This is a genomic window from Mobilicoccus caccae (genome assembly GCF_030161635.1).
Taxonomy (GTDB): Bacteria; Actinomycetota; Actinomycetes; order Actinomycetales; family Dermatophilaceae; genus Mobilicoccus; species Mobilicoccus caccae.
In genome coordinates, this window is the sequence record NZ_BSUO01000001.1 from 4215438 (window position 1) to 4271889 (window position 56452).

General features: G+C 70.7%; 52 protein-coding genes, 3 pseudogenes and 1 riboswitch (2 of these 56 only partly in view). Of the genes and pseudogenes, 34 read left to right on the forward strand and 21 right to left on the reverse strand.

Annotated elements, in window-relative coordinates:
* The 4 genes from QQK49_RS20760 to QQK49_RS20775 form a co-directional block, all read left to right on the forward strand.
* Positions 1-461 carry the 3' portion of an MATE family efflux transporter gene (locus tag QQK49_RS20760; RefSeq protein WP_284305652.1) on the forward strand. 817 nt of this gene lie to the left of the window's left edge, so the window shows 461 of its 1278 coding nt (coding positions 818-1278); its start codon lies off the left edge, out of view; it ends in the stop codon at positions 459-461.
* A 40-nt stretch (positions 462-501) separates the two neighbouring features.
* Positions 502-792, forward strand: a complete 291-nt coding sequence (locus QQK49_RS20765) for a hypothetical protein (protein ID WP_284305653.1) — start codon at positions 502-504, stop codon at positions 790-792.
* A gap of 119 nt (positions 793-911) precedes the next feature.
* Positions 912-2336, forward strand: coding sequence for a sensor histidine kinase (locus tag QQK49_RS20770; RefSeq protein WP_284305654.1), 1425 nt, complete (start codon positions 912-914; stop codon positions 2334-2336).
* Positions 2333-3007, forward strand: a complete 675-nt coding sequence (locus QQK49_RS20775) for a response regulator transcription factor (protein ID WP_284305655.1) — start codon at positions 2333-2335, stop codon at positions 3005-3007. The genes QQK49_RS20770 and QQK49_RS20775 overlap by 4 nt, the downstream gene beginning before the upstream one ends.
* Positions 3008-3031: 24 nt before the next feature.
* Here QQK49_RS20775 and QQK49_RS20780 read toward each other — a convergent pair whose 3' ends face one another.
* The 6 genes from QQK49_RS20780 to QQK49_RS20805 all read right to left on the reverse strand — a co-directional run bounded on the left by QQK49_RS20780 (position 3032) and on the right by QQK49_RS20805 (position 7146).
* Positions 3032-3181, reverse strand: coding sequence for a hypothetical protein (locus tag QQK49_RS20780; RefSeq protein ID WP_284305656.1), 150 nt, complete (start codon positions 3179-3181; stop codon positions 3032-3034).
* Positions 3178-4470, reverse strand: a complete 1293-nt coding sequence (locus QQK49_RS20785; RefSeq protein WP_284305657.1) for an AI-2E family transporter — start codon at positions 4468-4470, stop codon at positions 3178-3180. The genes QQK49_RS20780 and QQK49_RS20785 overlap by 4 nt, the downstream gene beginning before the upstream one ends.
* A 101-nt stretch (positions 4471-4571) precedes the next feature.
* Positions 4572-5237, reverse strand: coding sequence for a polysaccharide deacetylase family protein (locus QQK49_RS20790; protein WP_284305658.1), 666 nt, complete (start codon positions 5235-5237; stop codon positions 4572-4574).
* A gap of 229 nt (positions 5238-5466) precedes the next feature.
* Positions 5467-6174, reverse strand: coding sequence for a Type 1 glutamine amidotransferase-like domain-containing protein (locus tag QQK49_RS20795; protein WP_284305659.1), 708 nt, complete (start codon positions 6172-6174; stop codon positions 5467-5469).
* A 173-nt stretch (positions 6175-6347) separates the two neighbouring features.
* Positions 6348-6866, reverse strand: a complete 519-nt coding sequence (locus QQK49_RS20800) for a gamma carbonic anhydrase family protein (protein ID WP_284305660.1) — start codon at positions 6864-6866, stop codon at positions 6348-6350.
* A gap of 1 nt (position 6867) precedes the next feature.
* Positions 6868-7146: a DUF4235 domain-containing protein gene (locus tag QQK49_RS20805; protein ID WP_284305661.1), complete on the reverse strand. Its 279-nt coding sequence runs from the start codon at positions 7144-7146 to the stop codon at positions 6868-6870.
* Between the two features lie 131 nt (positions 7147-7277).
* Positions 7278-7380, forward strand: a riboswitch (TPP riboswitch).
* A gap of 65 nt (positions 7381-7445) precedes the next feature.
* Between QQK49_RS20805 and QQK49_RS20810 the strand changes: the two genes are divergently transcribed.
* From QQK49_RS20810 to QQK49_RS20835, 6 genes are all read left to right on the forward strand, one after another.
* Positions 7446-8108 (forward strand): ECF transporter S component, encoded by a 663-nt coding sequence (locus QQK49_RS20810; protein WP_284305662.1) that lies wholly within the window; start codon positions 7446-7448, stop codon positions 8106-8108.
* On the forward strand, positions 8105-9061 hold the full coding sequence (locus tag QQK49_RS20815) for an ABC transporter ATP-binding protein (protein ID WP_284305663.1): 957 nt from the start codon (positions 8105-8107) through the stop codon (positions 9059-9061). The genes QQK49_RS20810 and QQK49_RS20815 overlap by 4 nt, the downstream gene beginning before the upstream one ends.
* On the forward strand, positions 9052-9672 hold the full coding sequence (locus tag QQK49_RS20820) for an ABC transporter ATP-binding protein (protein WP_284305664.1): 621 nt from the start codon (positions 9052-9054) through the stop codon (positions 9670-9672). The genes QQK49_RS20815 and QQK49_RS20820 overlap by 10 nt, the downstream gene beginning before the upstream one ends.
* Positions 9669-10391: an energy-coupling factor transporter transmembrane component T family protein gene (locus QQK49_RS20825; RefSeq protein ID WP_284305665.1), complete on the forward strand. Its 723-nt coding sequence runs from the start codon at positions 9669-9671 to the stop codon at positions 10389-10391. The genes QQK49_RS20820 and QQK49_RS20825 overlap by 4 nt, the downstream gene beginning before the upstream one ends.
* 78 nt (positions 10392-10469) lie before the next feature.
* Positions 10470-10856 (forward strand): ArsR/SmtB family transcription factor, encoded by a 387-nt coding sequence (locus tag QQK49_RS20830; protein WP_284305666.1) that lies wholly within the window; start codon positions 10470-10472, stop codon positions 10854-10856.
* Complete coding sequence (locus QQK49_RS20835; RefSeq protein ID WP_284305667.1) at positions 10853-11173, forward strand: hypothetical protein; 321 nt, start codon at positions 10853-10855, stop codon at positions 11171-11173. Before QQK49_RS20830 ends, QQK49_RS20835 begins: the two co-directional genes overlap by 4 nt.
* Before the next feature lie 86 nt (positions 11174-11259).
* Here the strand turns inward: QQK49_RS20835 and QQK49_RS23560 are convergent.
* Positions 11260-12149, reverse strand: a pseudogene (locus QQK49_RS23560) (IclR family transcriptional regulator).
* A 27-nt stretch (positions 12150-12176) separates the two neighbouring features.
* On the opposite strand from QQK49_RS23560, the gene QQK49_RS20850 reads away from it, so the two are divergent.
* Genes QQK49_RS20850 through QQK49_RS20875 form a run of 6 tightly spaced genes read left to right on the forward strand, consistent with a single transcriptional unit; the run spans position 12177 to position 17623 of the window.
* Positions 12177-12965: a 2-keto-4-pentenoate hydratase gene (locus QQK49_RS20850; protein ID WP_284305670.1), complete on the forward strand. Its 789-nt coding sequence runs from the start codon at positions 12177-12179 to the stop codon at positions 12963-12965.
* A 1-nt stretch (position 12966) separates the two neighbouring features.
* Complete coding sequence (locus tag QQK49_RS20855) at positions 12967-13971, forward strand: acetaldehyde dehydrogenase (acetylating) (RefSeq protein ID WP_284305671.1); 1005 nt, start codon at positions 12967-12969, stop codon at positions 13969-13971.
* Positions 13968-15095 (forward strand): 4-hydroxy-2-oxovalerate aldolase, encoded by a 1128-nt coding sequence (dmpG, locus tag QQK49_RS20860; protein ID WP_284305672.1) that lies wholly within the window; start codon positions 13968-13970, stop codon positions 15093-15095. Before QQK49_RS20855 ends, dmpG begins: the two co-directional genes overlap by 4 nt.
* Positions 15095-15952 (forward strand): 2-keto-4-pentenoate hydratase, encoded by an 858-nt coding sequence (locus QQK49_RS20865; protein WP_284305673.1) that lies wholly within the window; start codon positions 15095-15097, stop codon positions 15950-15952. Before dmpG ends, QQK49_RS20865 begins: the two co-directional genes overlap by 1 nt.
* Complete coding sequence (locus QQK49_RS20870; protein WP_284305674.1) at positions 15952-16188, forward strand: tautomerase family protein; 237 nt, start codon at positions 15952-15954, stop codon at positions 16186-16188. Before QQK49_RS20865 ends, QQK49_RS20870 begins: the two co-directional genes overlap by 1 nt.
* Entirely contained in the window at positions 16181-17623 is a 1443-nt protein-coding gene (locus QQK49_RS20875; protein WP_284305675.1) for an aldehyde dehydrogenase, read from the forward strand. The genes QQK49_RS20870 and QQK49_RS20875 overlap by 8 nt, the downstream gene beginning before the upstream one ends.
* 71 nt (positions 17624-17694) lie before the next feature.
* On the opposite strand, the gene QQK49_RS23565 is transcribed toward QQK49_RS20875, so the two are convergent.
* From QQK49_RS23565 to QQK49_RS20900, 5 genes and pseudogenes are all read right to left on the reverse strand, one after another.
* Positions 17695-19275 carry a hypothetical protein gene (locus tag QQK49_RS23565; RefSeq protein WP_488803211.1) on the reverse strand — a complete coding sequence of 527 codons (1581 nt, stop codon included), beginning with the start codon at positions 19273-19275 and terminating at the stop codon, positions 17695-17697.
* Between the two features lie 87 nt (positions 19276-19362).
* Positions 19363-21197, reverse strand: a pseudogene (locus QQK49_RS23570) (PPi-type phosphoenolpyruvate carboxykinase family protein); the annotation flags it as partial.
* Between the two features lie 20 nt (positions 21198-21217).
* Positions 21218-22072 carry a PhzF family phenazine biosynthesis protein gene (locus QQK49_RS20890; protein WP_284305678.1) on the reverse strand — a complete coding sequence of 285 codons (855 nt, stop codon included), beginning with the start codon at positions 22070-22072 and terminating at the stop codon, positions 21218-21220.
* 125 nt (positions 22073-22197) lie between these two features.
* The gene (locus tag QQK49_RS20895) at positions 22198-23019 is read right to left on the reverse strand and encodes a thioesterase family protein (protein ID WP_284305679.1); all 822 of its coding nucleotides are present in this window, start codon (positions 23017-23019) and stop codon (positions 22198-22200) included.
* A complete protein-coding gene (locus QQK49_RS20900) occupies positions 23016-24137 on the reverse strand; it encodes an ROK family transcriptional regulator (RefSeq protein WP_284305680.1) in 1122 nt (373 codons plus the stop codon). Before QQK49_RS20900 ends, QQK49_RS20895 begins: the two co-directional genes overlap by 4 nt.
* A 121-nt stretch (positions 24138-24258) precedes the next feature.
* Between QQK49_RS20900 and QQK49_RS20905 the strand changes: the two genes are divergently transcribed.
* From QQK49_RS20905 to QQK49_RS20930, 6 genes are all read left to right on the forward strand, one after another.
* The gene (locus QQK49_RS20905) at positions 24259-25539 is read left to right on the forward strand and encodes a DUF1479 domain-containing protein (protein WP_284305681.1); all 1281 of its coding nucleotides are present in this window, start codon (positions 24259-24261) and stop codon (positions 25537-25539) included.
* A gap of 175 nt (positions 25540-25714) precedes the next feature.
* On the forward strand, positions 25715-25993 hold the full coding sequence (locus QQK49_RS20910; RefSeq protein WP_284305682.1) for a hypothetical protein: 279 nt from the start codon (positions 25715-25717) through the stop codon (positions 25991-25993).
* A gap of 127 nt (positions 25994-26120) precedes the next feature.
* Positions 26121-26882 carry a histidine phosphatase family protein gene (locus QQK49_RS20915; protein ID WP_284305683.1) on the forward strand — a complete coding sequence of 254 codons (762 nt, stop codon included), beginning with the start codon at positions 26121-26123 and terminating at the stop codon, positions 26880-26882.
* On the forward strand, positions 26879-27766 hold the full coding sequence (locus QQK49_RS20920; RefSeq protein ID WP_284305684.1) for an NAD(P)H-hydrate dehydratase: 888 nt from the start codon (positions 26879-26881) through the stop codon (positions 27764-27766). Before QQK49_RS20915 ends, QQK49_RS20920 begins: the two co-directional genes overlap by 4 nt.
* A 71-nt stretch (positions 27767-27837) precedes the next feature.
* On the forward strand, positions 27838-28605 hold the full coding sequence (locus QQK49_RS20925) for a CPBP family intramembrane glutamic endopeptidase (RefSeq protein WP_284305965.1): 768 nt from the start codon (positions 27838-27840) through the stop codon (positions 28603-28605).
* Between the two features lie 167 nt (positions 28606-28772).
* Positions 28773-30575, forward strand: coding sequence for a BCCT family transporter (locus QQK49_RS20930; RefSeq protein ID WP_284305685.1), 1803 nt, complete (start codon positions 28773-28775; stop codon positions 30573-30575).
* Between the two features lie 98 nt (positions 30576-30673).
* Here the strand turns inward: QQK49_RS20930 and QQK49_RS20935 are convergent, their stop codons facing one another.
* Positions 30674-31774 carry a YkvI family membrane protein gene (locus QQK49_RS20935; RefSeq protein ID WP_284305686.1) on the reverse strand — a complete coding sequence of 367 codons (1101 nt, stop codon included), beginning with the start codon at positions 31772-31774 and terminating at the stop codon, positions 30674-30676.
* A 112-nt stretch (positions 31775-31886) separates the two neighbouring features.
* Positions 31887-33257 (reverse strand): DUF4921 family protein, encoded by a 1371-nt coding sequence (locus tag QQK49_RS20940; RefSeq protein WP_284305688.1) that lies wholly within the window; start codon positions 33255-33257, stop codon positions 31887-31889.
* A gap of 247 nt (positions 33258-33504) precedes the next feature.
* On the opposite strand from QQK49_RS20940, the gene QQK49_RS20945 reads away from it, so the two are divergent.
* From QQK49_RS20945 to QQK49_RS20955, 3 genes and pseudogenes are all read left to right on the forward strand, one after another.
* Positions 33505-35121 carry a sodium:solute symporter family transporter gene (locus tag QQK49_RS20945; protein WP_284305689.1) on the forward strand — a complete coding sequence of 539 codons (1617 nt, stop codon included), beginning with the start codon at positions 33505-33507 and terminating at the stop codon, positions 35119-35121.
* Positions 35122-35168: 47 nt separating this feature from the next.
* Positions 35169-36313: pseudogene (locus QQK49_RS20950) on the forward strand (aminotransferase class I/II-fold pyridoxal phosphate-dependent enzyme).
* Positions 36310-36474 (forward strand): Txe/YoeB family addiction module toxin, encoded by a 165-nt coding sequence (locus QQK49_RS20955; RefSeq protein ID WP_284305966.1) that lies wholly within the window; start codon positions 36310-36312, stop codon positions 36472-36474. The pseudogene QQK49_RS20950 and the gene QQK49_RS20955 overlap by 4 nt, the downstream one beginning before the upstream one ends.
* Positions 36475-36490: 16 nt before the next feature.
* Here QQK49_RS20955 and QQK49_RS20960 read toward each other — a convergent pair whose 3' ends face one another.
* Positions 36491-36904 carry a hypothetical protein gene (locus QQK49_RS20960; RefSeq protein WP_284305690.1) on the reverse strand — a complete coding sequence of 138 codons (414 nt, stop codon included), beginning with the start codon at positions 36902-36904 and terminating at the stop codon, positions 36491-36493.
* Between the two features lie 203 nt (positions 36905-37107).
* Here QQK49_RS20960 and QQK49_RS20965 point away from each other — a divergent pair, with 203 nt between their 5' ends.
* Positions 37108-38346, forward strand: coding sequence for an MFS transporter (locus QQK49_RS20965; RefSeq protein WP_284305691.1), 1239 nt, complete (start codon positions 37108-37110; stop codon positions 38344-38346).
* On the opposite strand, the gene QQK49_RS20970 is transcribed toward QQK49_RS20965, so the two are convergent.
* Positions 38243-39613 (reverse strand): MFS transporter, encoded by a 1371-nt coding sequence (locus tag QQK49_RS20970; RefSeq protein ID WP_284305692.1) that lies wholly within the window; start codon positions 39611-39613, stop codon positions 38243-38245. The genes QQK49_RS20965 and QQK49_RS20970 overlap by 104 nt on opposite strands.
* 105 nt (positions 39614-39718) lie before the next feature.
* On the opposite strand from QQK49_RS20970, the gene QQK49_RS20975 reads away from it, so the two are divergent.
* Positions 39719-40522, forward strand: coding sequence for an SIR2 family NAD-dependent protein deacylase (locus QQK49_RS20975; protein ID WP_284305693.1), 804 nt, complete (start codon positions 39719-39721; stop codon positions 40520-40522).
* Between the two features lie 21 nt (positions 40523-40543).
* Here the strand turns inward: QQK49_RS20975 and QQK49_RS20980 are convergent, their stop codons facing one another.
* Both QQK49_RS20980 and QQK49_RS20985 read right to left on the reverse strand, forming a co-directional pair.
* Positions 40544-41491 carry a Na+/H+ antiporter NhaA gene (locus tag QQK49_RS20980; protein ID WP_284305694.1) on the reverse strand — a complete coding sequence of 316 codons (948 nt, stop codon included), beginning with the start codon at positions 41489-41491 and terminating at the stop codon, positions 40544-40546.
* Entirely contained in the window at positions 41488-42387 is a 900-nt protein-coding gene (locus QQK49_RS20985; protein ID WP_284305695.1) for a Na+/H+ antiporter NhaA, read from the reverse strand. Before QQK49_RS20985 ends, QQK49_RS20980 begins: the two co-directional genes overlap by 4 nt.
* A gap of 205 nt (positions 42388-42592) precedes the next feature.
* Here QQK49_RS20985 and QQK49_RS20990 point away from each other — a divergent pair, with 205 nt between their 5' ends.
* The 5 genes from QQK49_RS20990 to ftsH all read left to right on the forward strand — a co-directional run bounded on the left by QQK49_RS20990 (position 42593) and on the right by ftsH (position 50259).
* On the forward strand, positions 42593-43498 hold the full coding sequence (locus QQK49_RS20990; RefSeq protein ID WP_284305696.1) for a PTS sugar transporter subunit IIAB: 906 nt from the start codon (positions 42593-42595) through the stop codon (positions 43496-43498).
* The gene (ulaA, locus tag QQK49_RS20995; protein ID WP_284305697.1) at positions 43495-45072 is read left to right on the forward strand and encodes a PTS ascorbate transporter subunit IIC; all 1578 of its coding nucleotides are present in this window, start codon (positions 43495-43497) and stop codon (positions 45070-45072) included. The genes QQK49_RS20990 and ulaA overlap by 4 nt, the downstream gene beginning before the upstream one ends.
* Before the next feature lie 190 nt (positions 45073-45262).
* Positions 45263-46609 carry a M20/M25/M40 family metallo-hydrolase gene (locus tag QQK49_RS21000; protein WP_284305698.1) on the forward strand — a complete coding sequence of 449 codons (1347 nt, stop codon included), beginning with the start codon at positions 45263-45265 and terminating at the stop codon, positions 46607-46609.
* Between the two features lie 85 nt (positions 46610-46694).
* Positions 46695-48029 carry a hemolysin family protein gene (locus tag QQK49_RS21005; protein WP_284305699.1) on the forward strand — a complete coding sequence of 445 codons (1335 nt, stop codon included), beginning with the start codon at positions 46695-46697 and terminating at the stop codon, positions 48027-48029.
* A gap of 82 nt (positions 48030-48111) precedes the next feature.
* Positions 48112-50259, forward strand: a complete 2148-nt coding sequence (gene ftsH / locus QQK49_RS21010; protein WP_284305700.1) for an ATP-dependent zinc metalloprotease FtsH — start codon at positions 48112-48114, stop codon at positions 50257-50259.
* Positions 50260-50301: 42 nt separating this feature from the next.
* Here the strand turns inward: ftsH and QQK49_RS21015 are convergent, their stop codons facing one another.
* Entirely contained in the window at positions 50302-51099 is a 798-nt protein-coding gene (locus tag QQK49_RS21015; protein ID WP_284305701.1) for a TetR family transcriptional regulator, read from the reverse strand.
* Between the two features lie 54 nt (positions 51100-51153).
* On the opposite strand from QQK49_RS21015, the gene QQK49_RS21020 reads away from it, so the two are divergent.
* Together QQK49_RS21020 and QQK49_RS21025 are read left to right on the forward strand one after the other, a co-directional pair.
* Positions 51154-53226, forward strand: coding sequence for an MDR family MFS transporter (locus QQK49_RS21020; protein WP_431310560.1), 2073 nt, complete (start codon positions 51154-51156; stop codon positions 53224-53226).
* A 163-nt stretch (positions 53227-53389) separates the two neighbouring features.
* Positions 53390-54649 (forward strand): AAA family ATPase, encoded by a 1260-nt coding sequence (locus QQK49_RS21025; protein WP_284305969.1) that lies wholly within the window; start codon positions 53390-53392, stop codon positions 54647-54649.
* A 26-nt stretch (positions 54650-54675) separates the two neighbouring features.
* Here the strand turns inward: QQK49_RS21025 and QQK49_RS21030 are convergent, their stop codons facing one another.
* Positions 54676-55050 carry a MerR family transcriptional regulator gene (locus QQK49_RS21030; RefSeq protein WP_284305702.1) on the reverse strand — a complete coding sequence of 125 codons (375 nt, stop codon included), beginning with the start codon at positions 55048-55050 and terminating at the stop codon, positions 54676-54678.
* Between the two features lie 198 nt (positions 55051-55248).
* Positions 55249-56452, reverse strand: the 3' portion of a protein-coding gene (locus tag QQK49_RS21035; protein ID WP_284305703.1) for an alpha/beta hydrolase. Its footprint extends 284 nt past the window's final position; only the last 1204 of its 1488 coding nucleotides appear in the window; its start codon lies off the right edge, out of view — the gene reads right to left on this strand; its stop codon occupies positions 55249-55251.

The following is a 56452-nucleotide window of genomic DNA, read 5'->3' on the forward strand; positions in this document are numbered from 1 at the left end:
TGCGAGCCCCGGCGAGGATCAAGGCGATGCTCGCCGTGTCGGCGGCGATGGGGCTCGTCTCGAGCGCCTACGTCGTCACCCTGATCCTCCTTCCCGATCCCGTCGGCCAATGGCTGTTCCGTGACTCGTGGCAGGGCGCGGCCCCGGTCCTGCTGCCCATGGGCCTGAACTCGATCGCCTCCTCCCTCGGCCTCGGTGCCGCCGTCACGCTCTACGGCATGGGGTTGGCTCGAAAGACGTTCCACCTCAACATCCTCCGGGCGCCGGTCCTGTTGGGCCTCATGGCTGTCGGCACGATCCAGATGGGCGCCGTCGGAGCCGCCCTCGCCCTCGCCGTGGTCGAGGCGTTGTTCCTGCCGTTCTGGCTGGTCACCGCGATCCGTTCCTCGCGTCGGCACGACCGTGAGCGCGACGAGGCGGCGCATCCCGCGGCCGATCCCGTCGGCGAGCCGCGGAGCTGACCTGCGCGCGCCCGCGAACTTCCCGACGCAGAATGGGCGCATGGACATCGACGCGCTCTTCGACCGCATGGCAAGCGAACTGGAGACCTCCGGTGCGCGCGAGGACACCGCGGCCCCCGTCCGCACCCTGCACGTGGACGGCACGCCGTTCGCCCGCCTCGCCGACGAGGGCGCCGAGGTCTACCTCCCCGAAGGCAGCCCCGCCCGTGAGGACGCCCTCGGCCGGCGGGGTACGGCGGCGTCCGCCGACGGATGGGTGCTCGTGACCTCCGACGACGTGAGTGCCTGGCCCGGGATGTTCGAGCAGGCGCTGCACGGACTACGCCGGTAGGCGCGAGCAGGAGTCGACGCGGTGCGCCCCGACCCGGGACCCCATGCGTCTGCGGTCGTAGGCGTGGATGCGTCCACGGGGGGACGACTGCGGGACACCCCTCGGCCTACATTCGAACGATGACGACCGAACGCCCCGTCGAGACGGGACCCCGCCTCCCGCCCGCGGACGCCGGCCGTGAGCATCCCCGCGGGTCCCAGGCGTCGTGGGGGCAGGACCTCCTGGACGGGGTCGACCGCGTGTGGGACACCACCCGCGCCCGCTGGCCCGGCGGCCCACCGGCCTTCGCCGACGTCGTCCTCACGCTCGTCCTGTTGATGTTCTGCCTCCCCTTCGCCGTACAGGCGGCGAGCTACGGCAGCGCCCTCGGCGGCATCGCCGGGCTCATGGTCGTCCCCATGTTCGCGCTGCCCTTCCTCTGGCGCCGCACGTTCCCGGGCCGTGCGGCCGCTGTCGTCGTCGTCGCTCACCTGCTGCAGTTGATCCTCATCAGCGAGCCGTCCTCGGCCAACGTCACCGCTCCGCTGGTGGCCTACTCGGTGGCCCGATGGGCCGACGATCGTCGCGTCCGGCGACTCATCCTCGTGGTGGCGGCGATCGGCGGTCTCCTGGGGGCGATCGACTGGACCGTCAACGGGTGGGGGGCGACGTCGGCGACCGAGTTGGCCGTCGTCATCGCCATCACGACCTTCTTCTGCCTGGCCACCGCCGTGTCGGCCTGGCTGCTCGGCGCCCTCGTCCGGCAGCGGGCGCAGTCGCTGGAGCAGACGCGTCAGCGTGCCGAGGCCGTCGAACGCGGCCGGGTCCAGAACATGCGGCTCGCCGCGCAGGAGGAACGCGCCCGCATCGCCCGCGAGATGCACGACGTGGTGGCCCACTCCCTGTCGGTGATCGTCGTCCAGTCCGACGGCGCGTCCTACGCGCTCGACCGGGCTGCGGAGACCGAGGACCCGCAGGCCGCGCTCGCCGCGTTGCGCGGGGCTGCGGCCGCGTTGACGACGATCGGCCAGACGGCTCGGGAGTCCCTCGCCGACACCCGCCGGCTCGTCGCGGTCCTACGCCGCGACGAGGGGCAGCCCGAGTACACACCCACGGGCGGGGTGGATTCGCTCGGCGAACTCATCGAGCCGCTGCGCCTGGCCGGGCTGCACATCACCAGCGACGTCAGCGGGACGCCGCGGCCGATCTCCCGGGCCGCGGATCTGGCCGCCTACCGGGTGGTGCAGGAGTCGCTGACCAACGTCATCAAGCACGCCGGCGAGGCCTCGGTGTGGGTGTCCGTCGACTACCTCGATCACGCCCTGCTCGTCACCGTGCGCGACGACGGCGTCGGTGTCGGCGCCGCTCCGGACGGTCAGGGGCACGGCCTGGTGGGCATGAAAGAGCGGGTCACCGCCGTGGACGGCGACCTCTGGGCAGGCGGCGCGCCGGGAGGCGGCTTCGTCGTCGAGGCACGGATTCCCTACGATGCAAGGACCCTTGGGGGGCGTTCGCGTGTCGGGGGCGAGAACGGGCAGGCCGCCGACGAGAAAGAGATGCGATGAACACCGACGCACCGGTCCGGTTGATCCTGGTCGACGATCAGGAGCTCGTGAGGGCCGGATTCCGTATGGTCCTCGACGCGACCCCCGACATGACGGTCGTCGCCGAGGCCTCCGACGGCCTGGCTGCGGTAGACGCCGTCGGGGAGCATGAGGTCGACGTCGTCCTCATGGACATCCGCATGCCGCGGTTGGACGGGGTCGAGGCGACCCGCCGCATCTGCGAACTCCCCGGAGCTCCGCGTGTGGTGGTGCTCACGACCTTCGACCTCGACGAGTACGTGTTCGCCGCCCTCAAGGCGGGCGCGGCGGCGTTCCTGCTCAAGGACGCCGGACCCTCCGAACTGCTCGCCGCCATCCGGGCCGTGCACCGCGGTGACTCCGTCGTCGCCCCGAGCACGACCCGCCGCCTGCTCGAACGCGTCGTGCCCAACCTGCCGAGTTCCGGTGAGACCCGTGACACCAAGCTCGACGTCCTCACCGAGCGTGAGCGCGAGGTCCTCGAGGCCGTCGGCCGGGGTCTCACCAACTCCGAGATCGCGACCGCGTTGTTCCTCGCGGAGGCCACGGTCAAGACCCACATCGGACGCATCCTCGCCAAGCTCGGTCTGCGCGACCGGGTGCAGATGGTCGTCGTCGCCTACGAGACCGGGCTGGTCCGCACGGGCATGTGAGGTGTCCGCGCCGGCGGGCGTGGGTCAGCGAGGGTCGGAGTCCCGACCCCGGTGCTCGCCCGGCTCGGGCGGTCCCTGCACCTTGTTGTCGTCGTCGACGTGCTCCTGCTGGGCGAGTTCCTGGTGGTGGTCGTCGAGCTCGGCCTGCTGCTCGGAGTAGCGCTCCGGCGTCATCTCCCCGATGCGGGGGAGTCTCCGCCGGGAGCGGGCGGGGACTCCTCGTCCTTCGGAGCGTGTTTGTCGCCGGTGAGTTCCTTGGCCGAGTTGGTCAGCACCGAGGCGTTCTGATCGAGCATCGGGAACTTGTCGTGACCGTTGAGGTAGAGCACGACGGTGTTGGTCACCGCCAGCACCGGCACCGCGAACAGTGCGCCGACGATGCCGAACAGGTAGGAGCCCACGGCCACGCCGAGGATGGTCGCCAGCGGGTGCAGCGAGACGGCCTTGCTCATGAGGATCGGCTGCAGCAGGTTGCCCTCGATCTGCTGCACCGCGAGGACCACACCCATCATCGCCAGCGCGATGAGCGGGCCCTGCACGACCAGCGCGAGGATCACGGCGAGCGCACCGGAGACCACGGCCCCGACGACGGGGATCGCCGCGGAGAAGAACACGATGAGGGCCAGCGGCACCACGAGGGGAAGACCGAGGAGGAAGGCGCCCAGACCGATGAGGACGGCGTCGACGGCGGCGACGATCACCTGCGTCTTGACGTAGGAGCTGAGGGTGACCCAGCCGCGCCGGCCCGCCTCGTGGATGGGGGAGCGGATCTCCTTGGGCGCGAGCCGCACGAACCAGGCCCACATGCGGTCGCCGTCGGAGAGGAAGAAGAAGATGGCGAACAGCGCCATGATCGTGGCGACGACGAGGTTGCCGGCCGTCACCGCGCCGGAGACGGCACCGCTGGTCAGGGGTCCGGCGTTGCTCTGCACCCAGTTGCGTCCCTGGTCGATGGCCTGGCTGATCTGGGGGCCGGCGAGGGGGCCGTCCCTCAACCAGTTCTGGATCTGGTTGACGCCCTGCTCGACCTGGCCGCTCAGCTGGCTGACGCCGACGACCACCTGGTTGCCCGCGAAGTAGAGCAGCCCGATGAGGATCGCGAGGGCGCCGAGCAGTGTCGTGATCGCCGCGAGCGCGCGTGGGAAGCGGAGTTTGTGGTTGAGGAACACCGCGGCCGGCATGAGCAGGGAGGTGAGCAGCAGCGCCACGGCGACCGGGATGACCACGGTGCTGGTGCGTCCGATGATCTGCCCGAGGAGGTACAGGGCGGCGGCGACGAGCAGGACCCGCCAGGAGACGCCCGCTGCCACCCGCAGGCCGAAGGGCACCGCGTCGTCGGCGCGTCGCGGATCGTTGAGGGCGATGGGTGGCGGGCCCGAGACGGGCTGGACCTGTTCGGGACGGGGCACCCGACCACGGACGTCGGTCAGGGACGGCGTCTTGACGCGCGGAAAGAACCTCACGGCCGCCAGTGTCACACGACGCCCCGGGAGTTGCGCGCTCGGAGCGGCGCGTCGCGGCAGGTCGGCGGCCGACGAGCTCGGTCGTGCGGTCCCCGGAGGTCTCAGCGGCAGGCGGGGAGGGTCTCGAAGCGATACCCCTGGCGTTCCAGCGATCTGAGGATTCCGGGGAGGGCGGCGACGGACTGTGACCGGTCTCCGCCGCCGTCGTGCAGGAGGATGACCGGCGACCGGCCGCGGTAGGTGAGCGGAGAGACGGCGGCGGCCGTGATCGCGGATGCCCCGGGGCGGGTCCAGTCGCGGGTGTCGACGTTCCACAGGACGGTCGTGAGCCCGTGGGCGCGAGCGATGCGGTGCACGCGCGGGTCGGTGCTGCCCCCGGGCGGGCGCAGGCAGGTGGTGTGGCCGAGTGCCGCGTCGGTCCGGGCGAGTTCGGAGGCGATCTGCGCCGGGGTGGATCGGGTCAGGTTGGGGTGCGTGAACGTGTGGTTGCCGACGGCGTGCCCCTGAGCGCGCACCGCCCGCAGCAGGTCGGGGCGGCGTTCGGCCTGGCTGCCGATCATGAAGAACGTGGCCTTGGTGCGATGCCGGGCCAGGATCTCGAGCACCGCGGGCGTGTACGCGGCGGTCGGTCCGTCGTCGAAGGTGAGGTAGGCGACCTTGTGGGCCGGCTTGCGGGTGGCCGGTTCGGCGGCCGTGTGGGCCGGCGTGGCTGCGGCCGGTTCGGCCGCGTGGGCCGTGGGAGCCACCGACATCGCGGTGGCCAGCACCGCGGCGAGACCGGCGGCGAGAATGCGCGTGCGGATGACGATCCCCTTCGTGAGAGCGATCCAGGACGAGTGTCCAGGTATCCAAGTCTGTCAGGGACGCGGGGCACGGTTGCGCGAGGGTGCGACTCCGGGCGGACACAGGAGGAGACCGTGCCCTCGAACGACGCCGAGACCGCCGGAAATAACCGGCGGTCTCGGCGTGGGAGAGGGGCGTGGACGCCCACGGGAGTCAGAGGACGCGCGTCTCCTGCTTGTCGATCGTGACGCCGTTCTCGGTCGGCTCGAGGCGGTGCACGGCGGCGCCGTCGCGTTCGGAGACGAACGCCTCGACCTCGCCGTCGACGTAGTGGATGGCGGCGCCGTCGTCGACACCCCACCCGGCCGGGAGCTGGTTGGTGTCGACGAACTCCTTGAACTGGGGTGCGCGCTCCGCCTCGGAGTCGTAGTGCGGGCAGAAGCTGCCCGGCACCAGCCCGAGGCCGAGACCGAGCGCGGTGATGCCGCGGCCGTAGGAGTCGGTGGTGCAGCCCTCGTGCCACACGGCCCCGCCGGCGCTGACCCCGGCGAGCACGACGTCGCGGTCCGTGTCCTTCATGTAGGAGCGGAACCGCTGGCCCAGGCCGTGCGCGCTCCACAGGGCGAGCATGTTGAGGGTGTTGCCGCCGCCCACGAGGAACACGTCGACCTCGTCCATCCGCGCGATCGCGTCGGCGGCGCCGCTCCACAGCGTGAGGACGCTCGTGCGCACCTTGGAGCTGTAGGCGTTGATGAACCGCGACACGTACAGGCCGTCGTCGGCCGACGCCGTGGGGACGAAGCAGACCAGCGGGTTGGTCGCGTCGGTCAAGGAGAGGATGTACCGGTCGAGGCCCGTGGGACGGAACCCCTCGGATGAGGAGAACCCGCCACCGCCCATCGCGACGATGTGAGTGGTCATGCCACGACCGTAGCCGCGAATCGTCGTCGGCGGCGGGGGAGGGCGCGCGCGCCCCGTGTGGCATCGCTCGCATCGACCTGCGGCGGGCACGGATCCGGCCCGAGGCCGCTGTCGTCGCGGGCCTCGGGCCGGAGAGTGTGGTGAGCGGGGCGCCGGCCCCGTCATCGGGCGGGTCAGAGCGTGGTGGCGCCGGTCCGGTAGGTCTGGGCCTTCTCCACGTACACCTCGGCGTTGCGCCGCACCTTGGCGAGTTCGTCGTCGGTGAGTTCGCGCCGCACCTTGCCCGGTGCGCCGACGACGAGGGAGCGCGGAGGGATCGTCACGCCTTCGAGCACGAGCGTGCCCGCCGCGACGATGGAGTCCGACCCCACGCGGGCGCCGTTCATGACGATCGCGCCCATGCCGACGATGACGCGATCCTCGAGGGTGCAGCCGTGCACGGTGGCGTTGTGGCCGATCGTGACGTCCTCACCGATGAGCGCGGGAAACCCGGGGTCGGCGTGGAGAACCGCGTTGTCCTGCACGTTGCTGCGCGCGCCGATGCGGATCTCGTCGCCGTCCCCGCGGGCCACCGCGCCGAACCACAGGCTCGCCTGCGATCCCACCGTGACCGCGCCGATGGCGACGGCAGTCGGTGCGGTCCAGGCGTCGCCCGCGACCTCGGGAGCGCGGCCGTCGAGCGAGATCAGCACGTCAGCTGACGTCGTTGGGGTTGCTCGGGCGGCGGCCGGTCGACTTGGCGTAGTACTGCGTCCACTGCCTGCTCACGAGCATGCGCACGAGGGAGATGACGGCGCCGGAGAACAGCGCCCACGCGATCGCCTCGTACATCTCCGTGTCGGGGTCCTCCGGGTTGGCGGGCGGGTCGCTCGCCATGACGGCCTTCCAGCCACCTTCGGAGATCTTCTTGGCCAGGACACCGGCGCCGACAGCGGCGGCGGTTCCGAGGATCTTGAACACCTTTTCACCCATGGTGCGCAGTCTGCCAGGCGTCGGGCGGATCGGCGACGGATGCCCCGCGAACGGCCGCCCGAACCGGCGGGTGGGGGAGGGCGAGGAGCCCGGTACCGCCGCCGCCGAGGCAGTGGGTACAGTGGCCGGACTTCGATCGACAGGGGAGCGCCTCGGCGCTGAGAGTGCGGTTCGCCGCAGACCCTCGAACCTGATCCGGCTCGCACCGGCGTAGGGAGTCGAGTTTCTCGAGGGGCGTCCGCGACGTACGTGGGCCTCCCTCCCCCGTGTACGCATCGCGCCGACCACGGGAGAGACCCATGAGCACACGCACCACGACCACCACCTCCACCTCGACCCGCCCCGGGCGACGTCCGGCCCGCGGCGGCCCGTTCGCCTGGCGGGCGGTCGACCTCGTCACCCTCGCCGTACTGGGCGTCGCGCTCGGCGTGGCGTTCTGGGGCTTCGACACCTTTCTGTACAACCCGCTGAAGATCGCCCTCGCCGGGTTCCCGCCCGCGCAGGAACTCATGCTCGGAATCTGGTTGCTGCCCGCCGTCGCCGGCGCGCTGCTCGTGCGCAGGCCGGGCGCGGCGCTGCTGTGCGAGATGGTCGCCGCCAACGTCGAGATGCTGCTCGGCAACCAGTGGGGGCAGGCGGTGCTGATCTCGGGGCTGCTGCAGGCCCTCGGCGTCGAGGTCGCCGTCGCCCTGTGGCGCTGGTGCCGGCACGACCTGGCGATCGCGGCCCTCGGCGGCACGCTCGCCGCGGTCTTCGAGATCACCCTCTACGAATGGTGGGCCTACGTGCCAGCGTTCTCCTGGACGTGGAAGCTCGTCTACCTCGGCGCGGGCATCGTCTCGGGCATCGTCATCGCCGGCATCGGTGGCCACCTGCTGATCCGCGCGCTCGCGCGCACCGGCGTCATCGGCCACTTCCCGCCCGGTGAGGAGCACCTCCTCGCCCCGAGCCGGCGGTCGTGAGCGCGGCCGCACTGGAGGCGCGCGGGCTCACCTGGACCCCGCTCGGTCAGGACGACCCGATCCTCGACGGCGTCGACCTGCGCGTGGAGCCCGGTGAGCGGGTGCTCCTGGCGGGTGCGAGCGGCGCGGGCAAGTCGACCCTGCTGCGCGCGCTCGCCGGGGTGCTCGGCGAGGCCGAGGCCGGCGACCTCGACGGCCAGGTGCGCGTCGACGGCGAGCCGGTGCGCGCCGGGGACGGGCGGGTCGGGTTGGTGCTGCAGGACCCTGCCGTCTCCCTCGTGGCCGGTCGCGTCGGACGTGACGTGGCGTTCGGTCCGGAGAACCTCGGCGTCCCGCGCGCCGAGATCGGTGAGCGCGTGGCCGGCGCGCTGGCCGCCGTGGACTTTCCCTACGGGCCCGAGCACCGCAGCGCCGCCCTCTCCGGCGGTGAGGCCCAGCGTCTCGCGCTCGCCGGGGTGCTCGCCATGCGGCCCGACGTCCTGTTGCTCGACGAGCCGACCGCGATGCTCGACGACGACTCCGCCGCCCACGTCCGCGACGCCGTCGCGGGGGTCGTCGCGGACCGACGGGTGAGTCTCGTCGTCGTCGAACACCGACTCGACCGGTGGCTGGGCGTCGGAGACGGCGAGGGAGGCGATTCCGGGGAGTCTCCCCGGATCTCATCGACCGGCTCGTGGTGCTCGGACGCGAGGGGGTGCTCGCCGACGGGCCGCCCGCGAGCGTCCTGCGCGAGCACCGCGAGACGCTGCTGGCCGCCGGGATCTGGCTGCCCGGCGTGCCGGCGCCCGAGCCCACGCGCCTGGTCGTTCCGCAGCCGCGGCATGGGTCGGCCGCCGGCGGCGCCACCGGACTCCTGGAGTTCGAGCGCGCCGGCCTCACGCGTCCGGTGCGGCGGGGTTTGTCGGTGGCGCGCCGGGCCGCCCCGGTGCCGGCACTGGTCGACGTGGACCTGACGATCGACGCGGCGCGCCTGACGGCGGTGCGGGGACGCAGCGGCGCGGGGAAGTCCTCGCTGCTCTCCCTCGCCGCGGGACTCGAACGACCCATCTCCGGGCGGGTGGTGGCGACTCCGGGCCTGGCGGGGGGCGTGGGGCCGACCGCCGCGCCCTCGACGTGGGCCTCGACCGACCTCGCGGCGCGCATCGCGTGGGTGCCGCAACGAGCCGCGTTGACGATCGTCGGGAGCACCGTCCTCGACAGCCTGCTGGCCACCGGCCGGGCTCTCGGGCGTCCCGAGGACGAGGTCCGGAGCGGGGCCGAGAGCCTCCTGGCCGACCTGCGTCTGCAGGGTCTGGAGGACCGCAATCCGCACACCCTCTCCGGTGGGGAGCTGCGGCGCCTCGCGCTCGCGTCCGGGCTGGTCCACGGGCCGTCGGTGCTGGCGCTCGACGAGCCCACGGTGGGTCAGGACCGGCACACGTGGGCCGCGGTCGTCGGACTCTGCGCGGCCGCGGCGGGGGTCGGCATGGCGGTGCTCGTGAGCACCCACGACGACGACCTGGCGCGCACGGCGGACGCCACGCACGTGCTCGACGCGGGCCGGTTGGCGGGGGTGGGGGCATGATCGGGCTGCTCGCACGGTGCGGTCCGCTCTCGCTCCTGCTCGCCGGATTCTTCTTGACCGCAGGGGGTCTCGTCGCGCGCGACCTGCGGGGCCTCCTCGTCGGCCTGGCCGTCGAGCTCGTCGTCTGGCCGGTCCTCATCGGCCGGACGGGGTTCTCGCCGATGCGTCTGTTGCCCGGGCTCATCGCGCTCGTGTCGATCGCCTGGTCCAACTGGCTGCTCGCCGATCCACGCTCGCTCGAACCCGCCGCGCTGGCCGCCTCCCGGGTGGCGTTCTTCGTGCTCCCGGGCCTGGTGCTCGTCTCCTACATCGACCCGTTCACCCTCGGCGACCACCTGGGTCAGCGGCTCCGACTCCCGGCCAGACCGGTGCTCGCGGGGGTCGTCGCGCTGCAGCAGGTGGACTCCTTCGCCGACGACTGGGACACGATGTCGAGGATGCGGCGCGCCCGCGGCCTCGGATCCGGGCGTGGACCGCTCTCGCGTGTCCGGCACGTCGTGGCGATGACCCTGGCCCTGTTGGTCGAGGCCATCCGCCGCGCCGGGCAGATGACCGTGGCGATGCAGGCCCGCGGGTACTCCGCGCCCGTCTCCGGAGGTCGGTCGCGCACCTGGGCCGAGCCGGCTCCCTGGACCGGCGCCGACACCACCCTCGTCATCATCGGTGCGCTCGTCGCTGCCATCCCCGCCCTCGTTCCCCACCTGCCCCTCGTCGCCTGAACCCGGCGTGCGTGATGCGTACAGCCGGGGCGGGCGGAGGGTTGACACATGCGAGTAGGCGCATATTAGGATGGACGCATGGATCACTCCGCGGCGTCCGGGCAGTGGGAGGGCGCGTCCGCGCTCTTCAAGACACTGGCCTCCCCGGTGCGGATCGGCATCGTGATGTCGCTCGTCGAGCGGCCACACACCGTGTCCGAGTTCGTGGAGGCGTTCGGCGTCTCGCAGCCGCTGGTCTCCCAGCACCTCAAGGTGTTGCGCGATCACTGCCTCGTGCAGACGCGGCGCCAGGGCAGGGAGGTCGTCTACTCCCTCATGGACGACCACGTGGCGCACATCGTGCGTGACGCCGTCGCCCACGCGGTCGAACACGATCCGGAACATCCCGACGAGCACGGCGATCACGACACACACGACGACCGCGACCGGCACGACCGGTGCGGGTCCGGAAAGGAACGGCCATGACCGACACCACGCATCAGGCAGCCGAAGAGCACACCCACACCCACGGCGACGACTGCGGCCACGAGAAGGTCGTGCACCTCGACCACGTCGACTACCTGCACGACGGCCACGCCCACCGCGAGCACGGCGACCACTACGACGAGTGCACCGCGTGCGACTGCAAGGACTGCGACGACGTCTGCGCCGCGTGCACCTGCGAGAACTGCACGTGCCCCACGTGCAAGCACCAGAGCTGCGACTGCGAGAACTGCACCGACACCTGCAACAACTGCACCTGCGAGAACTGCACCTGCGCCACCTGCGAGCACGCCGCCTGAACCACCGAGGGGTGCCACGCGCACAACGATCCACCTTGAGTTGAAGGTGACGCTGAGACCGGTGGCCATGGCTACCGGCCTGAGCGTCACCCTCCTGCGTGACGTCGGTGATGATGCCCGGTCACATCCACGGCGTGGCCGGCGACGGTGCGTGACAGGGCCAGGGCCACCGTACGCACGGCCGGGCCGAGGCGGCGCACATCCAGGCCTGCGGTCGTCCCGCTCACGGACACGGCGGCGACCGCGTACCCGTCGATCCCGAGGACCGGAGCCGCGACGCAGCTGACGCCGATCGTGGACTCCTCCCGGTCGTAGGCCACACCCGTGGAACGGATCGTCGACAGCTCCCGCCCCAACGCACCCGGTCTGGTGATCGTGTACGGGGAGACCGCCGTCAACGGGCCCTCGACCACCCGTTGCACGGCCGCTGCGGGGAGAAGGCGAGTTGCGCCTTGCCGACGCCCGTCGCGTGAGCGGGCATCCGACCACCGGTCCGCGAGGGGAGGATTCCCGAGGCGCTGCCGGGCAGGACGTGCAGATAGACGACCTCCCGGTCGTCCATGACAGCCAGATGAACCGTGTGTCCGGTGGCGGCGCGCAGGTCGCTGAGATGAGGCAACGCCGCGTCCACGAGGTCGCGTCGCCGGGGGACGAGTTCACCCAGCTCGAAGATGCGGATACCGAGTTGGAGCCGTCCGTCTCGCCGTTCCAGCAGGCCGTGACGCACCAGATCACCCACCAGACGGTGCACCGTCGACTTGGGCAGTCCCGCTCGGCGCGCCAGCTCCGAGAGGGCGATTCTGCGGTGGGCGTCGTCGAAGGCGTCGAGGATGGCCGAGAGTCGATCGACCAGACCTGGCGCTCCGTTCTGCTCAGCGGGACACATGCGTTGAGTCTGTCCCACTCGGCGCGCCAAGGTGGGGTATATCGCACCCGCTGTTCCAGTGCCGATGTGCCGGTCGTCCCCGACGGGCATCCACCCGTCCCTGCGAAGGAGCAGTACATGGACGCCGCCACCCGCGCCCGCACGGCCTCTGACCTCCTGGCCGCCTACGACGGTCAGGCGGTGCCGCCCCTGACCAGCACGTATCCGGAGCTCGACCTCGAGGACGCGTACGAGATCCAGCTCCTGCAGGTCCGTCAACGGATCGCCGACGGACGGGTCGTCAAGGGCCACAAGGTCGGGCTGACCTCCGCCGCGATGCAGAAGCAGCTCGGGGTGGACCAGCCGGACTACGGGCATCTGTTCGACGACATGTTCCACGCCGAGCACACCGCGATCCCGGTCGGGGACTTCCTGCAGCCACGCATCGAGCCCGAGATCGCCTTCGTCCTCAAGAAGCCGTTGGCCGGCCCCGGTGTCACGGTCGCCGAGGCGCTCGCCGCCGTCGACTTCGTGCTGCCGGCCCTGGAGATCGTCGACTCGCGCATCGAGGACTGGAAGATCGGCCTGTTCGACACGATCGCCGACAACGCCAGCTCGGGTGCGGTCGTCCTCGGCAGCCGGCCGAGGCCGGTCGACCTCGTGGATCTCCGGCTCGCCGGATGCGTGCTCACCAAGAACGCGCAGATCGTCGCCACGGGAGCAGGCGGGGCCGTCCTGGGGTCCCCGGTCAACTCCCTCGTGTGGCTCGCCAACACCGTCGGCGCCCTCGGTGTGCGCCTGGAGGCGGGACACGTCGTGCTGCCCGGCTCCTGCACCCCCATGACCCCCGTCGTCGGCGGCGACGTCGTCACCGCGACCTTCGCCGGTCTCGGCACGGTCACCGCCCGATTCGCCAAGGAGAAGTGAGATGGCCCTGCCCCAACGCCCCGCCAAGGCCGCGATCGTCGGTCCCGGCAACATCGGCACCGACCTCATGTTCAAGCTGCTGCGCCGCAGCGAGTGGATCACGCCCGCGTACATGATCGGCGTCGACCCCACCTCCGACGGCCTGCGCCGTGCCGAGCGCATCGGGCTGCAGAGCAGCGCCGAGGGGGTCGACTGGCTCCTGAAGCAGGACGACCTGCCCGACATCGTCTTCGAGTGCACGAGCGCGAAGGCGCACGCCGCGAACGCCCCTCGATATGAGGAGGCGGGCATCGTCGCCGTCGACCTGACCCCCGCGGCCATCGGCCCGTTCTGCTCGCCGCCGGTCAACCTCGACATCAACCTCGACGCGATGAACCTCAACATGATCACGTGCGGCGGTCAGGCCACCATCCCGGTGGTCGCGGCCATCCACCAGGTCACCGGTGATGTGCCCTACGCCGAGATCGTCGCGTCGCTGTCCAGCCGGTCGGCCGGACCGGGCACCCGCGCGAACATCGACGAGTTCACCGAGACGACCAGCCGCGCGATCGAGGTCGTCGGTGGCGCGCGCAAGGGCAAGGCCATCATCATCCTCAACCCGGTCGAGCCGCCGATGAAGATGCGCAACACGGTGTTCGCGGCCATCCCCGCCGAGTACGCGGAGCCCGGCGCCGCCCAGGACCGCCTGACCGAGTCGATCATGACCATGCGCGACCGGGTGCGGGAGTACGTGCCCGGCTACGACTTCAAGGCCGAGCCCCAGTACGACCCGGCCCGCCCGACGTGGAACGGCATGACCCGCGTCGCGGTCTTCGTGGAGGTCGTGGGACGTGGCGACTACCTGCCCGACTACGCGGGCAATCTCGACATCATCACCGCCGGTGCGGCCCGCATCGGCGACGTCCTCATGGCCCACCGGCTCGGTGGACAGGCATCGGCGGCGAACGCCGGTGCGCAGTGGGACGAGGCGGACGACACCACCCTCACGAGCGGAGCGTTGGCATGAGCGAGGTCACGGCGGTACCCGAGGCGCAGGGCGGCACCGAGTCGCTGCAGCAGGAACGGACGACGACCGATGCAGTCGGCACCAAGCGCGCGGTGCGGATCACCGACACGACGTTGCGCGACGGCAGCCACCCCATGCGTCACCAGTTCACCGTCGACCAGGTGCGTGACACCGTCCGCGCGCTCGACGACGCCGGCATCGAGGTCATCGAGATCGCGCACGGCGACGGTCTCGGCGGCTCGAGCTTCAACTACGGGTTCTCCGGCACGGATGAGATGAAGCTCATCCAGGTCGCCGTCGAGGAGGCGCGGCAGGCCAAGATCGCCTCGCTCATCCTCCCCGGCGTCGGGACCGTGCACGACATCAAGGCGGCCCACGAGCTCGGCGTGCAGGTGCTGCGCGTCGCGACGCACTGCACGGAGGCCGACGTCAGCTACGAACACTTCGGCGCCGCACGCGATCTCGGCATGGAGACCGTCGGATTCCTCATGCTGAGCCACCGCGTCGGACCCGAGAAGCTCGCGGAGCAGGCGAAGATCCAGGTCGACGCCGGCTGCCAGTGCGTGTACGTCGTGGACTCCGCCGGCGCGCTCATCCTGCACGAGGCGAAGGACCGGGTCGCGGCCGTCGTGGACGCGGTGGGCGAGCACGCCCAGGTCGGCTACCACGGCCACCAGAACCTCTCCCTCGGCGTCGCCAACTCGATCCTCGCCTACGAGGCCGGGGCGCGGCAGATCGACGGCGCCATGTCCGCTCTCGGCGCGGGCGCCGGCAACAGCCCCACCGAGGTCCTCGCGGCCACCTTCGATCGGCTCGGTGTCGACACCGGTCTCGACGTCGACGCCCTGCTGGAGGCCGCCGAGAACGTGGTGCGGCCCTACATCCCCGAGCTGCCGTACATGGACCGCGGGTCGATCACGCAGGGTCAGGCCGGGGTGTACTCCAGCTTCCTCAAGCACGCCGAGCGCGCCAGCGAGCGGTACGGGGTGCCCACGCACGCGATCCTCGCCATGGTCGGCGAGCGCGGGTACGTCGGCGGCCAGGAGGACATGATCATCGACGTCGCCCTCTCGCTCGCGGCCGAGCGGCACCTCAACGACACGAACAAGGCGGGTGCGGTCTAGTGAGCGGGGAGGGAAGCGAGCAGAACACCACGGGCGTCGGCACCGGCGTGGCCCCGGAGGCCGGGTGGGACGTCGACTCGGTCGCCACGGAGCTCCTGGCCTGCGAGGCCGAGCGCCGTGAGCGGGTGAAGTTCACCGACGAGTGGCCCGAGCTCGACGTCGAGACCGGCTACACGATCCAGGACGAGACGTTGTGCCGGCGTCTCGAGCGGGGCGAGAAGCTCGTGGGCGTCAAGCTCGGACTGACCAGCCGGGCCAAGCAGCAGCGGATGGGCGTCGAGGTGCCGTTCGTCGCCTGGCTCACCGACGCGATGACCCTGCCCGCGGGCGACCCGGTGCCGCAGGACCGGCTCATCCATCCCCGCATCGAGCCGGAGATCGTGTTCGTCATGCGTGATCGTCTCGAGGGGCCCGGCATCACGGGCGCCCAGGCGTTCGCGGCGGTCGAGGCGGTCTACGGCGGCGCCGAGATCATCGACAGCCGCTACGCCGACTTCAAGTTCGCCGCCGGCGACGTCATCGCCGACAACGCGAGCAGCGGCGCGTTCGTCACCGGTCCGATCGCCCTGGCACCGACGGAGGTCGACCTGTTCACCGAGGGAGTGCTCGTGGAGGTCGACGGCGAGATCGTCGACTCCGCCACGGGCGCGGCCGTGCAGGGGCACCCGGCGGAGGCGCTCGCGCTCGCCGCCAACGACCTGGCCAAGCGGGGCCTCGCGATCGAGGCGGGCTGGATCGTGTTGACCGGCGGCATGACCGACGCGGTGTTCGCGCCGCCGGGGTCGAGCATCGCCTGCCACTTCGGTTCTCTCGGTTCGATCTTCATCAACGGCGGCGACGAACCGCAGGACGCCTGATGCCCCTGGTCGAGGTCACGCTCACCACCGGTCGCTCGCCCGCGCAGGTGCGGTCGATGATCTCGGGCGTGACCCAGGCCTTGGTCGATGCCGACATCGCGCCCAAGGACACCATCCGCGTCGTCGTGCGGGAGATCCCCGCGGAACACTTCGCCGCCGGCGACGTCACGATCGCCGAACGCCGCGCGGGCACCTCGAACCCATCCGATCCGCAGAAGGGCGCCGACCATGGCTGAGCAGGAGTTCTTCGGTCACATCATCGAGGGCGAGGAGGTCGAGTCGGTCGACGGCGGCCGGTTCGACGTCTGGAACCCGTGGACGCAGGAGGTGTGGGCGGAGGCGGCCGAAGGTGGCGCGGAGGACGCCCGTCGGGCGATCGCCTCGGCGCGCCGGGCGTTCGACGAGGGGCCTTGGCCGAGGATGGGCCGGGTCGAGCGGGCCAAGGCCATCCACCGGCTCGCCGACCTCATGGAGGATCGCGCCGACGACCTCGCCGGCTACGACTCCCGCAACATGGCCAAGCCGTTCGCGCAGGCCAAACACGACGTGGGCCGTTCGGTGCATAACCTCCGGTTCTTCGCCGACCACCAGCGCGACAACATGGGTCAGGTGTTCCCGATGGACTCGGGTCACCACAGCTACAGCGAGTTCGGCCCGGCCGGTGTGGTCGCGGCGATCTCGCCGTGGAACTTCCCGCTGATGATGCCCACCTGGAAGATCGCGCCGGCCATCGCCTGGGGAAACACGTGCATCATCAAGCCCAGTGAGGACACCCCGGCGTCGGTGACGCTGCTCGGGCGCCTTGCGGTCGAGGCCGGGTTCCCGCCCGGCGTGCTCAACGTGCTCAACGGGTACGGGGCGCCGGTGGGGTCGACCCTCACCGGTGACGACCGCGTCGACCGCGTGACCTTCACCCGGTCCTCGGTCACCGGCAAGAAGGTCATGGAGTCCGCGTCGACCCACCTCGCCCCGGTCTCGCTCGAGCTCGGTGGCAAGGGCGCGAACATCGTGTTCGACGACGCCGACATCGACAACGCTGTCTACTGGGCGGTCGAGGCGATCTTCCGCAACTCCGGGCAGATCTGTCTGGCCGGCTCGCGACTGTTCGTGCAGGACGGCATCTACGACGAGTTCATGAAGCGCTTCAAGGAGGCGGCCGAGGCGCTGCCGATCGGGGACCCCTTCGACCCGGAGGTGAAGTTCTCTGCGCTCGCCAGTCGCAAGCACTACGAGAAGGTCAAGAGCTACGTGGACGGCGTGCCGGGTGACGGGGGCACGATCGTCACCGGGGGTGCCGACGAGTCGGGCAAGTGGCTGGTGCGCCCGACGATCATCACGGGGCTGCCCCTGACCGCCGACGCGTACTGCCAGGAGATCTTCGGCCCCGTCTGCGTCGTCAACCGGTTCTCGGACGAGGACGAGGTCGTCGGCATGGCCAACGACACCCGCTACGGCCTCAACGCGATGCTCTTCACCGAGAACCTCAGTCGTGCACACCGCGTCTCGAGTCGGCTGCCCGCCGGCACGGTCTGGGTGAACTGCTTCTTCATCCGCGACCTGCGCACCCCGTTCGGCGGCGTCGGCGACTCCGGCGTCGGCCGCGAGGGCGGCGACTTCAGCCGCGAGTTCTTCACCGAACCCAAGGCCGTCGTCATGCAGATCGCCCGCTGATCCCGACTCCCGCGCACACAGAACGGCCCCGGCATCCGCCGGGGCCGTTTCTGCCGAGAGGGCCACGGACCTCACCCCAGGCCGGGTTGCCTGCCGAGGGTGCCGACGAGCTTGCTGCGGTAGCCGGGAGTCCGGACCCGGGCGACGGTGTTCTCCATCTGCCGCAACCGGCCGACGAGCCCCATCCGGGAGACGACCTGTTCGTTGTCGGCCTCGTCGACGAACGTGCGCAACTCGGTGACGGCGCGCTCGGAGCGGGCGACCTCGGCGTCACGGAAGGCGTCGAGACGCTCGGCGTACCAGTCGGACTCCAGCACCGTCCGGCGGTCGAAGAGGTCGCGCACCTCCGGCGAGCCGAGCCCGTGCCCGTCGGCGGTGGTGCCGTTCGCCATGATCTCCAGCAGGGCCCGCAAGGGTGGGCAGGCGTACTCGATGGTGCCGTCGTCGAAGTAGGCCCGGGCCACGCGCTCGTGCGTGGCGATCATCGTGGCCATGGAGTCGGCGAAGACGGCCAGGTCCTGCTCCTCCGGACGCAACATCTCCGGCGTGAAGACCACCCCCGGATGCATGAAGATCCGGCCGAAGAACGACGTGGCGAACTTCTCGGTCATCCGGTAGCCCAGCCGGCTGGCCAGGACCGGGCGGCCGTCGTGTTCGGTGTCCCGCATCTCCTCCAGGAACCCACCCCGGACGAGGTTGCCGGCGTCGCGCTCCTCGGGAGTCATGCGGGCGAACACCTCGGGCACCAGCAGGCTGATGTCGTGGTCGACACGCACCTTCGGCCCCACGTACCCGGCTGCGGAGATCCAGCCGTCGTATCCGCAGAGGATGTAGGACAGGAGCGCCGCGTTGAGGTCCAGGGCGGCCGGCATCGCGTTGAACGGCGCCTTGGTCAGCGCACCCTCGGACCCCGCACCCGTGGTCGAGGGGGACTTGCCGGTCATGGAGCTGATGAACTCCATGAACAGCTCGGGCAACTCCATGTAGTGCAGAGGGTTGAACGCGGACAGCGGTGGGACACCGCTCTCGGGCGGGTTGTTGCGCCGCCCCGCCGCCACGACGTCGACGGGGTGGGTGACCGGACGCCTCAGGGAGAGCCCACCGTGCAGGTGGAGGGCGAGGTCGGCGGCGGCCGTGTTGAGCGGGTCGGACAGGTCGGGGCGGACCTGCAGGTACCTCGGGTTCTTCGTCGGTGCACCGTCGACGATGCGCGGCTCGGAGGAGCAGACGACGTAGGTGGGGTGGCTCCCGTCGTCCTCGGGGGAGTGGGCGAACGAGGTGAGCAGGTCCTTCATCGGGCTCGTGAACGCGCTGAAGGCGATGGAGTCCTGGTGCAGCTTGCGCACGTCCTCCCGCGTCAACGGTTCGAAGTTGGACAGGAACGTGCCCGGGCCGACGATGTCGCGCTCCGCCTGCCCGTCGTAACCGCGGTGGACCGCGTCGTCGGGCCGCTGGAAGAGGAATGCCTCGGCGTTCGTCACGACCTTGCGCGAGGCGGAGTCGGGCACGTCGACGCCGTCGAGGACGTCACCGGGCACGACGATGCTCGCGGTGATGTCGTCCTCCGTCTGCACCTTGACGGCGGGGCTGAAGTCGGGGCGCAGACCGAACAGTCGCCACGACCCGTCCGTGTCGAACCCGACCCGCAGCATGTGGATGCGGATCTTGCGGTCGTCCAGGCGCACCTGGTTGCCGCTGCGGCCGTTGATGATGCCGACGCTGAAGTGACTGCGCCAGTCCTCGCCCCACTCGGGACGGTAGGAGTCCTTGACGACGTAGACGAGCTCCTTGACGTGCTGGGGGATCGTGTCCAGCCACGCGTTGTACTCCTCCGAGTACTCCGCCCGCTGGGTGAGGAGCTTGATGACGCTGCCGGCGCTGCGGTCGGGTGAGAGGACGCTGCGGTGGTCGGAGCCGTTGCGGTCCTCATCGGCGAACCGGTCGGCGTAGTCGCGCCGGAGGATCTCCTCGACGGCGTCGAGGTCGGCGGGCAGATCCGCGGTGTAGCTGGTGCCCGACACGAACGCATCGGAGATGGCCTTGGAGATCTCGGACTTGCCGCCGCCGGAGACCGTGCTCGGCTTGTGGCAGGACGTGGCCCGGCTCGAGGTGCCGACCAGGTTCCACTCCTTCGGGTGCTCCGGGTCCTGATGGAGGCGGACCCGGTAACCACCGGGGCCGATGTAGATGCGGTCGGCACGCAGGGGGATCCGTCGGGTCTCCCCACCCGGTCCCTCCCAGGTCACCGACTGCTCGCGCAGACGGTAGGTGGACCGCTCGGGGACCAGGACGAGCTCCTCGTGCTCCCGGTCGAACGCGTGACCTTCAGGCTGCACCTCGAAGCGGTCGGGGTCCCGTGCCAGCACCTCCTCGATCGTCTGACCGGGCTCGGTGTAGACGTCGGTGAACTCCCGGCCGAGGTCGTAGCTCGGGAACACCAGGGCGCCGCCCGCGTGCTCCTCCTCCACGCCGCCGTAGAGGTTGGCCGAGTACCCGATCTGGGTCTTGACCTCCTTCTTGCAGTACCCGAAGTAGCTGTCGGCGATGAGCGTCACGATGACGCCGCGCTCGTCACGGGCGCAGATCTTGAACGCGCCTCCGTCGTTGTACTTCTCCTGCGGGCTGCTCCAGCACATGCCGTCGCGCTTCTGCCGCTCGGTCGCCTCGTCGACGTGCGGCAGGCCGAGCTCCTTCTTGGTCAGCCGCGTCAGGTGCGGGGCGAGGATGACGCACCCGGTGGTCCCGGTCCACGTGCCCGGATCGAGGGCCGCGTCGTTCTCTGGCAGGAACGGGTCGCCGCCGTTGCCGAAGATGCTCTCGACGAAGTCGAGATTGGAGACGAGCCCGCCGGGCACGATGAAGCGGATCTCCATCCGGCGTTCCCGCGCGTACCCGGGGACCTCCGGGACGACGACGGGACGAAGGAGGAGGGAGACGAAACAGGCTGCGGGATCTGCCTCGTCGGCAGTGAACGGCAGCGTCATCGACTCTGCGGGTGGGTGCACGGCGTGCTCGACCAGCCGCCCGAACACCGCGGCGGGGACGGCCTTCTTGTCGTCCGGCACCGGGAGGCCGCCGTCGGCGATGTGGAAGACCCCGGCCGTCGTGCGACGGTCGCTCGCCGGGTTGTGCAGAACGCCGTTGGCGATGCGGTAGCTGCTCACGAGGGGGAGGTGAACCGGTCTCCGCCGACCGGGAGGGACAGCGTGCGGGCCAACCCGGGCCGGTCCAGCACGAACGTGCGGTGGGGCAACTGGGGGCGGATCCCGGTGTCGGCGAGGTAGTCGGCGAGGAAGGTCTCGATCCGCTGGTCCGCCGAGCACGGCCGTTCGGAGAGGCGGCGGGAGAACTCCCGTTGCCGGTCGAGCAGCGGGGCCACGAGTTCGCCGACCCGGTTCGGGTCGGGCGCCGACACCCCGGGATGTCCCAGGAGTGCGAGTCGCAGGTTGATCATCGAGGTCTGGTCGGAATGCGCCATGTCGTCCTTCTCGCGGTAGGCGGGGCGTCCTGCGTATCGAAGGTGGGGGGATGGTGCCGCGACGGCCCCGGGCGATCGCCCGGGGCCGTCATCCATTGGGGGACCTCAGGTACCGATCAGGAGGGGTTGAGCTCGAAGCGGCCCGTGGCGACCTGGTTGACGTGGCCGCCGACGAAGACGTCGCCGTTCTCCTCGACCGTGAGGTCGGTGAACGACGGGCGGCCGACCTGCGCACCCTGGGAGATGCGGATACGGCCGGGGCGACCGTTGGCCGCCATCCAGTGACCCAGGTGCGCGGCGCCCGAACCGGTGGCCGCGACCTCCACGACACCACCCTGCGGGCCGTAGAACATGCGGGACTCGACCTGGCCGTCGGCGGTGTCGGCCCACACGTACACCTGCGGTTCGGTGTTGAGCAGCATCGCGTAGGAGTGCAGCATGCGGGCGTCCAGGTGGGCCTTGCGCACGTCCTCGACCGTCTTGACCGGCAGCACGATGCCCGAGCGGCCGGAGTCGACGACCATGACCTCACCCTCGATGGACTCCATGCGCAGGCCGACCAGCGAGGCGAGGATCTGCGGGGTCGACTTGAGGTGACGCACCTCGGCCTTGGTGGCCTTGATGACCCAGTTGTCCTTGCCCTCGGGCCGTACGGTGACGTCGTCGACGGTGCGGGAGGTCAGACGCATCTCCTGGCGGACCCCGTCGTGCATGTCGCTGATGACGTGCGCCGCGCCCAGGGTGGCGCTACCGGCGAACCGTCCCTCGCCACCTGCGGAGAGGACCCGGATGCGTCCACCCTCCGGCGAGGACTCCCGGACGAAGACCGTCTCCAGGTTCATCTGCTGCGACAGGTGCTTCATGAGGTCGTCGTCCATGTCCCCGGCGTTCTCGAAGACACACAGGGCGTTGCCCGAGAACGGGTCGTCCTTCTTGGCGAAGACGTTGATGATCCGATACGTGAGGTCCATTCTCCGAGCCTATGCGGCGGAGGAACATCGCGGGGAACTACTGCTCCACTCCCGGCTGCGAAACCGGTCACGACGTGGCCGTGCCCAGGCGCCGCGAGGCGCCGCGGGGGCGCCGCGGGGGAGTCTCAGGACCGGGTGGGGATCTCGCGCACCGTGAGGATCTGTTCGGCGCGACCGACGGGGCCGCGGATGTCGTGCAGGACCGAGGAGGTCAGTCCGACGCCCGTCTCACCGAACACGACGTCGGTGTCGAACCCCACCCAGCCGGCGATCGGTGTGCGGAAGAAGTGGATGGTGAGGTCGAGGTTGGGGAACATCCACTCACGCGGGTGGGCACGGGTCGCGATGCCGTTGGCCGTGTCGACCAGCCCGACGTACGTGGCGAGTTCGCTGGCGTCGACGTCCTCGATGAGCGTCTTGGGGGAGCACAGCCACACGCGGCCGTCGCCGGGCACCGAGGCCGGGTCGCGGCGGAACTCCAGGGAGGCGATGTAGCCGCCCGCCCACGTGTCCGTGCCGTCCCAGGCGGGCAGCGAGTCGGGGCTGCTCATCGGCTCGGGAAAGCCACCGGCGACCGCGGTGCTGTCCTGCCGCGACAGCCGCCACCCGCGCGCGCGGACCACGGGACGACCCGCCACGCTGAGGACGGCCTCGTCGAGCTCGATGGTGCGTCCCGGCCGGATGGTGCGGCATTCGACCGTGCTCGGCGCCGCGGGGATCATGCCGAGGATCTCGAACGTGATGCGCGAGAGCTGCATGTCGTCGCGGCCGTTGAACGTCTCCAGGCAGTGCGCGACGAGCCCGGACACCGGAGCCATGTGCTGCTCGTCGGTCTGCCAGGCGCCCTGGGCGTGCAGGGTCGGCATGAACGTGTCCTCGTCGATCTGCCGGTAGTAGCTCGGGGAGTCGGCGGCGAGGCCCAGGGGATTCGTCTCGCGGTCGGTCATGGTCGCAGCGTAGTCGGCGAGGTCGCCGGGAGCTGCTCTGCGAGGAGGTCGGCGCGGGCGAGGTCGGTGGCGGCCAGGCGGACGCCGACCCGGGAGGCCGAGGGGACCCGCCCCAGGCGGACCGGCACGCGGTGGGGAGCGAGCTCCGCGAGGGTCTGCTCGAGGCAGGAGGCCAGTCCGTCGAGGTCGGCCCAGGGCCCGCCCAGCACGATGTCGGCCGGCTCGGTGAGGGCGATCGTCGAGGCCAGCACGCCGGCGACGACCGAGACCAGCGATGTGCGGGATTCCTCGCTCTGCCAACCGCGCCGCAGGGCGGGGACGTCGATGGCCGTCCCGCCGGGGGTGAGCAGCCCCAGGGCGTCGAGGGCGTCGAGCGCCCGCATCGCCCGGCCGTCCGGACCGGACGTCAGCACGTGCGCGATCTCCCCGGCCAGGCCGCGGGCGCCGGTGACGAGCCTCCCGCCGTCGACGACGGCCGCACCGAGGCCGGTGCCGAGGAACACGTACACGAAGCTCGAGGCGTCGCGCTCCTCGGTGTCTCCGCCGGCATCCTTCTCACGCATCTCGGCGAGCGCCGCCCAGTGCACGTCGTTGTCGACGACGCCGTGCGGCCCCACGAGATCGGCGAGGTCGACCTCGCCGGTGACGAACGGCGATCCGCTGAGGTGAACCAGGCGCGCGGCCGAACGATCCACCGGCTCGGCGACGGACAGGGCGCGCAGCGGGAGGTCGTGGCCGACGGCCCGTTCGGTCGCGAGGATGACGTCGGAGAGGGCCGCTCGTAGTCCGGCCGGGTCCGTGCTCCGTCCGACCATCCGGTCTTCCCGATGCCGTAGTTCACCTGCCGCGTCGACGCATTCGGCGACGATGCCCTCGGGGCCGGCGTCGAGGGCCAGGGCGAGTCCCGCGTGCGGGGCGAGTTCGTAGTACACGCCCACCCGGCCACGTCCGCCCTCCTTGAGCCCGGCCTCGACGAGCGTTCCGGCCTCGACGAGGCGACGGACGCTCTCCGACGCCGTCGGCTTGGACACCCCGGCCGCGACGGCGATGTCGGCCCGGGTCAGGCGTCCGGAGGCGAGCAGGGCGGTCAGGACGTGCCTGTCGGTGTCGATGCGCACCCGTTGCATGGTCACTCTCCGATTCAGTAAGGGCCCTTTACAAAATAGCGCGATCCTGCCAGGATCGGAAGCAGACAGCATGATCCGCCCACGAAGACGTCCGAGAACGAGGAGTGAAGGCATGACCACCCAGCCGCTTCCCACCCTTCCCCACTGGGAGACCGAACCCGAGGACAGGGCCGCCGCCACCCGCGAGATCAAGGCCGCCCTGCGCGCTCGTATCGCGGCGTCCGGCCGCACCGTCGAGGAGGTCTTCGCCGCCGTCGAGGACAAGGTCCGCGTCGAGGTCGAGCAGGTCGAGGCCGAGCTCGCCGCTGGTGAGAACCCGTGGCCCGTCGTGCAGTACGACGACATCGAGGCCGGCACGGTCGCTCCCGAACTCCTCGAGAAGATCCGGCGTCGCGGCTGCGCGATCGTCCGCGGCCACTTTCCCCGCGAGCAGGCGCAGGAGTGGGACTCCCGCATCGTCGAGTACGTCGAGTCCAACGACTTCTTCGAGAACTACCGCGGTCCGGGCGACGACTTCTTCGGCACCGTCGGCAGCAAGCCCGAGATCTACCCCATCTACTGGAGCCACCCGCAGATGGAGGCCCGCACCTCGCCGCGGATGGCGCGCGTCCAGGCGTTCCTCAACTCGTTCTGGACACACGAGTCGGAGGGGCGCACGTGGTTCGACCCCAACCGGGACTCGCTGTACCCCGACCGCATCCGGCGCCGGCCTCCGGGCGCGGACTCCGGTGGTCTGGGCACGCACCTCGACCCGGGCACGATCGACCTGTGGATGAGTGAGGGCTACCAGCAGCACTTCCGCCACCTCTTCTCCGGGGAGGTCGAGAAGTACGACCCGTGGGACGCCGCCTACCGCACCGAGGCCGCGCAGTTCCCCGGAACGACGATGTGCTCGGCATTCCGCACCTTCCAGGGCTGGACGGCGCTGTCCGACATGGCCCACGACCAGGGCGTGCTGCACACGGTGCCCATCCCGCACGCCATGGCCTACCTCATGCTGCGGCCGCTGCTGGAGGATGTCCCCGACGACGACATGTGCGGCGTGCGCCCCAACCAGGTGTTCCCCGCCAACGAGCAGTGGCACCCCCTGCTCATGCGCGCCGTGGCCGGCATCCCCGACGTGCAGGCCGGGGACTCCGTGTGGTGGCACTGCGACATGATCCACGGCGTCGACCCCGTCACCGACCAGCAGGGGTGGGGCAACGTGATGTACATCCCCGCCGCGCCGTGGTGCAAGAAGAACGAGGACTACGCCGACGACGTCCGCAAGGCCTTCCGCGGCGGTGAGAGCCCGAGCGACTTCCCCGAGGAGCACTACGAGGTCGACTGGCAGAACCGCTACCGCGAGGACGAACTCAACGAGGTCGGACGCCGGGGTATGGGCTTGATCTGAGGTCCGGTCTCAGCGTCACCCTCACCACGCCGGGGGAGCTTGGGACGGGGCAGGTCTTCGGGCCGGTCGAGGGGCCTTCGGCACTAGGTTGGGAGGCGAGCCGTCGGCGCCCGGTCACCGGTCGGGGCCGGCGTGGCGTACTCCCACCCACCCGAGCAGGAGGAGGTCGTTCCCGATGAGGCACAGCCACATCGAACTCAACCAGGCATTCGTCGACCGGGTCGGCGCCGACAAGGCGGCGGAGTTCGGTGACGCGCTGGTCCGGGCGCACGACAGGCTCGACGAGCGCGACCACGATCGGGCGCGCGACCTCGTCGTGCGGGAGGCGCAGGCCGTCGGCATCGACCTCGCCCCACCCGAGGCGGGCAGCCTCGCCGATCAACTCCTCCGGTTCGACCGGATCGACATCCACGCACCCGGCACGCGCACGCCCGAGGTCGATCCCGAGCGTTAGCCCCCTGGCACCTCGGTGGTTCGACCATCCCGATTCGCTCGGATCGACTCCATGTGGCGGCGGTCCGAGCACGGGTCGTCGGCGAGCTCGGTGTTTGCCGAGCACCCGTCGTGGGTAGTCGTCCTCCATGACGGACCTTTCCGCCGGTAGGCGCAACGCCCCTGATCGACTCGTCCTCGTCCGGCACGGTGAGAGTGTCGGCAACGTGGCCGACCGCCGGGCGCGGGAGCAGGGTGTCGGCAAGCTCGATCTGGAGTACCGCGACGCCGACACGCCGCTGTCCGAGACCGGTGAACGTCAGGCCGAGGCCGTCGGCAGGTGGGTCGGCGGCCTGGAGGACGGGCAGCGACCGAGCGTCGCCCTCGCCTCGCCGTACAACCGAGCGGCCTCGACCGCCCAAGAGGCGCTCGGTGAGCTCGACCTCGTCGACCGTCTCGTCCTCGACGAGCGCCTCCGCGAGCGTGACCTGGGCATCTTCGACGGCCTGACCGGGCTGGGCATCAAGGAGGCCTACCCGGAGGAGGCCGAACGGCGCTCGCGCGTCGGCAAGTTCTACTACCGGCCGCCCGGTGGCGAGAGCTGGTGCGACGTCATCCAGCGGGTGCGGGCTGTCCTCGCGGACATCCGGTCCGAGTACGACGGCGAGCGCGTCTGGGTGTTCAGCCACCAGGCCGTGATCATGAGCTTCCGGTACGTGCTGGAGGACCTCGACGAGGAGACCCTGCTCGGCATCGACACCGACACCCCGATGGGCAACTGCTCGGTGACCTCCTACGAACGCGACGCCGACGGCGCCCTCACACTCGTCGAATACAACGACATGACCGCCGTCCAGGCCGCCGACGAGCCGGAGACCCACGAAGAGCCCACCCCCGGGAGCCAGGAGTGAACGCCGCCCTGCCGGCCGAGACCGTCACCACGTCGGCCGCTCTGCGGGCCTGGCCGCTGCCCAGCGTCGACGGCAGCAAGGAGGCCCGCGGACGGCTGCTCGTCGTCGGCGGGGCGCGCTCGACGCCGGGTGCGGTGCTGCTCGCCGCCGAGGCCGGGATGCGCGCGGGCGCAGGCAAACTCCAGGTGGCCACGGTCGGGTCGACCGCGGTGCCGTTGGCGCTGGCGCTCCCGGAGGCCGGCGTGGCCGGCTTGGAAGAGACCGAGGCCGGTGAGATCGCCCTGGCCGCCGCCGAGCAGATCGTCGAGCTCGCCCAGGACTGCGACGCCGTGCTCCTCGGGCCGGGGATGAGTGACCCGGCGCTCGCGTCGTCGCTGCTGGAACGCGTGATTCCGACGTTGGAGACCACCGTCGTCCTCGATGCCCTCGGCATGGCGTATCTGACGGACAACCTGGACGGCGTCGCCCACGTGGACGGGCGGTGTGTGCTGTCGCCCAACCTGGGCGAGATGGCGCGCACGCTGGGGATGGACGACTGCTCGGACGACCCGCCCCGGCACATCGTCGACCTCGCCCGTCGCACGGGCGCCGTGGTCGTCTCGGGAACCTCCTCGACCTGGGTGTCCGACCCTGCGGGGGAGTCGCTGTGGCGCGACGACTCCGGCGGGCCGGGCCTCGGCGCCTCGGGCGCGGGCGACGTCAAGGCCGGAGTCATCGCCGGGCTGTGCGTCCGCCGCGCCGAACCGATGCAGGCCGGAGTCTGGGCCGCCTACTCCCATGGCCGCGCCGGCGAACGCCTTGCCGCCCGCGTCGGCCCCACGGGGTTCCTGGCACGTGAACTGCTGGACGAGATCCCGCGGGTCCTGGTCGAACTGTCGAACTGACCGCACGCTCAGGGCCGACCGATACCCTCCCCGACGTGAGACGAGGCACCGACAGAGCGACCGCGCCGGTCATGGACCTGCCCGTGACCGACGCCTCCCGACGGGCGCTGTTCGTCGAGACGGCCCTCGTCCTCGGGGTCTCCCTCGGCGCGTCGGGGATCTACGCCGTGCTGTCGATCATCCGCAAGGTCACCGCGCAGGCGTCACTCTCGTCCCAGACGACGACGATGAACGAGGCCGTCACGCCCGACCGGCCGTGGCTCGACCTCGCCTACCAGCTCGCGGGCGTCGGACTCGGGGTGGTGCCGGCGTTCCTCGCCGTGTACCTCCTCCTGCGTGACGACGCGTCGGCCGCACGCCGGATCGGCGCCGACCTGCGGCGCCCTGGGTTCGACCTCGGCCGGGGAATGCTGCTCGCCGCCGCCATCGGCATCCCCGGGCTCGCCCTCTATCTCACCGCTCGGGCACTCGATCTCAACACGACGATCGCCGCAGCCGGCCTCGGGCAGACGTGGTGGGCGATCCCCGTCCTCGTCCTCGCCGCCGCGCAGAACGCGATCCTCGAGGAGGTCGTCATGGTCGGCTACCTGTTCACCCGGTGGTCCCAGGCCGGCTGGTCGTTCGTCACCATCGCTCTGACCTCGGCGTTCATCCGTGGGACGTACCACCTGTACCAGGGCTTCGGCGGCTTCGTCGGCAACCTCGCGATGGGCCTGATCGTGGCCTACGCCTACCGCCGGTGGGACCGCGTCGGACCGCTGGTGATCGCCCACACGATCCTCGACGTCGTCGCGTTCGTCGGGTACGCCGTGCTCGCCGGAAGAGTGTCCTGGCTCTGAGCCGATGACCACGGCTACTGGAAATGTGGGGCATAACACGACAAGGTGACGTGAATCCCGGGCCCGGCCCGTGGATACCGTCGTCGGCGAAGCTGCCGTGGATGCACACCACGAGCAGGTCGACGGACCGCACCCGTCGGCTCAGGCCGCCCAACGAAAGGCTCACGATGCTGCACAAGCTCCATGACCGTCTGGGGCTCAGAACGAGTCCGACGCTCTTCTTCGGCGCACTCGGGATCACGCTGCTCTTCGTGGTCCTGACCCTGTTGTTCGCCGACGCGATGGATGCCACGTTCTCGGTTGCCTCGGGCTGGATCATCACCAACCTCGGCTGGTTCTACATCTCCGGTGTGACGATCTTTCTGCTGTTCCTCATCTACATCGCCATGAGTCGCTTCGGCCGCGTGCGGCTGTCTCCCCGCGACGAGGCGCCCGAGCACAGCTTCCTCGCGTGGTTCACCATGCTGTTCGCCGCGGGTATCGGCACCATCCTCATGTTCTGGGGTGTGGCCGAGCCGATCTCCCACTTCGCGACCCCGCCGATGCAGGACGTCGAACCGGGGTCGGTCGCGGCGGCCGAGGAGGCGATGGCGTTCACGCTCTACCACTTCGGTCTGCACACGTGGACGATCTTCGCCCTGCCCTCGCTGGGATTCGCGTACTTCATCTACCAGCGCAACCTGCCGCCGCGGGTGAGTTCGATCTTCTACCCGCTCATCGGTGAGCGCATCCACAGCGGCCTGGGCCGGACCATCGACCTCGTGGCGATCGTCGGCTCCGTCTTCGGTGTGGCCGTGTCCATCGGCCTCGGCACCCTGCAGATCAACAGCGGGTTGGCCGCCATCCTCGGGATCGAGGAGGGCGCCATGTCGCAGATCCTCATCATCGCGGTCGTCACGGTGGCCGCGTTCATCTCGGTCAGCCTGGGCCTGGACAAGGGCATCAAGGTGCTCTCCAACCTCAACATCGGTGCCGCCGTCCTCCTCCTGATCTTCGTGCTCGTCTTCGGTCCGACGTTGTACCTGCTCAAGGGCACCATCGAGTCGTTCGGCATCTACGCCCGTTCGCTGCCCTACCTCGCGTTCTGGAACGACACGTTCGCCAACTCCGGATGGCAGGACGGCTGGACCGTCTTCTACTGGGCGTGGACGATCACCTGGTCGCCGTTCGTCGGCATCTTCATCGCCAAGATCAGCCGCGGCCGCAGCATCCGCGGGTTCGTGTTCGGTGTTCTCGCGGCGCCCGTCCTCTTCTCGATCATCTGGTACGGCATCTTCGGCTTCGCCAGCTTCAACATCGAGATGAACGGTGGCGGCGGGCTCGTGCAGCGCGTCGTCGTCGACGACGACATCCCTGGCGCGCTCTTCGCGTTCCTGGGTCATTTCCCGGCGGCCACGTTCATGTCGGTCTTCGCGATCGCGCTGGTCGCGACGTTCTTCGTGACGTCGATGGACTCGGCATCGCTGGTCATGGACGAGATGGCGTCGGGGCACCAGGACGCGCACCTGTCGCCGATGCGTCAGCGCGGCGTGTGGGTCGTCGCCATCGGCGCCGTCGCCGCGGTCATCCTCACGGCCACGGGCACCAAGGGTCTGGACGCCCTCTCGCAGGTGATCACGGTCGTGGGCCTGCCGTTCTTCGTCCTCGGCTACTTCATGATGTGGGCCCTGCTGCGGGCACTGCGCGAGGACGCCGGCGAACTGCTGCCATTGCAGACCAAGGTGTGGCGCCGCGTGCTGCCGCCCGAGGAGGCCGAGCGTCGACGCGGCGGCGGCGAGGAGGCGTGGTCGACCCCGGCGGTCGAGCACGACCCGACCTACGTCACCGAGACCGGCATGGTCATCGGCGCACCGGAGACCGCGGCCTACGAACGCGAGGGCGTCGAGCTGCGCAAGGCGAGCGAGATCGGCGGCGACGCCGAAACCGCTCCGAGGACGGGGTCCACCAGTTCCGACGAGGGAACTCGCTGACATCGGCCCCCGACAGCGAGTACGCCGCACCGTCATCTCCGAGGGTGCGGCGTACTCGCGTCTGCGGCCCTACCGTGTCGAGTCGGGTCGCCCGGCCCTCACACGCCCGTCGGCACCGAGTCCTGCCCGCGCCGCCGCGTGCGCAGCGCATCCCAGCCGGCGGCCAGGAGGATGAGCATGATGACCATCCCGCCGTATCCGAGGATCGGGTAGACGTAGCTGATGAGGTCGGTGAAGCCGACGAAGCTGAGCACCACACCCGCCACGGCGACGCCGATCATCACCGGCATCGTGGGCGGGTTTCCGAGGCGCTCACTGGAGGTCACGCGGTGCACCGAGCCGTAGAAGCAGGACACCGCGGTGGAGTACAGGCCGATGAACAGCACGACCGAGTACGCCAGCCCCCAGCCGGGACCGATGCGGTCGGCGAGGTCGACCATCGGGAGTTCTGCGGTACCGACCAGCGACGCGTTGGCGTTCATCGCCAGGTACACGGCCGCAGCCCCGGCCCCGAGCCCGAGCGCTCCGATCAGCGCACCCCAGACCATCGATCGGACCGAGGCGCGCCCATGGCCGAGCGGCACCAGCACGGCGATCGCGAGCTGGACGTTGAAGGCCACGTAGAGGATGCCGGCCATCGTCCACTGGTTGATGAGCGGTGAGGAGTTCACCTGCGCGGCCGCGTCACCGCCACCGCCGTCGATGGGGTTGAGGATGGCGTGGACGGCCACGCCGATCGCTCCCGCGATGAGCAGGGGCACGAGGATGGACTGCACCCGCACGAGACCGTCGAGGCCTTTCAGCAGGTTGAGGATGCAGAGGACTCCGACCGCGATGCTGCCGACGAACGCCGGCACCCCGAACGCCTGCGCGAACGTCGACCCCGCCCCCGCGACCATGATGACGAAGGTGCCCGCCAGCGACAGGGTGATGAAGAAATCGGCGAACAGTCGGGGGAGGCGGTAACCCCGCCACTCCATGATCGGGGCGTACCGGTCGGTCTGCAGATGGTGACCCAGGAGCATCGCCAGCGCACCGAAACCGAAGAACAGCAGTGTCGCCAGCACGATCGCGGCCAGGCCCGCCGGCCCGAAACTCACGAAGTACTGCAGCACCTCCTGACCCGACGCGAACCCGGCTCCGATCACCGTGCCGATGTATGTCGCTGCGATACCGAACGTCGTCGTCCGCTTCGCCATGTCCGACCCCTTCTTTCCCTCTCGTGGTGGCCCTCCTGGTGATCGATCCAGCCAATCACGAACGGGAGCGGCCGATCCGGGTGCGGGCACGTCGATCTGGACGGGTGACCGGCTACGTGGGCATCGGGTGCTTGCCGCCCAAGCGCAGGCCAGAGGCGAGGCGCGCTCGTCGGTCGGGGGCGGCGAGAGCGTCCAACGCCCGGTCGCGCAGCTCCCACGGGCTGATCGTGGTGACGTAGATGCGGGTGCCGCCCTCGAACCCGGCGAGGGTGGAGGTGCGCCACTTGAGCTGGATGCGCCACGGCATCGGGGTCGCCACGCCGATCGGCCGGTGGTGCCATTCCTCGTTGCACGCGATGTGCGGCCCGGTGGCCACGTGCAGGGCGTGGAGCACATCGGACATGCCGTTGACCTGCGCGGTCTCGAGCTCGAAGGGGCGGCACTCGGGATCCTTGGCGTAGATCTCGAACGTCGGGTGGCGGTGGCCGAACCCGGCGAACGCGACCGCGTGGTCGTTCTCGACGACGACGAGCCCGAGGTCGCGGGCGAGCGCGACATGGTGGTCGTACAGCCGCGGATCCTCCGCCAGGCGGGCGAGTTCGCGGCCGACCTGCTCGCCGTGCTCGTCGATGGCCACGATCTGCTTGTGCAGGTGGTCGAACGACGCGCCGGCGCGCGCGAGCCAGTTCTGGAACGTGGCGACGTAGGCCGCGGCCGGGATCTCGGCGTACAGCCGGCCCATCGTCTCGACGGTGAAGCGGGTGTACGCGGCGTGCTCGGCCGGCGACATCGTGCCCGAGGAGGCGAGCCCCGGCTCCGGGCCGTCGGTCAGGTGTCGGCGGGCGACGACGAGGTCGTGACCCCCGCCGAAGAACGCCATCGACCCCGCGAGCCGCTCAGACTCCGCCAGGCGCTCCCACTTCTCCTGCGCCCCGCCGGCGGCGAGGAACCGCGCTCGCAGCACTCCCTCCACCCGCTCTCGACCCCGCGCGGTGGACATCCACGCCTCGTGCTGGGCACGCGCCTCGGGCGACGGAGTCAGGCCGTGGTTCTCGCGCCAGTAGGCGTAGGAGACGATCTCGAAGAGGTTGGGGATGAGCCGGAACTCGGTGACTCCCTCGGGGCTCTCGCTGTCTTCACCGTTCCCCCGGTTCCCGTCGTCCACCGGCGACCCGGGTGGCGGTGGACGCAGCACCGTGGTGAACGCGCCGTCGACGTCGCGGACCACGCGGGCCTTCTCCGGCGGGACGTCCGCCGAGCGCTCGGGGCAGAAGGCGCAGGGCACGCCGCGCCCGATGGGTCCCTCGGCCATCCGCCCCGAATCACCGGTGGCGATCGGCCGGCCACCACGCCCCGGCACCGTCCACACCCGCGTCCCCGACAGCGGATGGACGGCCTTGATCGTGCCGTCCGCCATGATCGTCACCGGCGAACCGGCTCGGGCGCCCCCGCGGGCCGGGCCGTTCCTGCGCCGGTGTGCCACCACGACTCCTTCGTCGATCCGCCTCGCTCGCAGGGTAGCCCGCGCGGGAGCACCCCGGCCCGGCATCCGGTGGCGCCGACGAGTCAGGTAACGGTTCGGGTGAATCAAGGCACATCCTGGCCTGCCTCTGTCCAGGGACGTTGCCCGGATGGCACCATGAGTTGCCCGGCATCGCCGCCGGGTGGCGACTCGACGGTCGCGACGACGAGGTCGGCCGACACCCACGGCCGAGGCAGATAGGGCACGCATGGGCAGTATCCACACCATCGACTACGTCGTGATCGGGCTCTACGTCCTCGCGATGCTCGGCATCGGGATCGTGGCGACGTTCTTCGCCAAGGAGCGCGACGACTACCTCCTGGCCGGGCGCCGGCTGAAGTTCCCGCTGTTCTTCGGCTGCATGGCGGCGATGGCCGTCGGTGGCGCCGTGACCGTCGGCGGAGCGCAGCGCGGGTACCAGGTAGGCATCGCCGGTGTCTGGGTCGGTGGCAGCCTCGGTCTCGGCCTGATCGTGCTGGGCGTGCTCATCAGCAGCAAGCTCGCCAAGCTGCGGGCGCTGTCGATCAACGAGGTCATCGAACGCAACTACGGCGCCGGCGCGCGCCTGCTCGGCGCCGTGCTCACCATCATCTACACGGTGTCGTTGACGGTCGTGCAGGTCATCGCGATGGGCAGCATCCTCTCGCTGATCTTCCCGAACCTCACCCTCACCCTCGCCATGGTCATCAGCGGCGGGGTCGTCGTCTTCTACACCTTCCTCGGCGGCATGTGGGCCGTGACGATGACCGACATCGTGCAGTTCGTCATCAAGACGCTCGGCATCATGATCCTCGTCCCGATCTTCCTGCTGACCAACGACTCCTTCGGCGGACTGAACGGCCTGGTCGAGCGTCTGCCCGCCTCGCACTGGGACCCCTGGTCGCTCGGGTTCTCCGGCACCCTCTACTGGATCCTCCTCTACGTCCCCGGCCTCGTGATCGGCCAGGACATCTGGCAGCGCATGTTCACCGCCCGCAACGAGAAGATCGCCCGCACCGGCACGATCCTCGCCGGCGTCTACTCGATGCTCTACGGCCTCGCGGCGGTGCTGCTCGGTATGGCCGTGCTGGCCGTCGGCGCCAAGCCCGACGTTCCCGGTGAGACCTTCGCTCTCGGTGTCGAGCTGTTCCTCCCGCCGGGCATCGCCGGCCTGCTCCTGGCCGCTGCGCTCGCCGCGGCGATGTCGGTCGCCTCGGGCACGATCCTCGCCTGCTCCACGGTCATCTACAACGACATCTACCTGCGCCTCGTGCGCGGTGAGCGGACCTCCGGCGTCGAGCCCGCGGCCGACGACCGCGTCGCCCTCGGCACCTCGGCGATCGAGCGCGAGGTCCACAGCGCCGACGAGCACCGCGTCACCCGCTCCGACGTCTGGATCAACCGCGGCATCGCCCTGGTGATCGGCCTCCTCGTCATCGGCCTGTCGGTCGTCATCGAGGACATCTTCAAGGCGCTCGACCTCGCCTACGCCTTCCTCTCCGGCTGTGTGTTCGTGCCGGTCATCGCGGCGTTCTTCCTGCGTCGTGTCTCCCCGAAGGCGGGCCTGTTGGCGCTGGTGCTGAGCGCGATCGGCGTCGCGGGGTCGATGATCTTCGGTGAGACCGGGCAGGCCGTGGCCATGTTCGGTGAAGAGGCCGGGGCCGACTGGGTCATCGGCGGCAACTACCCGATCATGGTCGGCATGGCCATCGGCATCGTCGTCTACACGTTGTTCACGGTCATCGACCCGAACAAGACGGTGGCCAACACCGAGATCGACGAGGCCGCCGTCGACACGCTGCCGCCGGCCGACGGCGAGACCCACCTGGAGGACCGTCGGGCATGAGTGACCGCTTCGTCTCCACGCGGTACCGGGGTCAGGACTCGACCCCGATGAGCAGCTCGGTCGATCGGGCGTCGCGCTACGACGACGTGATCAACTTCAGCCTCGGTGACCCCGAACTGACGACGGACGCGCGCATCATCGACGCCGCCGCGGCCGACGCCCACGCCGGGTACACCCACTACACCGACACCTACGGCTACCCCGACCTGCGCGAGCAGATCCTCGCGGTCTACGCGGAGGACCACGGCCACACGCACGACCCGTCCGGGGTGATGGTGACGACCAGCGCCTGCCACGGCATGTGGCTCGTGCTGGAGTCGATCCTCGACGACGGCGACGAGGTCATCGTCCTCGCGCCGTACTTCACGCCGTATCCGCACCAGATCCGGCTCGCACGGGGGTGCCCGTCGTCGTCGACACGCGTGAGGAGGACGGCTACCAGCCGCGCGCCGAGGCGCTCGAGGCGGCGATCACCGACCGCACCCGGGCGATCATCCTCAACACCCCGGCCAACCCGACCGGTGCGTGCCTCACGAGGTCCACGTCGCGGGAGATCGCGGCGATCGCCGAGAAGCACGACCTGCTGGTCATCGCCGACGAGATCTACACGGCCTTCAGCTACGCCGAACCCTTCGAACCGTTCGTCACCCTCCCGGGCATGGTGGAGCGCACCGTCACGCTCAACTCCCTGTCCAAGGACTACGTGATGACGGGGTGGCGGATCGGGTACGCGCTCGGCCCGGCCGAGGTCATCCGCACGATGAAGGACGTCAACGAGAACAACGTGTTCACCGCGCCGTCGGTCTCGCAGCGGGCGGCCCTGCACGCCCTGCGGCTGCGGCACGAGATCGTCCCGCCCATCCGGGAGCGCTACCGGGCCCGGCTCATGCGGGCCTACGAACGCGTCCGCGCGACCCCGAACATGAGTTCGCTCGAGCCCGGCGGCAGTATCTACCTGTGGGTCAACGTCAAGGACACGGGCCTGACCAGCGCCGAGGTCGCCGACGTGATCTTCGAGGAGACCCACGTGCTCACCCTGCCGGGCAACGCCTTCGGTGACTGCGGCGAGGGCTACCTCCGTCTGGCGATGACGGTGAGCAGGGACCGCATCGACGAGGCCTTCGACCGCATCGGCCGGATGACGCTCTTCGGCGGGACGGGACAGGCCGGCGCAGGCTCCGGAGTCGTCTGAGCGTCCTCGGCGGAGACCGCGAGTCCTCAGGCACACCGGGACCGCTGAAGCACGACTTCGCCGGCTACTGGTCCAGACGGATCACCGATGAGCATCGCCTCGTCTACAAGGTCGCCGTCGACGAGGTCCGCATCGCCGCATGTCGGTACCACTACGGATGACCGTGGCTCGCCCCGCTCACATGCGGATGTCGGCGCGGGAGCGGCCGTGGGCGTCGAGCCAGGCCACGGCCCGGTCGAAGACCTCGCCGGAGTAGGGGTTGGTGAAGCCCGGGCGTCCCTCGCCGAACTCGGCCAGCGTCGCCGCGGCGTTGCGCAGGTACACGCTGGTCACCGGTTGGCTCGGCGACAACTCGCCCGTGCGCCGGTCCAGCGCCAGTTGCTGGGTGAAGGCGCTGGCGGCGCCGCGGCGGTCGATGAGGCCGGGCTCGACGACCTCGCCGGTGGCGTAGCGCAGCAGATCCTTGTCGGACTCGGTCAGGTACCGGAAGTCGTTGAGCACCGAGAACGACGGTCGCGCCGTCTCTTGCACCGGCTGCGTGGGCGCAACCCGGCGGACCTCGATCGGTTCGGGGCTCGGGGTGATCCGCATGTGGGGCCTCCGTGGTCTCTTCGGACCCTTCCCTCATCGACCTCGAACACGGCCCCTTGAGCGAATGCCGTGGGTGATTCGCTTGCCCATGAGCGGAATTCGCCGAGACCGCCGTCTATAGGGGGCGGTCTCGGCGGGTGGGGGTGGGGTCGCTCGAACCGGCCGGGCCGCAAGGGCCCGTCTGAGTGATACTGGAGGGCGCCATGACGAACACCCCGACGCGCCCCGCCGGCGCCCGCCCGTCCGTCCCGTCGGAGATCCGGGTCCTCATCGCCGCCGCCTTCGTCATCGCCCTCGGCTTCGGCATCATCGCCCCGGTCCTGCCGCAGTACGCCCGCAGCTTCGGGGTGGGCGTGACGGCTGCCTCGGTCATCGTCAGCGCCTTCGCCTTCGCGCGGCTCGTGTTCGCGCCCGGCGGGGGAGCGCTCATCGTCAAGTTCGGCGAGCGCCCCGTCTACATCACCGGCCTGCTCATCGTGGCTGTCTCCACCGCGGCGGCCGGGATGGCCCAGACGTACGAGCAGCTCCTGCTGTTCCGCGGGCTCGGCGGCATCGGGTCGACGATGTTCACGGTCTCGGCGATGGGGTTGATCGTGCGCCTGTCGCCGCCGTCGATCCGCGGCCGGGTGTCGGGCTACTACGCCACGGCGTTCCTCACCGGCAACATCCTCGGTCCGACGCTCGGCGGTCTGCTCGCGCCGTTCGGCTACCGGGCGCCGTTCTTCATCTACGCCGTCGCGCTCGTCATCGCCTCCACCGTGGTGGCCGTGTTCCTCTCCGGCACCTCGCTGCGACCCAAGCCCGGCTCGATCCCGTTGCCCGACATGACGTTCCGAGAGGCCATGACCGACTCCGCCTACCGGTCGGCGCTGGTCTCGGGCTTCGCCAACGGATGGGCGAATTTCGGAGTGCGGATGGCGCTGCTGCCGATGTTCGCGGCCGCGGCGCCCGGGTTGGGGCTGTGGACCGCCGGTGTCGCCCTGACGATCTTCGCCCTCGGCAACGCCGCCGCACTCCAACTGGGTGGCCGGCTGGTCGACAGCCGTGGGCGCAAGCGAGTGCTCATCCTCGGCCTGATCGTCTCCTCGCTGGCGACGGTCGCGCTCGGCTACCTGGATCACCTCGTCCCGTTCTTCGTGCTCTCAGGCATCGCGGGGATGGGCGCAGGACTGTTGAACCCCGCCCAGCAGGCGACCGTGGCCGACGTCGTGGGCTCCGAGCGCAACGGCGGCAAGGTGCTCGCCTACTTCCAGATGGCGACCGACGTGGGCACGATCACCGGCCCGATCGCTGCCGGTGTCATCGTCGACCACTTCGGCTACGGCCCGGCGTTCGCCCTCACGGCTGCGGTGACCGCGCTGGCTGCCGTGGCGTGGATCCCTGCACGCGAGACGATTCCGGGAGGCCGTCCGCCGCGGCGCACGGCGGTCCCGCCGGAGTGAGGGTCCGTCGCCGCCGGTCGATGAGCCGCCACGCCGGCATGAGGGTCGGGGACATCGTCACCAGCACGTAGGCGATGCCCACGGTCCACAGGGCCGGCCCCAGGCCGAGTCCCGTGACGAGCAGTCCGCCGACCAGCCCCCCGACGGGCAGCAGCGCCCAGGCGCAGGCCATGGCGAGCGTGTTGACCCGGCCCATGAGGTGCCCCGGGATCCGTTCGACGATGACGGCGCCGAGGATGGGGTTGATGAACCCGGCCGCGAACCCGCCGATGGCGAGGACGGTGAGGGTGACCGGCAGCGGCGCCCCGATCGCGAGGACGGCGAAGCGGGGGAGTCCGACCAGCAGGTAGGCCCCGATGTAGACCGTGCGACGCGGGAGTCGTTCGCCGAGACCTGCGGCCACGATCGCCCCCAGCACCGAGGAGGCCGAGGCGACCGCGAAGAGGAATCCGAGGGCCGCCGGTCCACCACCGGTCTGCAGCGCCCACATCGGGGCGAGCGCGACACCGAAGGCCTGCTCGAGCATGTTCGTCACGGCCAGCACGGCGATGATCGCGACGAGCACGGAGTCGCCGCGGAGGAACCGCCACCCCTCGCGCAGCCGGCCGAAGTAGCTCGTGCACCCCTCGGGTGCGCCGGAGCGGAGGTCCACGCACGCCACGCGCGGTCCGAGGAGCAACCCGGCCACGAGGACGTCGAGGGTGAACGCCCCGACGGTGAGCCACAGGGCCGTGGCGCCGCCCACCGCTGCGATGACCAGACCGCCGAGGGCCGCGCCGAGGGTGGCGGCCAGCCGGTCGACCGCACCGTAGGCGCCGCTGACCTTCTCCAGCGAGGCTCCCGAGGCCACCGCGACGACGGGGACGAGCGTCGCCTTGGCGCCGTCTCCGGGCGCCCGGAGGATACCGATGAAGACGACGAGCGCCACGAGCATCGGGTAGGACAGCATGCCGGTGCCGTGCAGCGCGGGGATCGCGGCGATGCCGAGCACGCTCAGCGTCCCGCTGACGACCGAGACCGGGATCGGGCCGATGCGGTCGATGAGCGGCCCCGACAGGGCCTTGACCACGACGTACGGAGCGAGCTCGGCGAAGGCCACGACGCCGGTGAGGGCGGGGCTGCCGGTCGTCGTCAGCACGTACCAGGGCACGGCGATGGCGGCGAGTCGGGTTCCTGCCAAAGAGAACACGGTGACGCTGATGAAGATCCACAGGACCTGCGGTGAGACCTGCCGTGTCGTCCGTTCGATGCCGATGCCCTGATCCACGTCGTCACGCTAAGGGCGCCGAGGGCGGGTCGAACGTCCTGAACGAGAGTTCATACCCCTGTGGTGCGAAGTCTTGACCGGGGGCAGACGGTTCATGATGGAGGCATGACGAACAGCGCTCCGCAGCCCACCGACGTGTCCCCGATCGAGGTGCCGACCGCCGTCCGCGAGGCCGCCCGCGCGGCCCGGCGCGTCACGGTGCTCACCGGGGCCGGGATGTCGGCCGAGAGCGGGGTTCCGACCTTTCGCGGCGCCAAGGGCGGGCTCTGGGAGGAGTTCGACCCCATGACGCTCGCCTCGCAGCGCGGGTGGGACGCCGATCCCGACCTCGTGTGGGCCTGGTACGCGTGGCGGATCGGGCTCGTGCGGGCGTTGGAGCCCAACGCCGGTCACCGCGCGTTGGCGCGCTGGGCGAACGGCGGTGGGGTCGAGGTGCGGATCGCCACCCAGAACGTCGACGACCTGCACGAACGGGCCGGGTCGGAGGTCCTCGCGCACGTGCACGGCGACCTCTTCGCCCTGCGGTGCTCGGTCTGTGGCGCCCCCTTCGAGGACGAGCCGGAGATCCCCGCCGAGCCGGTCCAGCGCCTCGAGCCGCCGCTGTGCGGAGAGTGCGGTGAGTACGTGCGGCCGGGGGTGGTGTGGTTCGGCGGGATGCTGCCCGAGGGGGCCTTCGACGCCGCGCTCGACGCCTGCCTGGACGCGGATCTCGTGCTGGTCGTGGGCACGTCGGGGATCGTGTATCCCTTCGCGTCGCTGCCCGACATCGCCCGTGGCCACGGCGTCACGGTCGTCGAGATCAACCCGGAGGACACCGATCTGTCCTCCGGCGTCGACCACGTGTGGCGGGCCACCGCGGCCACGGCGCTCCCGGCACTGGTCGAGGCCTTGGAGGCAGACCCGGCCTGACGGCTGCACCTGCTCGGGCGGTCAGTCCGGGCGGGTGGCGCCCTTCTCGGCGAGGAGGCGGTTCACCTGCTCGCTGATGGTCCATCGATTGATGAGCCCGTGCATGCGCCGGCCGTCGAGGTAGACCACGGGACCGCCGTCCGGTTCCAGTCCTTCCACGTCGAAGGAGTCGTCCTCGACCTTGAAGGAGTCCGCGCCGCCGGCCATCCGATCACGGAGCGCATCGACGTCGAGACCGAGCGTCCCGGCCACCTCGCAGACGGCCTGTTCGTCGAACTCGCCACGGCACCGCGCGAGCGCGTCGTGCAGCTCCCAGATCTTGCCCTGCCGGTCGGCGGCCTCGAGGGCGAGCGCGGCGGTCCGGGCCTCCGGTGTGTAGGCCTTGTGTCGCAGGTACAGGCGGAGGTGTCCCTGCTCCACCAGGTCGGAGGCCTCTTTCAGTGCCTCGGTGAGGCGCCAGCGTCCCGGGTAGCTCATGTCGGCGTAGTTGACGAGCGCCACCGGCGCGTCGGGGGAACCCACCAGGTGGTCGCGGTCGTCCTCGGGTGGCCGCTCGAGCGTCTCGCCGATCGGGGGTGGTAGTGGCCGTAGCCGGCCGGCGACGGCGAAGATCGCGGCGCCGAGCGCGAGGGCCACGAGGGATGCGGTGAGCACGCCCACCCGGGCCTGGTCGGCCGACCCCTCGTCCTCGAACGCGATGGAGGCGACCAGGAGGGAGATCGTGAAACCCATGCCGGAGAGCGCGCCGACACCGGCGATGCGGGGCAGGTCCACTCCGGGCAGCCTCGCCGAGGGGACCAGCCGGAGCACGAGCGCGGCTCCGAGGGTGACGCCGACCAGCTTGCCGAGAACCAGTCCGGCGATCACACCCCAGGTGATGTCCGAGCGGAAGGCGGCGGCGATCGCGTCGCCGGACAGGGCGATCCCGGCGTTCGCGAGCGCGAACAGCGGAACCACGAGGAAGTTCACGTACGGGGGAGGGCGAACGAGAGGCGCTGGTTGAGGGGCATGGTGTAGGCGAGGGCGTCTCGCATCACCTGGGCCGTGACGGGGGCGGGTGTCTGCCGGAAGAGGTGGTAGATCTCGTTGGCCTGCGCCAGGTCCTTGCTGCGGACGTTGTACACCGGCATGAGCAGGGCGATGAGGACGCCGGCGATGGTCGCGTGGACTCCCGAGAGGTACACGGCGTACCAGATGACGAGGGCGAGGGCGACGTACGGAGCCGCCCGCCAGACGCCGGCGCGCTGCAGCAGCCACACGCCGACCAGCCCCGCCGCTGCCACGGCGAGTGCGGTGGTCTCGAGCGAACTCGTGTAGAAGATCGCGATCACGAGCAGGGCCCCGATGTCGTCGATGACGGCGAACGCGAGGAGGAACAGCCGCAGCCGCGGCGCTCGTCGTGGGCCGACGAGGGCGAGCATGCCGATGGCGAACGCGGTGTCGGTGGAGATCACGGTTCCCCAGGCGTGGGCGCCGGGGCCGTCGCCGGCCACCGCCAGATAGACGAGCGCGGGGACGACCAGCCCACCGAGGGCCGCGGCCACCGGCAGGAGCGCGCGACCCGGCGTGCTCAATTCGCCCAACGTGAGTTCCCGCCGCACGTCGAGCCCCACCATGAAGAAAAAGGCCGACATGAGGCCCTCGTCCACCCACCCGTGCAGCGTCAGCTCGATCGCCAGGGGACCCACCCTGAGCGAGGCCGGCGTCTCCCACAGCTGGTGGTAGCTGTCGCCGACGTTCGCCCACACGAGGGCGACCACCGTGGCGAGCGCCAGGGCGATCGCGGCGTACGTCTCGTTCGTCAGTCTCCGGCGCCACCGCCCCCGCCGTCGGAGGTAGGGGTCGACCAGGCTCCGGTCCTTCATCGAACCGCCCGGACTCCGACGTGGGAGCACGGTGCGTGCGCCGCCGCGACGTCCTGCGCGGTCTCTGGTGTCCACTCCACCGGTCTACTCCTCCCATGCCGCTCGCGATCACCGGGCGCCCAGGATTCATCAGTGCGGACCGTGCGGCAACCGGGAGGAGTGCGCCCTGGCTAGGGTGTGGCCATCCCTCGGAAAGGCGCCGCCCATGCCCTCTCTCTCAGAGATCGTCGACCCCTCCGCGATCCGGCTCGACGTCGCTGCCGACGACTGGCGGGCCGCGATCCGTGCGGCCGGTGGCCTGCTGGTCTCCACGGGTGTCAGCGGTGACTCCTACACGGAGGAGATGATCGGGGTCGTCGAACGATACGGCCCCTACATCGTCATCGCCCCGGGCTTCGCCTTCGCCCACTCCCGCCGCGACGACTCCGTGCGCCGCACCGGGATGAGCGTGGTGCGCCTCGCCTCCCCGGTGACCTTCGGCCATGACACCAACGACCCCGTGACGCTCGTCGTGGCCCTGGCGGCGGCCGACGACGACAGCCACCGCAAGGCGATGGCGAGCCTCGCGGGTCTGATCGCCCAGCCCGACCGGCGGGCGGCGATGGACGAGGCGGCGACGCCGCAGGAGATGCACCGCGCCTTCACCGAGCGTGCCGCGGAACCCGATCGACAGCGCGAATCCACGACTCCGCAAACCGGACCGGCTCAGCAGTCCCCGTCCGGAGACGGCACGGCCGCCACGGCCGCCGCCGCCGCGAACGACACCTCACGTCGGCAGGAGCCGGAGGAGGACACCGTGGCCAGCAAGGGATTCATCCTCACCGTCTGCGGCAACGGCCTGGGCACCAGCCTGTTCCTCAAGAACACCCTCGAAGGTGTGCTCGACCACTGGGGGTGGGGGCGCTTCGTGCGGGTGGAGGCGACCGACACCATCTCGGCCCGCGGCCGGGCGCAGGAGGCCGACGTCCTGTTCACCTCGGGCGCCATCGCCGAGGCACTCGGTGACGTCGGGGTGCCCGTCGAGGTGATCCAGGACTTCACCTCCTCCGGGGAGATCGACGACGCCCTGCGTCGTGTGTACGCCGTCGACACCTCGGAGGTGCCCGAATGAATCCCCTGGTCAGCGTCGCGCAGTTCCTCGTCAACGAGATCCTCGCGGTGCCCGCGTTCCTCATCGGCATCATCACCGCGATCGGGCTCGCCGCCCTCGGACGCCCGGTGGGTCAGGTCGCGGGCAGCGCGACCAAGGCGGTCCTCGGGTTCCTGCTCATCGGGGCCGGCGCGAATCTGGTCGTCGCATCGCTCGAGCCGTTGGGCGTGATGATCCAGGGCGCCCTCGGCGCTCAGGGTGTCGTGCCGACCAACGAGGCCATCGTCGGCATCGCGCAGGAGCGGTTCGGCGCCCAGGTGTCGTGGCTGATGATCCTCGGGTTCGTCGTCGCGCTGCTGCTGGCGCGGTTCACGCCGCTGCGGTACGTCTTCCTCACCGGCCACCACCTGTTGTTCATGTCGACGCTCATCACGGTCGTCATGATGTCGGCGGGCATGCCGTCGGCGCTGGCCGTGGGCCTGGGGGCGCTGCTGCTGGGCATCCTCATGGTGTCGCTGCCCGCGCTCGCGCACCCGTGGACGCGCAAGATCACCGGCGACGACTCCATCGCCATCGGCCACTTCGGCACGGCGGGGTACATCGCGGCCGGGGTCGCCGGACGCCTCGTGGGCGGCAAGGGCACAAGCCCGTCGACCGAGGACGTCCGGGTGCCCGAATCGCTGCGGTTCCTGCGGGATTCGATGGTGGCGACGGCGTTGTCGATGGTGCTCATGTACCTCGCGGTGGCGGTCGCGTTCCTCCTGCGGGCGGGTCAGGAGACGGCGTTCACGGCCTTCCCCGACGGCGCGAGCGGGGTGGGCAACTACCTCATGCAGGCCGTGACGCAGGGTCTGCAGTTCGGGATCTCGGTGGCGGTCATCCTCTTCGGTGTCCGCACGATCCTCGGGGAGCTGGTGCCGGCGTTCCAGGGCATCGCGAACAAGGTCGTGCCCGGCGCCATCCCGGCGCTGGACGCCCCGATCGTCTTCCCCTACGCGCAGAACGCCGTGCTCATCGGCTTCATCGCGAGCTTCACCGGCGGCCTGGTCGGCCTGCTGACCCTGGGCCTGTGGTTCGGGCCCGCGTTCGGGCTGGCGCTGATCCTGCCCGGCCTCGTGCCGCACTTCTTCACCGGCGGTGCGGCCGGCGTCTACGGCAACGCCACCGGTGGTCGTCGCGGCGCCGTCGCGGGCGGCTTCGTCAACGGCCTGCTCATCACCTACCTCCCGGCGATGCTCATGAAGGTCATGGGCGAGTTCGGCGCGGAGAACACGACGTTCGGCGACACCGACTTCGGCTGGTTCGGCGTGCTGCTCGGGTACGGAGCACGGTTGGGCGTCGTGCCCGGCGCCGTCGTGGCCGTGGCGATGGGGCTGGTCCTGCTCGTCGTCGCGATCCTCGTGCAGCGCCGCGTCGTCGACACCGGTTGGGACCCGGCTCCTCGTCGCGCGGGCGTGGCCAAGTCGGGCCTGGCCTCAGGTGGCACGGGTACGGCAACGGCGGCGACGTCCTCGGGCGGCACCCCGCGACGCACCCACCCGCGGGTCCGCCCGCCGGAGGGCGCACCGACCCCGCCGCCACCACCCGCAGGCTGAGCAGACATCCGAAGCAGACATCCGAAAGGACAGCCGTGCTGTCGCCATGACGGCAGTGCGGCTGTCCGCTCGTCTGTCTGCCCGCTTCCGTGCGGCTCGGGCGGGTGCTGCGCGGAAACCCCGGAACGCCCGGCGAAGAGCGCCGGCGGCTCCTACCGTTCGAGGTGAACCCCGAGCGGAAGGACTCCTCATGGACACCCAGCAGGCCACGGACCTGGCACGCGGGCAGATGCCGATGGTGCGCGACGCGTTGAGCCGGTTGGTGGCGCACCCCTCGATCGCGTTCGACGGCTTCCCCGCCGAGCCGATGCACGCCATCGGCGAGGACCTGCTGGAGATGTTCCGCGGCGCCGGGGTCCCGGACGCCCGCCTCCTCGACCTGGGCGTCGGCTACCCCACGCTGTACGCCGAGATCCCCGGCCCGGAGGGCTCGCCCGTCGTGACGCTGTACGCGCACTACGACGTGCAGCCCGCGCCGGAATCGCAGGGCTGGACCACCGACCCCTGGACCCTCACCGAGGGTGAGGACGGCCGCTGGTACGGCCGGGGCGCCGCCGACGACAAGTCCGGCGTCGTGGCCCACCTCGCCACGCTCGCCGCCTTCGAGGGCCGGCCGCCGGTCACGATCCGCCTGTGCATCGAGGGGGAGGAGGAGGCGGCCGGCAACATCGACGACTACGTGGCGCGCCACCCCGAGCAGTTCGCCTCGGACGTGTTCGTGGTGGCCGACAGCGGCAACGCCTCCGTCGGCGAGCCCGGCCTGACGACCGGCCTGCGGGGCAACGTCACCGTCACCGTCACCGTGCGCACCATCGAGAAGTCCCTGCACTCGGGCCTGTTCGGCGGCGGAGCACCCGACGCCCTCGTCTCGATGATCCAGTTGCTCGGCTCGATGTACGACGAGAACGGCGCCACCGTGATCGCCGGCCTCGACTCCTACGAGTGGCCCGACGGTCACGTCGACGAGCGGATGTTCCGTGAGTCCGCCGCAGTCCTCGACGGGGTGGACCTGCCCGGGGAGGGCGACCTCGCCTCCCGCCTGTGGTCGCGTCCGGCCGCGACGGTCATCGGCCTGGACGCCTGCCCGGTCGACGGTGCGGCCAACGCCGTCCCGCCCTCGGCGCGCGCCCGGGTCTCGCTGCGCATCGCCCCCGGGTCGGACCCGCAGCGGCAGGCCGAGATCCTCACGTCCTTCCTGCAGGAGAACGCGCCACGCGGTGCCCACGTCGAGGTCACCGACGTCAAGATCAACCAGCCGTTCCTCGCCGCGACCGACGGTCCGGCGGTAGGCCTCGCCCTCGACTGCCTCGGCGAGGTGTTCGGCAAGCCCGCCGCCCAGCACGGCAGCGGCGGGTCGATCCCGCTGGTCGAGACCTTCCTGTCCACCTCCGACGGCGCCGAGGCCATCCTCTGGGGCGCCGAGGACGAGGAGAAGGCCCGCATCCACGGCCCCGACGAGTCCGTCGACCCCAAGGAGCTCGAGGACCTCATCGCCACCCAGATCCTCTTCCTCGCCCGCCTCGCCGAATCCCGCTGAGGTGACCACCGGCCGGGCGCGTCACCCCTGGGTGGGCGCCCGGCCTTGGTGTGACGTCGACCGGGCCGACCCGCACAATGTCTGAATGGACGGATTACTGATCAACGTCGCCCTGGTGCTGGCCTTCATCCTCCTCGGAGGGGTGTTCGCCGCATCGGAGATCGCGTTGGTCTCGTTGCGGGACAGCCAGATCGGCGGGATGGCCGAGCGTGGCGGTTCCGGGCTCGTCGTGCAGCGCCTCACCCAGGACAGTAACCGGTTCCTCTCGGCGGTGCAGGTCGGGGTGACCCTCGCCGGGTTCTTCTCGGCCTCCTTCGGCGCGGCGACCATCGCGCCCTATCTCGCGCCGTGGCTCGAGCAGCTCGGGGTCGTCGACACCGTCTCGGACACCCTGGCGTTCGTCCTCACCACCCTGGCCATCTCCTACCTCTCCCTCGTCCTCGGAGAACTGGTCCCCAAACGGCTCGCCATGCAGAGCGCGGAGGGGTTCGCCCTCGTCGTCGCCCGCCCGCTCGACACCATCGCCACGGTGCTGCGGCCGGTCATCTGGTTCCTCGGCCTGTCGACCAACGTCGTCATGCGTCTGCTCGGCCGCAACCCCGAGGAACAGAAGGAGTCGATGGACGCGGCCGAGCTGCGCGCGATCGTCGCCGAGCAGGAGGACCTCGGTGAGGACGAGCGCGGCATGGTCGTCGACATCCTCGCCGCCGGTGAACGCACCGTCTCGGAGATCATGACGCCCCGCACCGAGGTCGACTTCCTCGAGGCGACGCTGCCCGTCGGCGAGGCCCGCCGGGTCGTGCAGAGCCTCGAACGCTCCCGCTACCCCGTCAGCGACAACGGCGTGGACGACGTCATCGGCTTCCTGCACATCCGCGACCTGCTCATCGACGAGTCCTCGACCGTCGCCGGTCACGGCCTGCAGGTCGGTGACCTCGTGCGCGAGATCCTCGTCATGCCCGGCAGTACCCCGCTGTTCGCCTGCCTCACCCACATGCGTGAGGCCCGCTCCCACCTCGCGCTCGTCGTCGACGAGTACGGCGGCACCGACGGCATCGTCACTCTCGAGGACGTCATGGAGGAGTTCGTCGGCGAGATCGAGGACGAGTACGACCAGGCCGAACCCATCCGGATCGTGCGGCCGGGCCGCCGCGAGGTCTCGGGCCTGCTCGGGCGGGCCGAGGCCGGCAAGGTCCTCGGGGTCGAGCTTCCCGAGGGCCCCTACGACACGATCGGCGGGCTCGTGATGCACTTGCTCGGTCGCCTCCCCGAGGTGGGCGACGAGGTCACCTGGGACGTGTTCACCCTCACCGTGCTCGAGATGGACGGCCGCCGGGTCGACCGGGTCGAAGCACGCCGACACGCCGACGAGACCCGACTCGCCGACGAGCGGGAAAGATCTGCCGCCATCGTGCGTTGACACGGGAGAATCGAGCGAGACCCGTCTCTTCGCCGGGCCGACCTCGCGCCGATCAGACCGTTGCACGGGCACACCTCCCCGCATGAAGGACACCGATGCCAGCTACCGCCACACCCCCGGAGACGCTCGCGACACCCGGGACGACCGCGGATCCGAACGCCGCGACGACTCGCGCGACCGGTTCCGGGGTGGCTCGCGCCGTCAGGACCCCCGCGACGACTCACAGGCGCCCAAGCCGTGGCGGACCGAGGGCATGCCCAAGGACGGTGACGGGGAGGACGGCAAGAAGAACCCGAACTGGAAGTGGATGCTCGCCGTGCTGGCGGTGCTCTACCTCATCATGTTCGGGTTCATGCAGCTGCAGAACGTGGCCAGTGCGCCGCGCGAGATCCCCTACACCGAGTTCCAGCAGCAGTTGGCCGCCAAGAACGTCGAGAAGGTCCGCGCCAAGGGCGACACCTTCGAGGGAGTCCTGCGCCAGGACGCCGCCGACCCCGGCGCCGAGGGCTCGACGTACAAGAACTTCACCACCGAACGCCCCACGTGGGCCGATGACAAGCCGCTGACCGCGCTTCGGGAGGGCGGTGCGGTGGTCAGCGCCGAGTCGGTCATCGAGCAGCGCAGTCTGCTCGCGACGGCGTTGTTCTCCTTCGGTCCTATCCTGCTGCTCGTCGCGCTGTGGGTGTGGATGCTGCGCAAGAGCCGCTCGATGATGGGCGGCGGCCTCATGGGCGGCAACAAGAAGAAGGGCCCGGTCGACCCCGAGACCGTGCGGGTCACCTTCGACGACGTCGCCGGTATCGACGAGGTCGAGAACGAGATCTACGAGATCGTCGACTTCCTCAAGAACCCCGACAAGTACCGGCGCCTCGGCGCACGCGCCCCCAAGGGTGTGCTGCTGGCGGGTAGCCCCGGTACCGGTAAGACGCTGCTCGCCCGGGCGACCGCCGGCGAGGCCGAGGTCCCGTTCTTCTCGGCCAGCGCGTCGGAGTTCATCGAGATGATCGTCGGTGTCGGTGCCCAGCGCGTACGCGAGCTGTTCGAGGAGGCCCGCAAGGTCGCCCCCTCGATCGTCTTCATCGACGAGATCGACACCATCGGCCGCTCCCGCGGCGGCTCACGCGCCATGGGTGGACATGACGAGCGCGAGCAGACGCTCAACCAGATCCTCACCGAGATGGACGGCTTCTCCGGCAGCGAGGGCGTCGTCGTGCTGGCCGCGACCAACCGCGCCGATGTCCTCGACTCCGCGCTGCTGCGTCCGGGCCGCTTCGACCGCACGATCCAGGTGCACGCGCCCGACGCGCTCGGACGTGAGCAGATCCTCGCGGTGCACAGCCGCGAGGTCCCGCTCGGCGACGACGTCGACCTGCGCGCGGTGGCCAAGTCGACCCCCGGTATGACCGGTGCCGAGCTGGCCAACCTCGTCAACGAGGCGGCCCTGCTCGCGGCACGCAAGAACACCGACGCCGTCACCCAGTCCGACATGTTCGAGGCGCTGGAGAAGGTCCAGCTCGGCGCGGCACGCAACGTCATCATGCCGCCGGAGGAGCGCCGCCGCACGGCCTACCACGAGGCCGGACACGCGCTGCTCGGCATGCTGCAGCCCGGCGCCGACCCGGTGCGCAAGGTGTCGATCATCCCGCGCGGGCGGGCGCTCGGCGTCACGCTCTCCACGCCGGACGCCGACCGGTACGGCTACGACGAGGAGTACCTGCGCGGGCGCATCATCGGCGCCCTGGGTGGTATGGCGGCCGAGGAGTTGATCTTCGGCGTCATCACCACCGGCGCCGAGTCCGACCTCGACTCCAGCACCAACATCGCCCGCAGCATGGTCGGCCGGTGGGGCATGAGCGAGAAGGTCGGGCCGGTGCAGATCTACCCCAGCGACGGCGACCCCCGCTCCGCCGGATTCTCCGACGCGATCCTCGCCCGCGCCGACGACGAGGTGCGCCGCATCGTCGACGAGTGCTACCGCGAGGCCGTGCGCCTGCTGCGCGAGCACCGCGACAAGCTCGAGCGCATCACGATCGCGGTGCTCGAGAAGGAAACCCTCGACGAGGCCGACGTGTACGCCGCCGCCGGGATCGATCGCCCCAACCCCGAGGAGATCCCCTCGCCCATCCAGGGCGGATCCACTGCACCTGTGCCGCAGGAGCCGGCCGACGGGGACGCACCCGCGGATCGACCGGGCGAGGACCACCGGTCGGGCGAGGAACACCGGCCCTGAGGTGTCGGTGCGTGGCGTGATGCGCGTGGAGGGCCGGTGCCCTCAGTCCGCGAGACCGTGGGCCAGGAACGCGAAGGCCTGATCGAGCGCGGTGGGCAGGTCCGGCGCGCTCTCGCGTGAGGACACGGCGTCGGAGTCGCTCGCCTCGGCGACCTGCCGACCGTACAGATAGGTGGCCCGGGTGGCGGCCATGACGGCGGCCACGGTGATGCGCACTCTCAGCTCGGGGAGGTCGTCGTGGCGCGCGGTCGCCGCTGCGACCAGCGCGGATTCGACCTCACGGGTCGCGCCGATCATCGCCGCACCCAGGCGCGGGTCGCGCCCGACCACGGCCCGGCGTCGTGACCGCAGCACGTCGTCCTCGATGACGGAGACGGCCGCCGAGATCACCGTGGTCACGGCGGTGAAGAGGTCCTCGGAGCTCGGCCGTGCGCGCAGGGCCGCGGCCAGGCGTTCGCCCACGTCGGGGGCCATGCCGATGACGGCGGCGTCCTTGGTGGGGAAGTAGTTGAAGAACGTGCGCGCCGACACATCCGCCACGGCCGCGATCTCGTCGGTCGTGACGTCGTCGAGTCCGCGTTCGGACACGAGGGTCAGGGCCGCCTGGTGCAGGGCGCGACGGGTGAGGCGCTTCTTGCGTTCGCGCAGGCCGCACGTGGAATCACCGGCCAGGGGTGAGAGGGCGTGAGCGTCGCCGTCGCCGAGAACCGAGTCGTGCGCGACGCCGTGCACGGCATGACGTACGGGGTCGGGCGCAGAACCGGACTCGACGTCGGGGTCGAGGGGGCAGGAGACGGTGAATCGGACACAGACGGGCACCTCCACAGGCGAGAACATCATTATGCACTACCTGTAAAGTTGCAGCCACTGCAAGTCTCGGCGTACGGTGGTGACGTGACAACGACCTCAGCAGAACCCGCCATCACGTCCCGGACGGGAACCGACTTCCGGCTCGACGCCGCCGGGCAGCGCGTCTTCATCGGCCTCATGCTCGGCATGTTGGTCGCCTCGATCAGCCAGACGATCGTCTCGCCGGCCATGCCGCGCATCGTCGCCGAACTCGGTGGCATGGAGCACTACTCGTGGCTGGCCACCTCGGCGATGCTCGTCTCGGCGATCACGGTGCCGATCGTCGGCAAGCTCTCCGACCTCTACGGCCGCCGGCCGTTCTACCTCGGCGGGCTGATCGTCTTCATGGTCGGGTCGGTCCTCGCGGGCCTCTCGACGAGCTTCTGGTTCCTCGTCTTCGCCCGCGTCGTCCAGGGCGTCGGCATGGGCACGCTGATGCCGTTGTCACAGACCATCATCGGCGACATCATCCCGCCGCGGGCGCGCGGCAAGTACCAGGGACTCATGGGCGCCGTCTTCGGCGTGAGTTCGATCGTCGGACCCCTCGTGGGCGGCGCGGTCACCGACCACTGGGGATGGCGTTGGCTGTTCTACATCTCGCTGCCGGTCGGCCTCATCGCCTTCGGCGCGATCTGGAAGTTCCTCCACCTCGAGCACCAGCGCCGCGAGGCCAAGATCGACGTCGCCGGCATCCTCGTGCTCTCGGTGACGCTGCTCGCCCTGCTGCTCGCCACCTCCCTCGGCGGCACCACCTGGGCCTGGGGCTCCCCGCAGATCCTCGGCCTGTACGCCTTCGGCGTCGTGGGACTCGGCACGTTCATCGCCATCGAGACCAGGGCCGAGGAGCCGGTCATCCCGCTGCGCCTGTTCCGCAGCTCGGTCTTCACCTTCAGCAACATCGCGAGCTTCGGTGTCTCGATGCTGATGTTCGGCGCGCTCATCTACATCCCCGTCTACGCCCAGGGCGTGCTCGGCGTCGACGCCACCCAGTCGGGCCTCATCCTCATGCCGATGAGCGTGGCCATGATCGGCCTGTCGATCGTCGTCGGCATGCTCATCACCCGGTGGGGTCGCTACAAGGAGTTCACGCTGGTCGGAGTCGCGCTCATGGGCGTGGGCTACTGGCTGCTCACCCGCCTGCACCACGGCGCCGACCCCCTCGAGCTGACCGGGGCGATGGTCGTCCTCGGCGCGGGTCTCGGCATGTGCATGCAGGTGTTCACCCTCGTGGTGCAGAACGTCGTCCCCCGCGCCGACCTCGGTGTGGCCACGGCTGCCACGCAGTTCTTCCGCAACGTCGGGTCGACCATCGGCATCGCCGTGTTCGGCACGATCATGACCTCGCGCGCCGGTGCGGCCATCGCCTCGCACCTCCCGCCCGGTGCCGCGGGCCGGATGCCGGCCGAGGGGATGGACGCCGGTGCGGTCCTCGACCCCACCGTTCTCGCCCAGCTGCCGCCCGCCGTGGCCACCGCAGTCCGCCAGGGTCTGGCCGACGCGCTGCACGACGTCTTCCTCATCGGACTGCCCCTGACGGCCCTCATCTTCATCGCGACGCTGCTCGTCAAGGCCGTCCCGCTGCGGGACACCCTCGGCGGCCCCGCGCAAGAGGCCGGCCGCGAACTGCTCGACGGACTCGCCCAGTCGAACGCCGACGACGACCGTCTCGCCCTGGGCCGCGGTTCGGGCCCCACGCGCACCAAGGAGCGGCTGCTCGGCCTGCGTCTGCAGACGCTGGCCACGCGGGCCTCGAGCGAGGAGTACGCGCTGCTCCGTCGTGCGGTCACCGATCTCGGCGAGGGCGACCTCGAGCGGGGCATCGCGTTGCTCGAACGGACGGCGCGCATGCTCCTCACCGAGGACGAGCACGTCGCTGCCGAGGCCGAGCGGTATGCCTGTGAGGTGGCCAAGATCGGGTCCCGTCACGGGGGCGTGCTGTCACCTGAACTGCGCTCCGTGCTCGTCGCCGAGGCGGCCACGATCGGCGAGGCCGCCCTGCAGGGCCAGGAGCCGACCGTCGCGGACCGGTACGAGAGCGTCGACGTCGGCGAACTCGTCCACGTCGGCAACGATCTCGGCGCCGCGCTCATGGTCGACCTTCACCGCTCCCGACGCTGACCTCGATGTCGGCGCCCCCGCCGGCCTCTCTTCGACCCCGACGACCCGACCCGCCCGTGAGGGCACGGGTCGCCGGGGTCCGGTCGTGTCACGGCGCGAGAGCCGAATGCACCTCTGGCGGCGCGCCCCTCGCCGCCGCGAGGCTTAGCCTGGTGTGGTGCCCATGGAACCGCTCCTCGTGAGCCTGCTCGCCGCTACCGAGGCCGCGCCGACGGACATCCCGCTCCGGCTGCATCTGGCGGACCTCCTGCGCGCCGACGGCAAGCCGGAGGAGGCCGTGCGCCACTGCGCCGCGGCCCTGGCCATCGACCCCGGCAGCGAGAACGCGCGGCGGCTCATGCGCGATCTGCTGGGCGTTCCCGCAGGTCAGGCGCAGCAGACGGGCGCCATGCCGCCTGCCGGGGCCGACCAGGACACCGCTGCCGTCGAACGGGCCTCTGGCGAGGGCGACGAGCCGGGATCCTCGCGGACGCGACCGCAGCACGGGGCCGGGCCCGATCAGGGGACGCACGGCGCGGCAGCGGAGCCTGACCAAGGCCGTGACGCGGCCGGCGCCTCCCATGCTCCCGACGACGTGGACGACCGCGACGACCTCTGGGCCGAACGCGTCAACGTCACCCTCGCCGACATCGGCGGGATGGATGTCGCCAAGGAGCGTCTGGAGGCGGCCGTGCTCGCCCCCATGCGCAACCCCGAGTTGCGGCGGCTGTACCGCAAGAGCCGGTCGGGTGGGGTGCTTCTCTACGGTCCGCCCGGCTGCGGCAAGACCTTCCTCGCCCGCGCGACCGCCGGCGAGCTCGATGCCCGCTTCCTGGCCGTCACCTTCGCCGGCATGAGCCACGAGGAGCAGACCGACGAGATCGCCGCCGTCTTTCACGCGGCGCGCGAACAGGCTCCGGTCGTCCTCTGCCTCAACGGGATCGACCACCTGGGCGAGCGCGCCGCCACCAGGCGCGCCACCTCCGGCGCGGTCGCGGCCCTGGTCGCCGAGCTCGACCGCGGGTCCGAGGGCAACTACGGCATCACGATCATGGGGTCCACCAACGCGCCCTGGAACGTCGATCCGGTGCTGCGTCGTCCCGGCCGCCTCGAGCAGTCGCTGCTCGTGCTGCCGCCCGACCGCACGACCCGCGAGGTCGTGCTGCGCCAGCAACTCGGTGAGCACCCCGAGGTCGACGTCGCCGAGATCGCCCACCTGTCCAGCGGCTACTCCGGGTCGGACATCGCGGCGGCCGTGCGCACCGCCGAGTCACGGGTGTCGCCGGTGACGACCGACGACGTGCTCGACGCCCTGCTCGAAAGGGTGCCCTCGGCCCGGGAGTGGTTGGAGCGCGCCGCACGCGAACTCAGCGCCGACCCCGATCCGAGTTCGTTCGTGGGGCTGCGCGAATACATCACGATGGTGGCCGGCCGAACCCACTGACCCACCGTCGCGGCGGGCCGTTCCCCTCAGCTCGACCCGTCGAGTTCGGTGAGTTCCTCGTCGAGCCGGTGGGTGAAGGACCGCGCGATCTCCAGGCGCTGGGCGAGACTCGCGAGCGCCTCCTGCATCTCGGCGTGCAGGTCGCTGAGGCGGGCGCGGGCCTGCATCCGGTCGGCGTGATCGGCGTCGTCGTCGCGCAGGACGTCCAGGTCGCCGAGGACCTGACCCATGCGTTCGAGGGAGAACCCGAGCGGCTTCATCTGCATGACGCCGAGTAGGCGCTGGACGTCGAACTCCGAGTACATGCGGAACCCGCCGGTCGTGCGACCCGCAGGAGTGACGAGCCCGGACTCCTCGTAGTACCGGATGCTGCGGGAGGACAGACCGAGGCGCTCGGACACCTCGCCGATCCGCAGCCGGGGGAGGTGTCCACCTCGCGCAGCCGCGCACCCGTGAGGGCGTGCTCGGCCGGGACGACGTAGTGGTGCGGCGTCTCGCTTGCCGACGTGTCTGCCGCTGACGTGTCTCCCGGCATCTGTCCCGACTGCGTCGGGGCGTCGTTCTCGGTGGTCACAGCGTTCCTCCCGGTGTCCGGCCGATCAGTCTATGACCTCGCTGTCCAGGGCCGTGACGACGGCATGGTCCCCGGCGGCGGTTCCGGCCCCGGGAACTCGCCGGGTGGTGCGCACCTGATCGATCGCTCCGGCGGCGACCGCGCCGATGCCGTGGAGGGTCGCGGTGCCCGCGTTGTAGTAGGCCTCGTGGCCGAAGGTGGGCAGCAGCAGGGTCCTCGTGCCGTCGGGATGGGTGACGGGGCGCGCGCGGGCCGAGATCGAGCGGATACCGCGCACCTGATGGGTGGGACCGCCGAAGACGCCGAGGAGGGCGATGAGGTCGCCGGGTGCGGTCGCGGCGAACAGGGCGTCGGTCGGCACGTGCAGGTCGGCGGCGTCGCCGGTGAAGAGGCCGGGGCATCCGGTGACGACGGCCGCGTCGAAGACGTCCGTCTCCGCCAGGGCCAGGCCCACGACCGACCCGCCGTAGGAATGGCCCGAGGCGACGAGCCGTGTGCCGGGTTGCGTGGCCACCCGCAATCCGCGCGCGCACCGGACCAGCGCGGGGACGGCCTCGTGGGCGAAGCGCGCGTCCGCGGCCTCGCCCGGCAGCAGCAAGGGCACACCGCTGTCGCCCAACGGCCGGCGCACGGCGATGTCGACCGGTGCCTGGTAGCCGATCCAGTCGACGACGGCCACCGACGCCGGGTCGACGTGCCGGGAGGCCTCGGTGCGCAGGTGGGACATCCACGCCGCCTCGCGGAAGAGCCGCAGGTCGACGGTGGTCGTCGCGCCCGGGACGTGGAGGACGACGTGGTCCGCGGTGTCGAGGTCGCCCAGGACCACCGCCGCCTTGAGCGGGTAGGTGGCGGGGTCCAACAGGTAGAGGAACCTCTCCTGGTGCGGGGTGCTGATCCTCGCCAGGGCGGCGGCCGCACCGTCCCGGAGCTGCTCGAGCTGGTCGGCGGTGGACGGCATGAGCAGAGCTCGCAGCTTGAGCAGCCCCCGCAGGTCCTGGTCGTCCTGGGTGCGGCGCTTCGCAGCGGCCGGGGTGTCGGACGACATCTGCTGCTCTGCCTCCGCGGCGAGCGCGGTCCGGCGCTCGATCTCGGCCTCGAGGACCGCCATGTTCACCCGGTGGCGCACGCGATACGGCAGTCCGTCGGCCGATCCGACGAACAGTGGATCGGCGAGCATCACACCCTCGCGCTCGTCCTCGCTCAGGCCGGCCCACCAGTCGAGGACGGTC

Excerpts from the sequence above, each read along its gene's own strand:
- QQK49_RS20765 (WP_284305653.1), top strand. The coding sequence starts at position 502 with ATGGACATCGACGCGCTCTTCGACCGCATGGCAAGCGAACTGGAGACC.
- QQK49_RS20770 (WP_284305654.1), top strand. The coding sequence starts at position 912 with ATGACGACCGAACGCCCCGTCGAGACGGGACCCCGCCTCCCGCCCGCG.
- QQK49_RS20775 (WP_284305655.1), top strand. The coding sequence starts at position 2,333 with ATGAACACCGACGCACCGGTCCGGTTGATCCTGGTCGACGATCAGGAG.
- QQK49_RS20780 (WP_284305656.1), bottom strand. The coding sequence starts at position 3,181 with ATGACGCCGGAGCGCTACTCCGAGCAGCAGGCCGAGCTCGACGACCAC.
- QQK49_RS20795 (WP_284305659.1), bottom strand. The coding sequence starts at position 6,174 with ATGACCACTCACATCGTCGCGATGGGCGGTGGCGGGTTCTCCTCATCC.
- QQK49_RS20805 (WP_284305661.1), bottom strand. The coding sequence starts at position 7,146 with ATGGGTGAAAAGGTGTTCAAGATCCTCGGAACCGCCGCCGCTGTCGGC.
- QQK49_RS20810 (WP_284305662.1), top strand. The coding sequence starts at position 7,446 with ATGAGCACACGCACCACGACCACCACCTCCACCTCGACCCGCCCCGGG.
- QQK49_RS20825 (WP_284305665.1), top strand. The coding sequence starts at position 9,669 with ATGATCGGGCTGCTCGCACGGTGCGGTCCGCTCTCGCTCCTGCTCGCC.
- QQK49_RS20830 (WP_284305666.1), top strand. The coding sequence starts at position 10,470 with ATGGATCACTCCGCGGCGTCCGGGCAGTGGGAGGGCGCGTCCGCGCTC.
- QQK49_RS20835 (WP_284305667.1), top strand. The coding sequence starts at position 10,853 with ATGACCGACACCACGCATCAGGCAGCCGAAGAGCACACCCACACCCAC.
- QQK49_RS20850 (WP_284305670.1), top strand. The coding sequence starts at position 12,177 with ATGGACGCCGCCACCCGCGCCCGCACGGCCTCTGACCTCCTGGCCGCC.
- QQK49_RS20855 (WP_284305671.1), top strand. The coding sequence starts at position 12,967 with ATGGCCCTGCCCCAACGCCCCGCCAAGGCCGCGATCGTCGGTCCCGGC.
- dmpG (WP_284305672.1), top strand. The coding sequence starts at position 13,968 with ATGAGCGAGGTCACGGCGGTACCCGAGGCGCAGGGCGGCACCGAGTCG.
- QQK49_RS20870 (WP_284305674.1), top strand. The coding sequence starts at position 15,952 with ATGCCCCTGGTCGAGGTCACGCTCACCACCGGTCGCTCGCCCGCGCAG.
- QQK49_RS20875 (WP_284305675.1), top strand. The coding sequence starts at position 16,181 with ATGGCTGAGCAGGAGTTCTTCGGTCACATCATCGAGGGCGAGGAGGTC.
- QQK49_RS23565 (WP_488803211.1), bottom strand. The coding sequence starts at position 19,275 with ATGCTGCGGGTCGGGTTCGACACGGACGGGTCGTGGCGACTGTTCGGT.
- QQK49_RS20890 (WP_284305678.1), bottom strand. The coding sequence starts at position 22,072 with ATGGACCTCACGTATCGGATCATCAACGTCTTCGCCAAGAAGGACGAC.
- QQK49_RS20895 (WP_284305679.1), bottom strand. The coding sequence starts at position 23,019 with ATGACCGACCGCGAGACGAATCCCCTGGGCCTCGCCGCCGACTCCCCG.
- QQK49_RS20905 (WP_284305681.1), top strand. The coding sequence starts at position 24,259 with ATGACCACCCAGCCGCTTCCCACCCTTCCCCACTGGGAGACCGAACCC.
- QQK49_RS20910 (WP_284305682.1), top strand. The coding sequence starts at position 25,715 with ATGAGGCACAGCCACATCGAACTCAACCAGGCATTCGTCGACCGGGTC.
- QQK49_RS20915 (WP_284305683.1), top strand. The coding sequence starts at position 26,121 with ATGACGGACCTTTCCGCCGGTAGGCGCAACGCCCCTGATCGACTCGTC.
- QQK49_RS20925 (WP_284305965.1), top strand. The coding sequence starts at position 27,838 with ATGGACCTGCCCGTGACCGACGCCTCCCGACGGGCGCTGTTCGTCGAG.
- QQK49_RS20930 (WP_284305685.1), top strand. The coding sequence starts at position 28,773 with ATGCTGCACAAGCTCCATGACCGTCTGGGGCTCAGAACGAGTCCGACG.
- QQK49_RS20935 (WP_284305686.1), bottom strand. The coding sequence starts at position 31,774 with ATGGCGAAGCGGACGACGACGTTCGGTATCGCAGCGACATACATCGGC.
- QQK49_RS20945 (WP_284305689.1), top strand. The coding sequence starts at position 33,505 with ATGGGCAGTATCCACACCATCGACTACGTCGTGATCGGGCTCTACGTC.
- QQK49_RS20960 (WP_284305690.1), bottom strand. The coding sequence starts at position 36,904 with ATGCGGATCACCCCGAGCCCCGAACCGATCGAGGTCCGCCGGGTTGCG.
- QQK49_RS20965 (WP_284305691.1), top strand. The coding sequence starts at position 37,108 with ATGACGAACACCCCGACGCGCCCCGCCGGCGCCCGCCCGTCCGTCCCG.
- QQK49_RS20975 (WP_284305693.1), top strand. The coding sequence starts at position 39,719 with ATGACGAACAGCGCTCCGCAGCCCACCGACGTGTCCCCGATCGAGGTG.
- QQK49_RS20985 (WP_284305695.1), bottom strand. The coding sequence starts at position 42,387 with ATGAAGGACCGGAGCCTGGTCGACCCCTACCTCCGACGGCGGGGGCGG.
- QQK49_RS20990 (WP_284305696.1), top strand. The coding sequence starts at position 42,593 with ATGCCCTCTCTCTCAGAGATCGTCGACCCCTCCGCGATCCGGCTCGAC.
- ulaA (WP_284305697.1), top strand. The coding sequence starts at position 43,495 with ATGAATCCCCTGGTCAGCGTCGCGCAGTTCCTCGTCAACGAGATCCTC.
- QQK49_RS21000 (WP_284305698.1), top strand. The coding sequence starts at position 45,263 with ATGGACACCCAGCAGGCCACGGACCTGGCACGCGGGCAGATGCCGATG.
- QQK49_RS21005 (WP_284305699.1), top strand. The coding sequence starts at position 46,695 with ATGGACGGATTACTGATCAACGTCGCCCTGGTGCTGGCCTTCATCCTC.
- ftsH (WP_284305700.1), top strand. The coding sequence starts at position 48,112 with ATGAAGGACACCGATGCCAGCTACCGCCACACCCCCGGAGACGCTCGC.
- QQK49_RS21015 (WP_284305701.1), bottom strand. The coding sequence starts at position 51,099 with ATGATGTTCTCGCCTGTGGAGGTGCCCGTCTGTGTCCGATTCACCGTC.
- QQK49_RS21025 (WP_284305969.1), top strand. The coding sequence starts at position 53,390 with ATGGAACCGCTCCTCGTGAGCCTGCTCGCCGCTACCGAGGCCGCGCCG.